Origin of the sequence: Janthinobacterium sp. SUN120, assembly GCF_030397735.1 — a bacterium.
Classification (GTDB): Bacteria; Pseudomonadota; Gammaproteobacteria; order Burkholderiales; family Burkholderiaceae_D; genus Janthinobacterium; species Janthinobacterium kumbetense.
The window spans coordinates 403,577-459,834 of sequence record NZ_JAPUBW010000001.1; the positions used below are offsets into that span (position 1 = coordinate 403,577).

A 56,258-nucleotide genomic window follows, 5' to 3' on the forward strand; every position below is an offset into this window, starting at 1 on the left:
AGACCAGCCTGGCGTTCGCCGGCCAGGCGCTCGACTTCATGCGCGCTCATGGCCGGAGCGTGTCGTTCGACCCGAACCTGCGGCCCTCGCTGTGGCCCTCGCAAGCCGTCATGGTCGAACAGATCAACCGCCTGGCCGCCAAGGCGGACTGGGTGCTGCCCGGCCTGGGGGAGGGGAAAATCCTCACCGGCCACGACCTGCCGCACGACGTCGCCGGCTTTTACCTGCAGCGCGGCGCGCGGCTGGTGGTCGTCAAGCTGGGCGCCGACGGCGCCTATTACCGCACGGCCGAGGGCGACAGCGGCATGGTGCCGGGCGAGCGCGTGGCCAACGTGGTCGATACGGTGGGCGCCGGCGACGGCTTCGCGGCCGGCCTGGTCAGCGCCTTGCTGGAAGGCTTGCCGCTGGCGCAGGCGGTAGGGCGCGGCAACCGGGTCGGCGCCTTCGCCATCCAGGTGGCCGGCGACATGGAAGGCTTGCCGACCCGCGCCCAGCTCGACGCGCTGGTCCCATCTTGAACCGAACAGGGGAAATACTCGTGAAAAAACATGTGGTTGTGTATAAAAAACTGGCCGAACCGCTGCTGGCGCGCCTGCGCGCCGAATGCGAGGTGACGTATTTCGAGGCGATCGATGCGGGCAACCGCGCCGCATTCGCCGCCGCCATCCGCGGCGCGCACGGCTTGCTGGGCGCCAGCGTGCGCCTGGACCGTGAACTGCTGGACCCGGCGGAAGAGCTGCGCATCATTTCCACCATTTCGGTGGGCGTCGACCAGTTCGACGTCGATTACCTGCGCGAACGGGGCATCTTGCTGGCCAATACGCCGGACGTGCTGACGGAAACGACGGCCGACACGATCTTCGCGCTGATCCTCGCCAGCGCGCGGCGCGTCGTCGAACTGGCCGAATTCGTCAAGGCGGGACGCTGGACGCGCAGCGTGGGCGAAAGCCAGTACGGCGTCAACGTGCATGGCAAGACCATCGGCATGCTGGGCATGGGCCGCATCGGCCGCGCCGTCGCCCGCCGCGCCGCGCTGGGCTTCGGCATGCAGGTGCTGTACGTGAACGGCGAAGCCGTGCCCGAGGTGGAGGCGGCGCTGGGCGCGCGCCAGGTGGCGCTCGACGACTTGCTGGCAGGGTCGGACTTCGTCTGCGTGGTGCTGCCGCTGACGGCGCAGACGGAACGCATGATGGGCCGGCGCGAGTTCGCGCTGATGCGCCCCGGCGCCATCTTCATCAACGGTTCGCGCGGGCGCATCGTCGACGAGGCGGCGCTGATCGAGGCGCTGCAGCAGGGCAGCATCCACGGCGCCGGTCTCGATGTGTTCGAGCGCGAACCGCTGGCGCCGGACAATCCGCTGCCGCACATGGCGAACGTGGTGGCGCTGCCGCATATCGGCTCGGCCACGCACGAAACGCGCTACGCCATGGCGCAGCAGGCCGTGGACAACCTGCTGGCCGGTTTGCGCGGCCAGCGTCCGCGCCACCTGGTGAGCCAGGGACAGTTTTCACAAGAAGATAGACAGGGCAAGACATGAAGAAGAAGGTAGTAGGGGCAATGATCATCGGCGCCGGCAGCGGCTTGTGCTGCGCGCAGTCGAACGTGGCCGTGTACGGCATCATGGACATGGGCGTGGTGTCCGAGAGCGGCGGCGCCGGCGGCAGGGTGCTCAAGGTGACGAGCGGCATCGCCAATGGCTCGCGGCTGGGTTTCAAGGGCAGCGAAGACCTGGGCGGCGGCATGACGGCGCTGTTTACGATGGATGCGGGCATTCTGGCCGACACGGGCGCTTCGGCCCAGGGCGGCCTGCTGTTCGGGCGCCAGGCCTTCGTCGGCCTGGGCGGCGCGGCGGGCACGCTGCGGCTGGGCCGCCAGTACACGTTCATCGACAGCAGCCTGGGGGCGCTGGACCCGTTCTACCTGGGTTTTGCGGGCAGGATGAGCAACGTCTTCACGGCCGGCTACATCAGCCGCGTCGACAACAGTATCACCTACAGCTCGCCCGTGCGCGGCGGCCTTTCCGGCGAACTGGCGTACGGTTTCGGCGAAGTGCCCGGTGATGCTTCGGCCAGGCGCTACACGGGCGCGGCAGCCACCTATGCCAGCGGGCCTCTGTATGTGCGCCTGGCGCACCAGGATGCCAACACCCTGTCAAACGCGCTGGTGGCGGGCAGGGCGCGCAACACGGTGCTGGGCGCCACCTGGGACTTCGGCGTGGTCAAGGCGCATGGCGCCGTCGCCGTCAGCAAGAGCACGGCGGGCGCCGCCACCACGGTCGACAGCGCGGACCTGATGCTGGGCGCCACCGTGCCTTTTGGCCCGCACCGCGTCCTGTTCTCGTACGTGCGGCGCGACGACCGGCGCGCCGCCAACGGCGACGCTTCCCAGGTCGGCATCGGCTACACCTACGCGCTGTCGAAGCGCAGCACCTTGTACGCGGCTTACGCGCATATCGACAACCGCAACGGCGCCGCCTACGTGGTGGGCAACGCCACCGACAACGGCACCGGCAACCAGGCATGGAACCTCGGCCTGCGCCACACTTTTTAACGGGAGAATCGAATGAAGAAAATCGGATGGATACTGGTCGGCGCCAGCACCGTGGCGCGCGAATGGATGGTCGACGCGATCCGCCAGCAGGGCGATGCCGAGGTGCTGGCCGTGGTCAGCAGGGATGCCGCGCGCGGCGCCGCCTTTGCCGCGCAGTTCGGCATCGGCGCCAGCTATACGGACCTCGATGCGGCACTGGCGCATCCGGGCGCGGACGCCGTGTACATCAGCACCACCAACGAATGGCATATGGCGCAGACCTTGCAGGCGGCGCGCGCCGGCAAGCACGTGCTGTGCGAAAAACCGCTGGCGCTGAACCTGGACGACGCCCGCCGCATGGTCGACGGCTGCGCCGAAGCGGGCGTGGTGCTGGGGATTAACCACCACCTGCGCAACGCCGCCAGCCATGGCAAGGTGCGCGAGCTGATACGCGCCGGCGAGATCGGCCAGCCCCTGTATTGCCGTGTGCTGCACGCGAATAACCTGCCGCAGCACCTGCGCGGCTGGCGCCTGGATGCGCCGGAGTCGGGCGGCGTCACGCTCGACATGTTCGTGCACGACGTCGACACCTTGCGCTTCCTGCTGGATGCGGAGCCGCGCCACGTCACTGCCTGCGCCACCAGCGGCGGCATGACGGTGGCCGGGCTGGAAGAGGGCCTGATGGCCGTCATCGAGTTCGACAACGGCACCCTGGTGCAGGTGCACGATGCGTTCAATGCGCCGCATTCGCTGTCCGGCGTGGAAATCATCGGCACCAAGGGCACCATCTTCGCCACCGGCGTGATGACGCAGCGCCCCGTCGGCAGCATTACCCTGACGCGCGACAGCGGCAAGGTCGACATCCCCGTCGAGCATGAAAACCTGTACGTGCGCTCGGTGCGCGCCTTCCAGCGCGCCATGCGCGGCGAAGGGCAGCCTGCCGCCACCGGCGACGACGGCATGCGCGCGCTCGCCACCGCATTGGCGGCGCAGCAGGCCAGCCGCAGCCACCAGCGCGTGACCCTGGCCGCCTGACGGCCGGCCGTACAAGTAAAAAAGCCGCCTGATCGCAAGACCAGGCGGCTTTTTATCGGCTTGCGTCCGTGATTACTCTTCGCGGCGCAGATGCGGGAACAGCAGGACGTCGCGGATGTTCGGCGAATCCGTGATGATCATCATCAGGCGGTCGATGCCGATGCCGCAGCCGCCGGCTGGCGGCATGCCGTATTCCAGCGCGCGGATGTAGTCGGCGTCGTAGAACATCGCCTCTTCATCGCCGGCATCCTTGGCAGCGACTTGCGCCAGGAAGCGGGCCGACTGGTCTTCCGCGTCGTTCAGCTCGGAGAAGCCGTTGGCGATTTCGCGGCCCACCATGAACAGCTCGAAGCGTTCCGTGATGCCGGCCACCGTGTCGGAAGCGCGCGCCAGTGGCGACACTTCGACCGGGTAGTCGATGATATAGGTCGGTTCCCACAGCTGCGCTTCAGCCGTTTCTTCGAACAGCGCCAGTTGCAGCGCGCCCAGGCCGGCCGTGGCGAACGGCTTGACGCCGAATTTTTTCAGCTCTTCCTTGATGAATTCGGCATCGTTCAACTGCTCGGCGGTGTAGCCTGGAGCATACTTGTTGATCGCTTCGACGATGGTCAGACGGTGGAACGGTTTTGCCAGATCCAGTTCGCGGCCGCCGTAGGTCAGGGTGGCGGTGCCGTGCGCATCGATGGCGGCCTGGCGGATGACGGCTTCCGTGAAGTCCATCAGCCATTTGTAGTCGGTGTAGGCCGCGTAGAATTCCATCATCGTGAATTCAGGGTTGTGACGGATCGACACGCCTTCGTTGCGGAAGTTGCGGTTGATCTCGAACACGCGGTCGAAGCCGCCCACGACCAGGCGCTTCAGGTACAGCTCGGGTGCGATGCGCAGGAACATCTGCATGTCCAGCGCATTGTGGTGCGTGATGAACGGTTTTGCCGCGGCGCCGCCCGGGATCGTGTGCAGCATCGGCGTTTCCACTTCCATGAACTCGTTCTTTTCCATGAAGCGGCGGATCGACGAGATGGCGGCGGTACGCGCCTTGAAGGTGCGGCGCGTCTCTTCGTTCATGATCAGGTCGACGTAGCGCTGGCGGTACTTCGTTTCCTGGTCGGCCAGGCCGTGGAATTTGTCCGGCAGCGGGCGCAGCGACTTGGTGATCAGGCGCAGTTCCGTGACCTTGATGGTCAGTTCGTCCGTCTTGGTCTTGAACAGGGTGCCCGTCACGCCCAGGATGTCGCCCAGGTCATAGTGGTGCAGGGCGGCCATGGCCGCTTCGCCGGTCAGGTCCAAGGTGGCGTAGATCTGGATGCGGCCGTCGGCCTTCGGGCCGGAGGCGTCTTGCAGGGTGGCGAAAGCGGCTTTTTTGCCCGCTTCGCGCTTGAGCATCATGCGGCCGGCCAGCACCACGGTGACAGGTTCGGCTTCCAGCTCTTCGCGCGTTTTGCCGCCGTATTGCGCGTGCAGGTCGGCCGCCTTGTGCTCGGGGCGGAAATCGTTCGGGAAGGCGACGCCTTGTTCGCGCAGTGCTGCCAGCTTGACGCGGCGCTCGGCGATGATCTTGTTTTCATCGGGGGCGGCGGCTTGTTCTTGGATATCCGTAGTCATGGTGTTCTTCGTTGGTGATTATTGATGATGTGGCGCCAGCGCTGGCGCCACGCTGGCAAACAGTGCGTCGACGTCGAGTGCGGAGAAATCCGGCACGATGGCAATGACGTTGTCGAAGGCGGAAAACGCCTCGGCCGGCAGGGTGGTGGTGAGCACCACGACGCGCATGCCGGCGCGGCGCGCCGCTTCCACGCCCAGGGGCGCGTCTTCGAAGACGATGCAGTCTTGCGGCAGCGCGCCGGCCAGCAGCGCGCCTTTCAGGAAAACGTCCGGGTGCGGCTTGCCCCGTTCCACGTCGGCGGCGCCGACGATGGCGTCGAAGCGGTGGCGCAGGTCCAGGCCATCGAGTGTGAACGCGATGTTCTCGTCCGGCGCTGCCGTGCCCACCACCAGCCCGACGCCAGCCTGGCGCGCGCTGGCGATCAGCCGGTCGAAGCCAAGCACCGTGGCCAGGTGCGGGCCATACAGTTCGCGGTAGACGACTTCCTTTTCCGCCAGCAGGGTGACGTGGTCGGCATCCGCGCCCAGGTACTTGGCGATGATTTCGTGCCCCTGCCGTCCCGCCGTGTCGCGGAAGAATGCATCCGCGTCCAGCGCATGGCCGTGGCGTTCAAAGAACGCCAGCCACGACGTCGTGTGGAAGGCCATGTTGTCGACGATCGTGCCATCCATGTCGAACAGGAAGGCGCGCTGCACCGGAGCAGATGCGTTCATCCTTACACGCCTTGCTTGAGCGAGGCGGAGATGAAGTCGTCGATGTCGCCATCGAGCACGCCCTTGGTATTGCCCGTCTCGAAACCGGTGCGCAAGTCCTTGATGCGGGACTGGTCCAGCACGTAGGAGCGGATCTGGTGACCCCAGCCCACGTCCGTCTTCGAGTCTTCCAGCTTCTGCTGCTCGCTCATGCGCTTGCGCAGTTCATGCTCGTACAGCTTCGCTTTCAGCATTTCCATCGCTTCGGCGCGATTGCGGTGCTGCGAACGGTCGTTCTGGCACTGCACCACGATGCCGGTCGGCGCATGGGTCATGCGGACGGCGGAGTCGGTCTTGTTGATGTGCTGACCACCGGCGCCCGACGCGCGGTAGGTGTCGACGCGGATATCGGCCGGGTTGACGTCGATTTCGATCGAATCGTCGACTTCCGGATACACGAACAGCGACGTAAACGAGGTGTGGCGGCCGTTGGCCGAGTCGAATGGCGACTTGCGCACCAGTCGGTGCACGCCCGTTTCCGTGCGCAGGAAGCCGTAGGCGTGATCGCCCTCGACCTTCAGGGTGGCCGTCTTGATGCCGGCGACCTCGCCGTCGGACTGCTCCAGGATTTCGACCTTGAAGCCCTTGCGTTCGCAATAGCGCAGGTACTGGCGCAGCAACATCGAGGCCCAGTCCTGGGCTTCCGTGCCGCCGGCGCCGGCCTGGATGTCGATGAAGCAGTTGTTCGGGTCCATCGGATTGTTGAACATCCGGCGGAATTCCATGCTTTCGATGACCTTGCGGATTTCCTGCACGTCCTGCTCGATCGCTTCGAGCGTGTCGTCGTCGCCTTCTTCGCGGGCCATGTCGAACAGGTCGCGGGTGTCGCGCAGGTCGGCATCGGCCTTGGCGAGCGTGAAGACGATGGCTTCCAGCGCCTTCTTCTCTTTACCGAGGTCCTGGGCGCGCTTGGGATCGTTCCAGACGGTTGGATCTTCCAGCTCTTCGTTGACTTGCTCTAGTTTCTCCGACTTGACAGTGAAGTCAAAGATACCTCCGAAGTTCGGCTTCGCGGACCGTCAGGTCGTTGAGCAGGGCGGAGATGATATTGATGCGTTCGGCTTCCATAATGTTCTGGTCTTCTATGGTGAAATCAAACCCTGAATTATACGCGAGCGCGGCGCGTTTCCGCTGCCGCCGCGGCGCAATTGCTGCCGCACGGGGCAATAAAATGACGATTTTGCTGTATTTACGACAATATTTTTGCCTTGATAGGGGCTGCCGTGCTGCGTATGATGCTGGCGATATTGTCTTTCCACAGGAATACATCATGCTTCAACTTCCCCGTCTCGCCCTGTTACCGCTGCTGCTGGCCGGCTGCGGCGCCTTGCCGCCCACCGCCACGGGACCCGCCCGGTCGCCATCGGCCGCGCCGGCCGGCAGCAGCGCCACCCTGGCCCTGCTGGAGACGACGGACTTGCACGCGAATGTGCTCAGTTATGATTACTACAAGCTGCAGGCGGAACCGTCGATCGGCCTGGAACGCACGGCGGCCTTGATCGCCCAGGCGCGCGCGCAGTTCCCGAACAATCTCTTGCTCGACAACGGCGACACCATCCAGGGCACGGCCCTGGCCGACTACCAGGCATTGGTCAAGCCGCTGGCTTGCGACCAGACCCTGGCCATCTACAAGGCCATGAATTTGCTGAAAGTGGACGGCGGCGGCATCGGCAACCACGAATTCAACTACGGCCTGGCGTTTTTGAGCCAGGTGACGGGCAACCGCTTCGACGTCGACAGCGTCGACGCCAGCAAACCGCGCTGCGCCGGTCCCGCATTCCCGCAAGTGCTGGCCAACGTCTACAGCGTCAAGACGGGCCAGCCCCTGTTTGCGCCATATCACATCATCGACAAGCAGATCACGGCCACCGGCGCCGATGGCAAACCGGTGACGAGCACCGTGAAGGTGGGCATCATCAGCTTTGCGCCGCCCACCATCATGGCCTGGGACAAGCGCTGGCTGGAAGGCCGCGTCTACACGCAGGGCGTGCGCGAGACGGCGGAAAAATTCATTCCCGAGATGCGCGCCAGGGGCGCCGAGCTGGTGGTGGCCATTTCGCACGGCGGTCTCGATGACAGCCCGTATTCGCCGACCATGGAAAACGGCAATTACTACCTGTCGCAAGTGCCGGGTGTGGACGCCATGCTGATCGGCCATTCGCACCAGCTGTTCCCGAACGCGGCCAGCACGGTGCCGCAGTTTAATTTGCCCGGCGTCGACAAGGTCAAAGGGCTGGTCAATGGTGTGCCCACCGTGATGGCCAATTTGTGGGGCAAGCACCTGGGCGTGATCGGTCTGCGCCTGCGCCACGACGGCAAGCAGTGGGTGGTCGACAAGAGCGCCACCACGGTGGAAGCGCGCGGCATCCAGAACGCGGACAAGAGTTATGTGGCGCCCGACGCAGCCATCGCCGCACTGGTGGCCGAGGAGCACGCAGCGACGATCGCCTACGTGCAGACGCCGGTCGGCGCCACGGATTTCCGCATGTCGACGTATTTTGCCGATGTGGGCGACGTCAGCGCCATCGAAGTGGTGAACCAGGCGCAAGCGGGCTACCTGGCCGCTTACGTGAAGGCGAACCTGCCGCAATATGCCAATCTGCCCGTGCTGTCGATGTCGTCCCCGTTCAAGAGCGGCTCGGCGGGCGTGTCCGACTACACGGACGTTAAGGCGGGTAACGTGGCGCTGAACAACGCGGCCGACCTGTATCTGTATCCGAACGCGCTGTACGGCGTGAAGATGAATGGCATCGAATTGAAGGCCTGGCTGGAGCAGTCGGCGCGGCGCTTCAATACCATCGATGTCAACAAGACCGAGCCGCAGGAACTGATCAACACGGCCCATCCGAGCTACAACTTCGACGCCATCACCAGCGCGGACGTGCGCTACCAGATCGACGTCACGCAGCCGCCGGGCCGTCGCATCCAGGGCCTGACGTACCAGGGCAAGCCGGTGGACGCGGGCCAGGAATTTTTGATTGCGACGAATAACTACCGCGCCAGCGGTGGCGGCAATTTCCCTGGCCTCGACGGCAGCAAGACGGTGGTGGCCTCGCCCGACAACAACCGCGAACTGCTGATCGCCTATGTCACGCAGCAGAAAAACCTGACGCGCGCGAAAAACGGCTCGGCGCGCAGCTGGCGCTTTGCCAAGGTTGCCACGCAAGGCCCGGTGGTCTTCCATTCGGCGCCGAACGTGATCGAGCTGGCGAAGGCGGCCGGCATCGATAACGTCACGCAGTTGAAGCTTGATGATGGCGTCGGCAAGGGCTTTGCGCTGTATCAGCTCGACCTGTCGAAATGAAGGCATGGGTGTTTGCCGTCGCCCTGGCCGTATCGCCGCTGGCATCGGCAGGGCCGGACCTCACGGCCCAGGCCAAGGTCTTGATGCGCGCGGGCGAGGCGAGCCAGCCGCAGGCGCGCGCCCTGTTCGAGCACGCGGCGGGGCAGGGCGGCGGTCCTGCCGCGTATTACCTGGGATTAATGCACAAGAACGGCATGGGCGGCCCGCAGGACAGCGCCGCCGCGTTGCGCTGGCTGGAACTGGCCGCGCAACGCGGCGTGGCGCCCGCCATGTTCATCGTGGCGAACATGCTGCAGGAGACTGATCAGGAACAGGCACGTTACTGGCTGGATGCCGCCTGCGACCTGGAATACCCGGAAGCGCTGCAGCAGAAATCCGTCGCCCTGGCCGAAGGGCGCATGGGCTATGCGCACAGCGAGGAACAGGCGAACCTGTACCTGAAGATGGCCACGCACGCGATGGGGCACAGGGCCGCAGAGCCGTGATTGTCCGCCAGGTCAGGTTCGCAGGCTATTTGCAGCCTCGGCAATGGCCAGCGGGTTGCGCGACAGCAGGGCTGCGGCCAGGTCCAGCAAGCCGGCCGCCGCCTTGATGGCCGCGTGCGTGTGCCCGATGTCGGCCACGGTTTTCCTGCCTTGGTCGATGGCCGTGTTCACATTGGCCAATGCCTGCTGCACACTCTGGTTGATCAGGTAGATGCCGTGGGCGCGGAAAAAGGACACCATCTGATCCAGGTGGCTTTCATATTGCTTGAGATCATGCAGCACGGCTGACGGCGTCGGCGGCGTGCGGTCGGTCAGCGCGATGCGCAGCTCCAGTACTTGGTTCGAGGCCTGTGCCAGCTTGTCGGCGATTTCCGTGGTTTGTTTTTCATCGAGTGCGATAACGTTGCCCATGTCCGACTCCTACCAGGGGGATGGTGAATAATTGGCGGCCTGCTTTTGCAGGGTATCGACTTGCTTGGCAAAAGTGTCCAGTTGACGCTCCAATGCCGGGTCTTGCATGGACTTGGCACGCAAGGTGCTGAGACTGTTTTGCAATTCCGTCATGGCGGCAAGATAGGCCTCGATGACCTTGCCACGCTCCTGCAGTTGCCGCCCGTCAAGGTAGAGCTTGGCTTTCAGATAGTTGCTGGCCACGGGTTCCCTGGCGGCAGCGTTGTCGAGCGAGCGATTCAGGGATGCCAGCGTCAGGCTCTCGTCGTGCAGATTGGCCTGGTAGTTTTGCTGCGCATATTTTTTCAGCGCATTGCTGATGATGTAAATATCGTCTTCGCGCGCCAGCAATTCGTTGATTCCCGACTGCTGTCTTTGCTGCGTGACAATCTGGCTGATCAGCGCGCTCAGGCGTGTGACTTTGTCCAGCTGGTCGGCGTCGAGCACCGGCGCCATGCCGCCGGACTGCTGCAAGGCGCCCAGCGAACCGCCAAGGGCGCCGATCTCCTCCTTGTAGTTCGCCAGCTTGTCGTTGGCCAGCGCGGCAAGTACTTCTGCGTAGCGTTTCAATACATCGTTCAGTTCGGCTGTGCCCGCCAACTGCGCCGCATAGTCCTTGCAGCGCCGGAGCAGGTCCTGTTCCGTTTCCTGCGCAACGTAGGGGCGGTCGGTGATGATGCTGTTGCGCCGTACATTATTGGTGCAACTGCTCATGGAGTGGGTCAGCATGGGTTTGAATACTTCCGTTATCGCCACCGTCTGTCCCGCGAACTTGTCGACCGGCGTGAAGTTTTTGCAGGCGCTACTCATGCAGGCGATCAGCAGGCAGGCGCAGATGCTTGTCATGGGCTGGCGCATAGGGTCTCCATGGTAGGGAAGGGATTGCCGCCATGGACGGTTGACCCTGGTTCAATGACCATATCACCATTACATCACCATACTTTTGACGCAGGTCAGACATATGCATCGTGTGTCATGGTGTAGCACCTGTGTCAATTTGCGCCATATTTTCCTTACAAAAGACTGACAACAGGCCTGCAATTGCGGCTTTTCCGCATGTTGCGACGCGTCATATGTAGTTGTTGCTGGTGCATGTTTACTCACCTACAATGATTTATCGATGGGGCGGTTATCCAGCGTACGACTATAAAAATAAGTGGCATTAAAAACGTTGTATCAGAGGAGATGACAATGAATTTGAAACAGAAATTGCTCGTGGCAAGTTTGGTTTTGGGTTTCTCGCAGGCGGCAGTCGCAGCCGACCCCATCAAGATCGGCGTGTCCGGACCGTTTACGGGCGGTTCCGCGCCGATGGGCGTGTCGATGCGCGACGGCGTCAAGCTGGCCGTCGCTGAAATCAATGCCAAAGGCGGCGTGCTGGGTCGTTCCCTGCTGCTCATCGAGCGCGATGACGAAGCGAAGAACGAACGCGGCGTGCAGATCGCCCAGGAACTGATCAACAAGGAAAAGGTCGCCGCCACCGTCGGCTACATCAACACGGGCGTGGCCCTCGCTTCGCAGCGCTTCTACCAGGAAGCGAAGATTCCCGTCATGAACAATGTGGCGACGGGTTCCATCGTCACCAAGCAATTTGCCGACCAGCCGGAAAACTACATTTTCCGCAATGCGGCCAATGACACCATCCAGTCCGGCATGATCGTGCACGAGGCGATCGAAAACCGCAAGTTCAAGAAAGTGGCGATCCTGGCCGATTCCACCAACTATGGCCAACTGGGCCGCGAAGACCTGGAAAAGGCGCTCGACAAGAAGGGCATCAAGCCCGTCGTCGTGGAAAAATACAACATCAAGGACGTCGACATGACGGCCCAGCTGCTGAAAGCCAAGCAGGCGGGGGCGGAAGTCGTGCTGACCTACGGCATCGGCCCGGAACTGGCGCAGATCGCCAACGGCATGGAAAAACTGGGCTGGAAAGTGCCGCTGATCGGCAGCTGGACCCTGGCCATGGGTAACTTCATCGACAACGCGGGCAAGAACGGCAACGGCACGCGCATGCCGCAAACCTTCATCCAGGACGCCAGCACGCCGAAGCGCAAGGCCTTCATCGATGCCTACGTGGCCGCCTACAAGCCATCGGGCGGACGCATGCCGTCGGCCGTCTCGGCCGCGCAAGGCTACGATTCCATCTACCTGCTGGCCGCGGCCATCACGCAGGCGGGCGGCACGGACGGCCCGAAAGTGCGCGCCGCGCTGGAAAACCTGAACGAGAAGGTGGAAGGCGCCGTCACCACCTACAACAAACCGTTCAGCAAGACCAACCATGAAGCGATCACGGCCGACCTGACCGTGTTTGGCGAAGTCAAGGACGGCAAGGTCGTCCTCGCGAAATAAGCCTGGCGGACAGTCGCCGCGCAGTGGCCAGCCTTGAGGAATCAGGACTGGCCATTTTTTCATCTTTCGTCTTCCGGGGAATACCATGGAAATCTTCCTGCAGCTCGTCTTCAGCGGCATCGCGCTGGGCATGATCTATGCCGTCATCGCTTTCGGCTACCAGCTGACCTTTGCCACTTCCGGCACCCTCAATTTCGGCCAGGGCGAATCCCTGATGCTGGGCGCGCTCGTGGGCCTCTCCCTGGTAGGCACCATCCATGGCGGGCCGTACATGAGCTATCTGCTGATGATCCCCATCGTCATCGTCTTCGGCGCCTTGCAGGGCGTATTCGTCGAATGGATAGGCGTGCGGCCCGCCATCAAGATCAAGTCCGAATTCGGCTGGATCATGTCGACCATCGCGCTGGCCATCATTTTCAAGAACGTGGCGGAAAATATCTGGGGCAAGGATGACCTGATGTTCCCGTCGCCGCTGTCGGCCGCGCCGTTCCAGGTATTCGGCGCCAACGTGCAGCAGATGCAGGTGGCCGTCATCGTCGGCGCGCTGGCCATCATGCTGGCCGTGGAAGTATTCAACCGCAAGTCGATCTATGGCAAGGCCGTCGTGGCGACGGCCAACGACCGCGACGCGGCCGGTTTGATGGGCATCAACACGGGCATGGTCATCACGTTTTCCTACGCGCTGTCGTCGGCCACGGCAGCGTTCGCGGGCGTGCTGGTGGCGCCGCTGACCCTGACGGGAGCGACCATGGGCGCTTCGCTGGGCTTGAAAGCGTTTGCCGTGGCCATCATCGGCGGCCTGACCTCGGGCGTGGGCGCCATCGTCGGCGGGCTGATCCTGGGCATCGCCGAGACGACCACCGGCTACTACATCTCCACCGGCTACAAGGAAGTGCCAGGCCTGCTGCTCCTGCTGCTGGTGCTGGCCATCAAGCCGTCCGGCCTGTTCGGCAAAGCCGCGATCAAGAAAGTCTGAGGACGACATGAACAAGAAAATCACCATGCTGGCGTTGAGCGCGGCGGGACTGGCCGTGCTCGCGCTGTTCCCCATCGTCATCCCGAACCCATATTACATCCACCTGGCCGAGACCATATTGATCTATGCCATCCTGCTGTTCGGTCTCGATATCGTCGTCGGCTACACGGGGCAGGTGTCGCTGGGCCACGCGGGACTGTTCGGCATCGGCTCCTACGTCACGGGCGTGCTGGTGTTCAAGCTGGGCGCGCCGTTCTGGCTGGCCATCCCCGCCAGCATCCTGGGCGCGGCCGTCTTCGGCGCCATCCTGGCCTTGCCGGCCCTGCGCGTGACGGGGCCCTACCTGGCGATGGTGACCCTGGCCTTCGGCACCATCGTGCAAATCCTGATCAATGAAATGAGCTTCCTGACGGAAGGGCCGATGGGCATCAAGATCCACAAGCCCGTCCTGTTCGGCCACAAGCTTTCCGAGGTCGAGTATTACTACATGGTCGCCGCGCTGCTGGTGATCTCGCTGGTGGTGGTGCACCGCATTCTGAAATCGAACCTGGGCCGGGCGTTCGAAGCCTTGCGCGACAGCCCCATCGCCTCGGACTGCATGGGCGTGTCCGTGTACCGCTACAAGGTCTACGCCTTCGTCATCAGCGCCGGTTTCGCGGGACTGGCCGGCAGCCTGTATGCGTATTCGGAAGAGTACATTTCGCCCAATACCTACAACTTCGAGCTGACGATATTGTTCCTGCTGGCCGTCATCATGGGCGGACGCAAGACGCGTTCCGGCGCCCTGATCGGCGCCCTGATCGTCGTCATGTTGCCCAGCCTGCTGTCGGACATCGAGTTGTTCCGCAAGATCGCCGTCGGCGCCGCCGTGCTGGGCGTGATCGGTTCCATCGTCATGCTGGCGAAGAAGCGCTCCACCGTGCGCGGCGTGCTCGTGCCCCTGGTGGCCACCATCGGCCTGGCCGCGTATTCGTACAAGCTGGAAAACATGGTCGACTGGCGCCTGACCATCTTCGGCCTGATGACCTTATTTGTCGTGTACTACCTGCAGGACGGCATCGTCGGCTTCCTGATGAGCTTTATCGGCAAGGGCCGGCGCCATGTGGAAGCCGTCGCCTCGCACGGCGTGGCGCCGTTCGACCACGCCCAGGGCGGGCAGCAGGGCGCGACCCTGCTGCGCGTGGACCAGGCCCTGATGCAGTTCGGCGGCCTGAAAGCGCTGAACCAGGTGGACTTGAACGTCACGCAGGGCTCCGTGCACGGCTTGATCGGGCCGAACGGCTCGGGCAAGAGCACGATGATGAACGTGCTGACTGGGATCTACAAGCCGACGGCGGGCAAGGTGGAATTTGCCGGCGTGGTGATCTCCGGCCGCACGCCGTCCGAAATCGCCCTGGGCGGCGTGGCGCGCACCTTCCAGAACGTGCAGCTGTTCGGCGAGATGACGGCGACGGAAAACGTGCTGGTGGGCTTGCACAACACGTTCAAGTCGAACGTGCTGGACGTGATGCTGCATACGCCCCGCTACAAGCGCGAAGAGAAGGCGGCGCGCGAGCGGGCCGCCAGCATCCTCGAATTCGTCGGCCTGGCCGACCTGGCCAACGAAGAGGCGCGCAATTTGCCGTATGGCAAGCAGCGGCTGCTGGAAATCGGCCGCGCGCTGGGCCTGAACCCGCGCCTGCTGCTGCTCGACGAGCCGGCGGCGGGCCTGACGGCGCCCGACATCAAGGAATTGATGGCCATCATCCGCAAGATCCGCGAGCACGGCATCACCATCATCCTGATCGAGCATCACATGGACGTGGTGATGGCCCTGTCGGACGTGGTGACGGTGCTGGACTTCGGCCAGAAGATCGCCGAAGGCGTGCCCGCGCTTGTCCAGAGCGACCCGAAAGTGATCGAAGCCTACCTGGGCGGCAGCGCCGAAACCCTGGCGCCAGCGGCGCACTGAGAGGAAGACCATGCTGACCATTAACAATCTGCACGCCGCCTATGGCAAAGTCGAAGTCTTGCACGGCATTTCGCTCGACGTCCCGAAGGGCAAGCTGGTGACCCTGATCGGTTCGAACGGGGCCGGCAAGACCACCACCATGCGCGCCATTTCCGGCATGCTGAAACCCAAATCCGGCACTGTCACCCTGGGCGGCAAGGATGTCACGGGGCTCGATTCGCACCGCATCGCGCGCGCGGGACTGGCCCATTCGCCGGAAGGCAGGAGGGTGTTCGCCTCGATGTCGGTGACGGACAACCTGCTGCTGGGCGCCTTCCCCCGTTTTACGCGGGCGCGCCCGAAAGGCGACATCAAGGGCGACCTTGACAAGGCGCTGGAACTGTTCCCCCGCCTGAAGGAGCGGCGCGACCAGCTGGCCGGCACCTTGTCGGGCGGCGAGCAGCAAATGCTGGCCATGGCCCGCGCCGTGATGCTGAACCCGGAAGTGATCCTGCTGGACGAGCCGTCGATGGGCCTGGCGCCGATTCTGGTGGAAGAAGTCTTCCGCATCATCACGCGCTTGAAGGCCGAAGGCGTGACCATGCTGCTGGTCGAGCAATTCGCCGCCGCCGCCCTGAACGTGGCCGATTACGGCTATGTGCTGGAAAACGGCAGCATTTCCGTGCACGGGCCGGCGGAAAGCCTGAAAAATGATCCGAAGGTGATCGCGGCCTATCTGGGCGGCGGGCATTGAGCATGGCTGGACAATGCGCTTGCTGCGCATTGTCAAATCTTCTGCGTTGCGCAATGTAGTGTTCTGCCAGGCACTCATCGCCTGCCTGGCCGGACTTATGGGTGCTCAACAGAACCTGTCGAAGTCTCCTTTACCCAGAATTATGAATCAAAAAGGTCTACGCTACCGGCGGCAAATCATCTATCGCGTTTTCATTTGCCGGGACTTGTGATTCACGAACACCCAAGTCAATGGCGACGACGCCGGGCTTCCGAATTCTGGAACTAAAAATCCATCACGATACGGCACACTGCATTTGCTGATTTCAGCGCAGTTACCTAACCGAATCACTGAGGACATCATGACCAAAGCAAAGCACAATCAAAAACCGTCGACACTCACCACAACCCGTGCGGCATCGCGAGCACAGGCAGCCGTTGCCCGTTCGACCGGCGGCAGCGTCCCTAAAGGCAGCTACGTTGGCCGCCTTCAGGCAGCAGCAGCCAATAATTCTGGCAAGCCAGGTGTCAAGTAAAGGGAGCACGGACATGACAAGCCAACAGGAACGCGATAACCATAGCAATCAGATGAACCCGAATAATGATGCCTACTGGCAGTCGCGGGGAGAGGATGAGCGACCGGCGGACTGGGAGGCGCAGAAGGATGCAAATGATTTGCCTTCAGCTTCTTGAGACGTAAGATAGCTAGGCCAGGCCTGCACGCCGAATTGCAGGCCTTTGGTGACCAAACGGTCCCGGTTCCGCTTCCACCAGGCCCTATAGCTGTCTGTACAATCGAGCAAGGCGGTGGCGCGACCCTTCTCTCGGGTCAGGAGCGGACTCCATAGATGTGAGCAGAAAAATATAGGCAATGGCATTGACAGGTAAATGCCGTTGCTGTCCGGCTTGATCACGGTTGTCCACAAGCATTCCAGCTGGCGTATTGTGAAGCGCGTAGTCTCGTCGCGCCAGCTTATCAGGCGTGCGTCACTTTCGCCAGACCAGGCTACGAAGTCCTTCACCCGAGGCATGTTTTCGGGCAAACGTCGGTCACGCCTCCAGGCTACAAGCACAAATAAGAAATCAAACAGACGCGAGGTCGCAGTGTTGAAAACCCCCTTTTTAGGTTGCTTGCCATTTTTCGAGAGTTGTCCTGTCTCATGATCGAAATCAATGCGGGGATCAAAGCGGGGCATCACCAGCTGAAAAAGTGGATAGGCCTGCATAGTATTGTCAAAGTAACCAGCACAGAATTCCACATCCCAGCATGACAATATATGGAGGAGCAGTGCGTCATTCAAAGGCTTGGCTGTCTCCAGCAATGCATCAACATCCGAATCGAGCTTAAGCTGTGCGCGCAGCACACGCGCCTCGTCGATATCGGCCTCCTCTAGGCAGAACGACTGCAGCCAATCTAGCATAGTGATCAACACGTCACGTACCAGGGCAGTATCGTGCAAGGTAATGGCGTCACTGAGCGCTGCGCAATCTTGGTCGAAGTGTTCCGCCAGAGTTAGCGTTTCCTGACAATACCTTCCATGATTGGGACTCAAACTGTAAATGAGATCAGCAGTTGGCAAAAATTTACCGGTCCTGACAGATGGATATTGCGCAAGAATGGTGCTTGCCTCATCGGCGGACCACCCTCCGATATCAATCATTTGCTTGGTCAGCGCAGCGTTGGTTCTTTTGCCGAGATTTTTGCGATCCTCCTCGGTTGGCACCCATCCATGCTTAAAGCGGGTTCGCCAAGTGCGTTCGGATGTGCCCGAAAACTCACCAAACGATACGGCCAACTTGCGTCCATTTAATCGCTCTAAAATCAAGAAGGCAAAATGATTAAACATAACGTTGCGACCTTCTGTAAAGCGTGTATGGCGATGCACCGAGATCGGACGATTTTGTCTCGGGCATGCATCGCTGCGCCCGATGCTCGAGCGCAGCCTGTAGGCATCAGTGTTTGGTGGGCTTTTCCTGCTGCACCAGAATGAACGGGCTGACGACGACGGCCCACAGCGCGGCATCGGCCGCCTGCCAGTCCAGCGCCTGCTGGTCCGACACCTTGGCGACCTTGCCATCGACCATCCATTGCGTGATGGTGGCCTTGTCGTCGTGCGAGATGCGCACGGCCACTTCGACCAGGTCCAGTTCATTGGCGACCCAGACGACGTTGCCCTGGGCGAAATGCTTTTCCAGCTCGCTCCAGGCCAGGCGGGCCGTTTCGCTGTTCACTTTGAGGCGCAGTTCGGTGTCTTTTTCAGGATTGGTTTGCATGCGAAATATCAGGTTGCGGTGAGTCGGGTGCCGGTGCGCGGTTTATTTGCCTGGCAAGGCTTCCACCTGCGGCGTCGGCGTACCCCGCCATGTTAACCGATAGGCGGCGCCTTTGCGAACATTGCCCACCAGGGCAGGACGGAAGCAGGCCAGGTTGGTGCCGCTGGCGTGACGCACGCTGGGGAAGATCACGCCCATGGAGCCGGCTTCGAGCAGGATGGCGGCCAGGTCTTGCGAGGCGATGTAGCTGGCCGGGTCCAGGCAAGCCTGGTAGCGCTGCTGGCCGCGCAGGTCGTGGAAACTGGCGGAAAAATCGGCCAGCAGCGACTGGTAGTTGACGCTGTCGTCGAAATAGTCGATTTCCTGGTATTCCACGGTCTTGTGGAAAATGATCTCGGCCAGCGCCGTTGGCATGTCGAAGGCGCAATACCAGGCGCCCCGTTCGCCATCGTTGAAGCGCGCCCCTTCCGGGCGGGCATACGTGTAGGCGGCGTTGATGATGCGGAAGTGCGGCACGCCAAAAACCAGCTCGTCCACGCCAATTCCTGGCGCGCCGCCGTACTCGGCCACCAGGCGCGCGTTGGTCGCGTTGTCGAGCTCGAACAGCTCGCGCAGGTGATCGTCGTTCTCGGCCAGGGGCGCCAGCACGGAGTCTTCCATGTCGGCGAAGCGCGAGGGAATCAGGCGGCAAGTGTCGATCTGGCGCAAGGCGGCCAGCGGCGGCAGGTGCTCATTCGGGGCGGCAGGCACGATCACAGCCCTCCGCGGCGCGCGTCGAGCAGCTTGCGCACCGTCTGCATGGCCAGCAAGCCGCCGGCCAGCATCTGCGACAGGGGCGTGCGGCCGCCGAAGATGGGATTCTTGTTGGGCAAACTCACCCATTCGTCGGCCAGCTTGTCGCCGTACAGGATGTGCAAGGCCTTGTAGATGCCCAGCAAATAGGAAATGCGCGTGATGCGGTCCACTTCCAGCACGCGGTCCGGGTGCTTCTTCCACTCGTACCAGGCGCTGCTGGACAGGCCGCCCAGCAATTCGCGCGCATCGTCGTCGCGCAGCTTCCAGGCGGCGGCCAGCTTGAAAAACCCTTTCAAGGCCGCTTGCGACAATCGCTCGCGCTCGGCTTTGGCATTCAGGTCGACGAGCACGGCCGGCTCGAAGCGGCTCTTGGGGTAGGCGTAGGCGAGATTCATGACATATCCTTCATTAAAACTCTGTATATGGACTATTTATACTCCTTTTCTGGATTCGTTGCAACGGCCGCGCGCATGCAAAACGGGGCGCACCAGGACGGGAGTCCCGGTGCGCCCCGTTGGCGGGCCCCGTTCGCTTATCTGGCCGTGACGGTGACGGGCACGTTGAGCTGCGCCGTCAAGCCGTTACTGTCCAGCGCCACGACCTTCAGCGCATAGCTGCCGGCCACCGGTTGCGGCCAGGTGGCCGTGATGGTCATGCCGCTCATGGAAAACTGCATGCCCAGCGGCGCGCCGAGGATGGAGATCCACAGGGCGTTCGCGCCCGGCGCCGTCAGCACGATGCTGCCGCTCATGGCCTTGCCGGCCACGCCCGTCATGGCGGCGGCGCTGATCGTGGGGCCGGCGGCGGCGATTTTCACCGTGGCCACGGCCTGGCCCGTCAAGCCCGTCTTGCTATCTTTGGCGATGACGGTCACGCTGTAGCTGCCCAGCACGGGGCTGGCCCAGCTGACGACGCCGGCGGCGCTGACGGCCATGCCGGATGGCGCGCCCGACAGGCTGTAGGTGACGGGGTTGGGCGCCACCGTCGTGGCTGCGAACGACAGGGCCACGCCCGGCTTGCCGCTCACGCTGGCCACCGTGACGACAGGGGACAGCGGGGCGGCGATGGCCACCGTATAGATGCCCTTGCCGCTCAGGCCAGTCTTGCTGTCCGTGGCTGTCACGGTGACGGCATAGGTGCCGGCTACGGGCGCGGCCCAGCTCACCAGTCCGGCGCTGCTGATGGTCATGCCGGCCGGCGCGCCGGCGAGCGTGTAGCTGACGGGATTGGGGCCGGAGACGCTGACATTGAACGCCAGGGCCGTGCCAACCTTGCCCGTGATGGCGCCGGCGCCGACGACGGGCGGCGCGACGGGGGTAATGACGATGGCGTACATGCCCTGGCCACTGAGGCCGCTGACGGTATCCTTGGCCACCATGGTCACGGCATACGTGCCCGCGACGGGGGCGGCCCAGCTGACCACGCCCGTGGCGGCGATGCCCATGCCGGCCGGCGCGCCCAGCATGCTGTAGCTGAGGGGATTGGCAGCGGTGGCCGAGACGGTGAACGACAGCGGCTTGCCGGCCGCGCCGCTGATGCTGGCCGGCGCCACCACGGGCGCGGCCGGTGCAATCTGCGTGCCCGACAGGCCGGCCAGCAGGCTTTTCACGTTCGGCGTGCCCAGGCCGCCCAGCGGGTCATAGCCGACCCTGGCCGTGCACACGCTGCAGGTGCCGTTGCTGCCGCGCGTGATGTCGGCAAAGCTGCTGGCGAAGGTACCGGGCACGCTGGCGATCTGGCCGTACAAGATATTGTGCGGCAAGCCGAGCGCCGCCTTCGCCTGCAGCGCGCGGCTGGCGTTGGCGATGGCGACCAGGCCGGCCCATTGCGGCGTGGACAGGCTGGTGCCGCCAATGCTGAGCCAGCTGGCGGTGCTGCTGCCGGGCGTCATCACGGCCGTGTACTGGCCTGTGGCGGGGTCGGCATTGAAGGCCACGTCGGCCACGTTGCGGCGCAGCAAGTTGGTCAGGCCGGGCACGCTGGCCGTCTGGTAGGCGGGCAGTGCCGTATAGGCGCTGATGCCGCCGCCCGTGCCGGACCAGGCCGTTTCGCTGCGCACGCCGCTGCCGCTGTAGCTGAGCGTGGTGCCGCCCACGGCCAGCACGTTGGACGACACGGACGGCCAGGACACGCCGCTGCCCGAATCGCCCGTGGCGGCCAGGTAGCTCATGTTCTTGCCCGTGAAGGCGCTGTCGACGGATGCTGTCCAGTTGCCTTCGGCGGCGCCAAAGCTCATCGACACGACACCAGGCCCCATCTGGTTGGCCAGGCGCACGGCGCCCAGCAGGCTGTTGATGGAAGCGTCGGGCGCCTCGATCAGCACGATGCGCGCCAGCGGCGCCGTGGCATGCGCCCACTGCACGTCGAGTGCGATTTCCATGGCCCAGCCCGAGTTATAGGCGGGCGCCGTGGCCGTCATGGTGCTCGATGGCGTGTTGTAGACAACAGAAAATTCACAGCCGCTGGCCGGGGCGGGCGGCAGGGGCAGGGTGGCATTCGTGGCGATAGCCTTGGTGGTGCAGCCGGGCAAGCCGAATTTCTGGTTGAAGATGGCCAGTTCGGCCGCCGCGTTCGGGTTGTGCATGGCGTCGACGATGTAGATCGTCTGTCCCGCGCCCAGCTGGGCCGCCTGGGCTGGCGTCAGCGCCGTGCCGGCCGCCGGCAGGGCGGGCAAGTCGTAGGCGGCGCGGATTTGCGCGGGAGAATAGGTCGCCACCACGCTGCTGCCGGCCATGGGCGCGGCGATGTCGCCCGCGCCGCCGTCCAGCAAGGGGGCGATATCCTGTGCCGCCTGTTCCGAGGCGGCGATTTTTTGCGCCGTCAGGCGGCGCGTGGTCATTTCCCGCATGGCGCCGGGCACGTTTTGCAAGTGCGGCCGCCAGTGGGCCGAGCCGCTGCTGTTGGCGCTGTCGCGCCCGTCAGGCGCATCGAGCAGGGCCGGGGCCGCATGGAACATCGGTTGCACCACCAGCGCGCCGACGGTGGCGGGGACGACGGGCACCTCGACAGTGAACTGTGTCGCTGCCGTGGCGATGGCGGCGGGCGGCGTCGATGTCTCCTGGCCGGGGCCGCAAGCGGCCAGCAGGAGGGCGGCTGTGGCGCCCAGCAGCAGGCGCCCGTGACGGTGATGCGGGGGGATGATTTTTTTCATGGCGAAACTCTCCGAGTTGGGCGAGGGCCACATCTCGACAATGCTTCCAGGCTGGCGCCGCGCGCTGGCGGTCCCGGCCCTGCATTGGCAGCCCCGCTGCCGTGGCGCTTGCGCGCGGTAGGCCGGTGGCTTTGCGTCCCCGCCTTTCGACGGGTTTGCCCTCAAAACTGATCATGCATCATTGGGAATTTCATGACGCGTCATCGATTTTAGTGAATTTGCCAAATAAGTGTTAACTATTTTCAATCAATATTTTTATTTATGCAATAAAATGTGGCAAATTTGCCTATTGATGGATGGAATCTTGTCAGGCTGATTAAGTCTTAAAAGCAAGGTTATCAAGGGTGTACCGAGGCGTGACAGTGTTTTTTCACGGCAACGGCGCTTGCACTTTTTGTTTTATAACGAATCTAACGAATTTACTGAATATGCGATCTTGCCGGTCTCAATCCTCGAACACCATGCCCGGATACGGCGCTGCGCGGCAGGCCACCAGCCGCTGCGCCAGGCTGCCAGCATGGGCTTCCAGCCGGTGGCCGTCCGGGTCGAGAAAATACAGCGAATCGCCGGCGCTGCGGTTTTGCTGCCATTCGGGCACGCCGGCGGCGCGCAGGCGGGCGGCAAAGGCGGCGAAGTCTTCCGGGGCAATGGAAAACGCATAGTGCGTATAGGCCGGGCTGGCCAGCGCGGCCGTGCCCTGTCCATCCAGCGACAGGCACAGCCACAAATCCCCGGCCGACAGATACGCGCCCCTGTCCCAGCGCGCATGCAGGCGCAGGCCCAAGGTGTCGCGGTAAAAGGCCACGCTGCGCGCCAGGCCGCGCACGGACAGGGTGAGGTGGTTCAGGCCGGTCAACATGGGGCTGGATAGCTTTCAGGTGGGGGAGGCCGGTTCCAGCTTCCGCAGTGGTTTGATGCAACATTGCTGCAGGCAAACATGAGACACGGCAATAAGACCGCAAACGTCGCAACACCTGACACAACCGTAGCGAGCGGAAGGAAGAGGTGGTCGAGAAGCGCAACCGTACTTCCAGTACGGTGAGCATCGCAGGCGACCTATGCCGACGCGCAGTAGGTGGTGTCAGGTGTCACTACACAGGCTCGGCGTGCTCCACCATGAGTTGTACTTTGGTCGTGCCATTGTATTCATTCGCGTCGAGCCGGAAGGCGACCCGCGTGCGCTCGCCCAGGGCGTCCGTGTGGCCGAACCAGATGGCGTCGAAGCGCACGCCGTTCTTTTCCAGCAACAGTTTCAAATGGCGCTCTTTTAATATGCGCTGGCTGACGACGCGGAATTCGTCGCAAAAGACGGGCGGGGCGAAGCCCTGGCCCCACACCTGCTCATCCATCAGCTCGATGAAGGCCGTCGTGTAATACGCGTCTTCCAGCGGGCCGTCCGTTTCCACCACCCGTTCCAGCTGTTGCTGGCTGAGCCAGGCCTGGCCCACGGCTTCGAAGGCCTGGGAAAAGGCGTCGAAGGCGTCGGCGCGGATGGTCAAGCCGGCCGCCATGGCGTGGCCGCCGAACTTGTCGATCAGGCTGGGCGCCCGTTTCGACACGAGGTCGAGCGCGTCGCGCAAGTGAAAGCCGGGGATCGAGCGGCCGGAACCCTTGATCCAGCCATCGGCGCCCGGTGCGAACGTGATGGTCGGACGATAAAACTTTTCCTTCAGGCGCGAGGCCACGATGCCGATCACGCCCTGGTGCCAGGATTCATCGAAGACGCTGATGGTGCTGCTGTTGGCCGGTTCGAAAGCATCGAGGTGCAGCAAGGCCGTATCCTGCATTTCCGCTTCGATTTCGCGGCGCTTCAGGTTGATGTCGTTCAGTTGCTGGGCCAGGGCCCAGGCGCGGCCTTCGTCGTCCGTGACCAGGCATTCGATGCCCAGGGACATGTCCTGCAGGCGGCCGGCCGCATTCAGGCGCGGTCCCAGCGCAAAACCGAGGTCGAACGGCGTGGCGCTGCGCGCTTCGCGGCCCGCCACGCGGAACAGGGCTGCCACGCCCGCATGCATATTGCCCTTGCGCATGCGCTTGAGACCTTGCGCGACGAGGATGCGGTTGTTGGTATCGAGGCGCACCACGTCGGCCACCGTGCCCAGCGCCACCAGGTCGAGCAGGTTATCGAGCTTGGGTTGCGTTTGCGCATCGAAGATGCCGCGCCGGCGCAGTTCGGCGCGCAAGGCCAGCAAGACGTAGAACACGACGCCCACGCCCGCCAGGTGTTTACTAGGGAAACCGCAGGCGGGCTGGTTCGGGTTGACGATGACGGCTGCGTCGGGCAGGGTGTCGGCCGGCAAATGGTGGTCGGTGACAACCACCTGGATGCCGCGCCGGTTCGCCTCGGCCACGCCGTCGATGCTGGCGATGCCGTTGTCGACGGTGATGATGATGTCGGGCGATTTTTCGCGCGCGGTGAGTTCGACGATTTCCGGCGTCAGGCCGTAACCGTATTCAAAACGGTTGGGCACGATGAAGTCGACGTCGGCGCCCATGGCGCGCAAGCCGCGGATGGCGACGGCGCAGGCGGTGGCGCCGTCGCAGTCGTAGTCGGCCACGATGACCATGCGTTTCTTGGCGGCAATGGCGTCGGCCAGGAAGACGCCGGCCGCGCCGATGTGCAGCAAGCCGGACGGCGGTATCAAGTCCTTCGGCTCGATCGAGAGCTCTTTCGCGTCGGACAGGCCGCGCGACGCATACAAGCGGGCCAGCACGGGGTGGATGCCGCCCTGGCGCAGCAATTCGGATTCGCGGTAAGGGCAGGGACGGGTGGCGATGCGGGTACGGGTCATGATGCTTTCAACTTGTTCAGGGTAATCGCGCGCCAGAATTTGCGCTGCGCATGCTTGCTGGTGGTGCAGTCCAGCCAGGCGTCGCGGTGGCTCAGCACCAGGCGCAACTGGCCCAGGCGGCCATCCTTGACGGCCGCCAGCAGGGGCGCGAACCAGTCCGCCTCCAGCGCTTGCAACTGTTGCAGCCACATGCCCCATTCCTGCGCCTGCGCCGCTTCGGTCAATCCGCCCAGCACGACGATGGCGTCGGTCTGGTCCGCCAGCACACTGCTTGGACTGGCATCGCGCCGCGCCGGTTCCGCCAGCGCGGCCAGCCAGTCGGGCGCGTCCTTCGTATGCAGGCTGGCCGCGCAGCGCGCAGGTGCAGATGCAGCCAGGCTGCCGCCCCAGATCCAGAAGGAATTGATGGCTTTCAAGCCCCGTTCTTCGCGTGCCGCGTTGACGGGATGTTCATGCCACAGCATCTGCACTTCGTTCTGCAGGCGGCGCGCGGCGCGCGCATGCTCGCCTTCCGGCATCCACACGGACAGGTCTTGCGTGGTGGCGGCGTCCGGCGTGGCGCACTGCAAGTCGCTCCAGCCATCGGCGCGCATGAACCAGGTGCCCGCGTCGCCATACGCCAGGGGCTGGCCGATTTCGTCGAAATACGGACGCGCCGTCTCGAACAGCGTGCGGCCATCGGCCTCGCTCAGCTTGAGCTGGCGCAAGTCTTCCAGGCTGATATGGCTGCGGGCGATGGCCAGGTGGGCCGGATGCAGCAGGAAGTAGCGCGCGCCCGGTTCCGGCGCCAGACCGTAGCCGCGCATGGCCTGGGCCGCAAAGGCCGCCTGCGCCGCCGCGCCGTTGGGCGCGGGCGACAGGGTCAAGGCATGCGCCAGCCACGCTTCGTGCGGCAGCAGGCGGTTGGCGTTGTCAAAAGTTTCCAAATTGCAAGTCGAGGTGCGCGACAGCAGGGCCGCCAGGGCGGGTGCCTGCAAGACCTTGAGCAGGTCGGCAGCCAGTTCGGCGTTGGGCAAGGCGAAGGGCAGGACGAGGGTAAGTTGATTCATCCCGAGATTGTAGGCGATTGTGGCGGTGGGGGAGTAGTTCCTGCGCTTTTTCCCTTGACGGCGGGCGCGGGAAAAGTCGCGCCACGGTGATGTGTTTCACGCATGAGTGTCATTTGTGTGGCACACTGCGCGCTCGCATATTACGTTGTCGCGGGAGCGCATGAGCATCATCAAACAATTTCCTTTTGAGTGGCAGGTTGGCGTGCGCTATACGCGTGCCGGGAAGCGCAGCGGCCGCAACAGCTTCATTTCCTTCATCTCCCTCATTTCCGTGGCCGGCATCGGCCTGGGCGTGGCCGCCCTGATCGTCGTCCTCTCCGTCATGAACGGCTTCCAGAAGGAAGTCACCGACCGGCTGATGTCGGTGCTGGCCCATGTCGAGGTGTTCGATACCAGCGGCTCGATGCCGAATTGGCAGGCGCAGGAGCGCGCCGCCTACGCCAACCCGCAAGTAAAAGCCGTGTCGCCGTTCGTGGAAACCCAGGGCATGCTGCTCAATGACGAAACCATGCGCCCGTCCGTCGTGCGCGGCGTGCTGCCGCAGCAGGAAGCCACCGTCTCCAGCGTGGCTTCCCAGATGAAGCAGGGCAGTTTCAAGGATCTCACGCCAGGCTCGTACAACATCGTGCTGGGCATCGACCTGGCCAAGGCGCTGGGCGTGCAGGTGGGGCAGAACGTCACCCTGATGCTGGAACGCGAGCCGAAGGCGGGCGACCCGGCCACTGGCATCGTCATGCCGCGCATGCGCGCGCTCAAAGTCGCCGGCATCTTCGAGGCAGGCCACAATGAACTCGATGGCAGCCTGGCGTTTGTGAACATGCAGGATGCGCAGCAGCTGCTGCAGCTCGACGGCCCGTCCGGCCTGCGCCTGCGCCTGCACGACATGAACCAGGCGCCGCAGGTGGCGCGCGAATTGAAGGCCTCGATGCCGGGCCAGCTGTGGATGCGCGACTGGTCGCGCGCCAGCGCCAGCTGGTATGCGCTGGTGCAAAGCCAGAAGAACATGATGTTCATCATCCTCAGCATGATCATCGCCGTGGCCGCGTTCAACCTCGTCTCGACGCTGGTCATGTCGGTCACCGACAAGCAGGCCGATATCGCCATTTTGCGCACCCTGGGCGCTTCGCCGTTCTCGATCATGAAGATATTCATGATCCAGGGCGCGCTGGTCGGCTTGCTGGGCAGCGCGCTGGGCGTGATCGGCGGCGTCGTGCTGGCGCTGAACGTGGGCGTCATCGTGCCCTTCATCGAAGGCATCTTCGGCCTGCACTTCATCTCGAAGGAAATCTACCAGATCAGCGCCGTGCCGTCGGACGTGCACTGGCTGGACGTGGCGCAGATCGGCCTGATCGCCTTTGGCCTGGCGCTGGTGGCGACCATCTACCCGAGCTGGCGCGCCGCGCGCGTCAAGCCGGCCGAGGCGCTGCGCTACGAATAACACTCCAAGAAACGATAAAGACCGCCTGAATAATGAGTATTTTCAAGAATTTGCCCTTTGAATGGCTGGTTGGCCTGCGCTACACGCGGGCCGGCAAGCGCAGTGGCCGTAACAGTTTTATCTCCTTCATCTCGCTCATTTCCATGGCCGGCATCGGCCTGGGCGTGGCGGCGCTGATCGTCGTGCTGTCCGTGATGAACGGCTTCCAGAAGGAAGTGACGGACCGCATGCTGTCCGTGCTGGCCCACGTGGAAGTGTTCGACAACAGCGGCAGCATGCCCGACTGGCGCGCCGAAGCGGCGCAGGCGTTCAAGAATCCTGCCGTGAAAGGCGCCGCGCCGTTTGTGGAAACGCAAGGCATGCTGCTGCGCGACGATGCGCTGCGCCCCGCCATCGTGCGCGGCGTGCTGCCCGAGGAAGAGCCGAACGTCTCCGACGTGGCCGGCCAGACGCGCATGGGCAGCTTCAAGGCCCTGCAGCCGGGCACCTTCAATATCGTGCTGGGCATCGAGCTGGCGCGCGCCTTGCGCGTCAACCTCGGCGAAAAAGTCACCTTGATGCTGGCGCAAGGCCAGGTCACGCCGGCCGGCGTGCTGCCGCGCATGCGCAGCTTCACCGTCAGCGGCATCTTCCAGGCGGGCCACAATGAATTCGACGCGGGCCTGGCCTTCATCAATATCGAAGACGGCCAGCGCTTGCTGCGCCTGGACGGTCCATCGGGCCTGCGTTTGCGCCTGGCCGACATGAACCAGGCGCCGCAAGTGGCGGCGGAGCTGAAAAAATCCATGCCGGGCGACCTGTGGCTGCGCGACTGGTCCAAGCTGAACGCCAACTGGTTCGCCGCCGTGCAGACGGAAAAGCGCATGATGTTCATCATTCTGACCCTGATCATCGCGGTGGCCGCCTTCAACCTGGTCTCGACCCTGGTGATGACGGTGACGGACAAGCAGGCCGATATCGCGATTTTGCGCACCCTGGGCGCATCGCCCCGTTCCATCATGAAGATTTTCATGATCCAGGGCGCGCTGGTGGGCATCCTGGGCACCATCCTGGGCGTGGGCGGCGGCGTGCTGGTCGCCATGAACATCGACGTCATCGTGCCCTTCATCGAGCATCTGCTGGGCGTGCAGTTCCTCTCCAAGGACATTTACTTCATCAGCACCGTGCCGTCCGACCTGCGCTGGCCCGACGTCACCAAGATCGGCGTGCTGGCCGTGATCCTCGCCTTCCTGGCGACCCTGTACCCAAGCTGGTGGGCCGCCCGCGTGAAACCTGCGGAAGCCCTGCGCTATGAATAAACCACTGACTATGACCATGACCGATCTGAACAAACCTGCCTCCAATGGCGCTTCCGCCGATTCCGCCGTCCTCAGCTGCCGCGGCCTGGGCAAGACTTTCACGCAGGGCAGCTACAAGGTGCAGGTCCTGGCCGGCATCGACATCGACGTCCACCGCGGAGAGCGGGTCGCCATCGTCGGCGCTTCCGGCTCCGGCAAATCGACCCTGCTGCACCTGCTGGGCGGGCTCGATACGCCCACCAGCGGCAAGGTGACCCTGCTGGGCAAGGATTTCGCCACCCTCAGCGAAAAGGCGCGCGGCGACTTGCGCAACGCCTCGCTGGGCTTCGTCTATCAGTTCCACCACCTGCTGCCCGAGTTTTCCGCGCTGGACAACGTCGTCATGCCGCTGATGATACGGCGCATGAAGCGCGCGCCCGCCACCGAGTTGGCGCAGCAGATCCTCACGCGCGTGAACCTGGCCAAGCGCGTTACGCACACGCCGGGCGAATTGTCGGGCGGCGAGCGCCAGCGCGTGGCCCTGGCCCGCGCCCTCGTCACGCAGCCGGCCTGCGTGCTGGCCGATGAACCGACGGGCAACCTCGATCACGCCACGGCCGAACAGATTTTCGACCTGATGCTGGAATTGTCGCGCACCCTGGGCACGGCCTTTGTCATCGTCACGCACGATATCGAGCTGGCCAAACGCTGCGACCGCGTGCTGCGCCTGACGGACGAAGGGCTGCAGCCTTATTGATACTGAGCAATACTAGGAATTCGCCATGTGGATCGACACGCACTGCCACCTCGACGCGCATGAATTCGGCAGCGAATCGCTGCAGGTGGCGGCGCGCGCGCAGCAGCAGGGCGTGGGCATGATCGTCATTCCCGCCGTCGAACGGGCCAATTTCAGCATCGTGCGCGATCTGGCGGCAACGGCGCCCAACGCCTGCTATGCCCTTGGTATACACCCGATCTACGTGCCGCACGCCACGGACGAAGATTTGATCGCGCTGCGCGAGGCCGTGCAAGCCGCCATGGCCGACCCGCGTTTTGTCGCCATCGGCGAAATCGGCCTCGATTTCTTCATTCCCATGCTGTGCGAACCGGCCATGCGCGCCAAACAGGAGCATTTTTTGCGCGAGCAGCTGAAGATTGCCCGCGACTTCGACCTGCCCGTGCTGACCCACGTGCGCCGCTCGCAGGATATCGTCCTCAAACATGCGCGCCAGATCCGCCCGAACGGCGGCATCGCCCATGCGTTCAACGGCAGCTTCCAGCAGGCGCAGGGCTATATCGACCTCGGTTTCAAGCTGGGGTTTGGCGGCGCCATGACGTTTACGCGCGCGCTGCAGATACGCCGCATGGCGGCCGACCTGCCTTTGGAAGCCATCGTCCTGGAGACGGACGCGCCCGACATTTCCCCCAGCTGGATCCACCCTGGCCGCAACAGCCCCGAAGAATTGCCGCGCATCGGCGCCGTGCTGGCCGAGCTGCGCGGCCTTGATATTGCGCAAGTGGCGCTTGCCACCAGCGCCAACGCGCGCGCCGTGATGCCCCGATTACCCCTGATGGAGTGAGACCATGAACAAGAAAATGCTTGCGGGCGCCCTGGCAGCCTGTATGTCCACCGTGTTGGCGCCCGCCCAGGCGGCGACCGGCGCCCAGTGCGACGGCATGCCGCGCCTCGACGTCACCACGCCGGCCGGTTTTTGCGTGGCCGTGCTGGCCGACGGCCTGAAATTCCCGCGCGGCGTGCTGCCGCTGACGAATGGCGACATCGTCGTCACGGACATGGCGGGATGGGCGCCGAAACAGGGTAAATTATGGCTGTTGCAGCCCAAGGCGGCCGGTGGCGGCTACGAGCGCAAGCTGCTGCTCGACAAGCTCGATCGCCCGAACGGCATCGTGCAGGGACCGGACGGCATGGTCTACGTGGGCGAGGTGGGGCGCATCTTCCGCTTCGACTTGCGCGATCCGGCCCGCGCCATCACCGACGTGATCGGCGGCACGGCCAAGACGCCGCGCCTGCCGGGCCTCGGTTTGCACCTGCTGACGAACATGCGTTTCAGCCCCAAGGGCGACCTGTATGTGAACGTGGGGTCGAGTACCGACCATTGCGAGAACGATGGCAAGGCGCCCGATCCGGCCAAGGCTTGCCCCTCGGCGGAAGGCCTTGACGCGCTGGGCGCCATCCGCGAATACACGATGGCGTGGCCGGCCGGCACGGTGACGAGCTGGCGCACGCATGCGCGCGGCTTGCGCAATTCGATGGCGCTGGCCTTCCATCCGGCCACGGGCGAGCTGTGGCAGGCGGAAAATTCGCGCGACGCCATCCAGGCCGCCATGCCGCAGCTGAAAAGCGACGAAAACCTGCCGCATGAAGAACTCAATTTGATCAAGGCCGACCGGCACTATGGCTGGCCGTACTGCTACGACGACAATGTGGCCAGTCCCGAGTATCCGAAGACGGCTTGCGACGCCCAGTATGCGGCGCCGCAGCGCCTGCTGCCCGGCCACGCCGCGCCGCTGGGCATGACCTTTTACACGGCCAGCCGCTACCCGGCGTTGTACAAGAATAGCCTGATCATCGGCTACCACGGCTACCGCAGCAATGGCCACCGCCTGGTGGCCCTGCTGCCCGACAAGGCTGGCGCGCCACTGGGCAAGTCCGTCGAGTTGATCGGCAACTGGGAGCGCAAGGGCAAGCAGGGCAGGGGCGCGCCCGTCGACGTGAAGCAGGGGCAGGATGGCGATATCTATATGGCCGATGACCATAATGGGCTGGTGTTGAAACTGCATTACGAGGCGGGCAAACCGTAATGCATATCGCTTGACCTCGCTCAGTGCGGGGCCTGCCGCATCCTTCTACAATCGGCCTGAGGTTCCCTATCGTCCAGGGGCAACGGGAGGCCGGCGTGAAACCCGCATTCATCAATCTGCGTGAAAATTACTCGAGCGTGGCGGCCGTCGACCAGGCGGCCTTGTTCGGCGAAATCGGCTGGGAAGACTTGATCGGCAAGGACAGCTTTGCCAATACCTGCGCCATCCGCGTCAGCCTGGCCCTGATCAAGGCCGGCGTCCAGGTCCGGGGCCGCATGGCCATCCGCAAGGGGCCGTTCAAGGGCGCGCTGATCGAGCCGGGGCAGGCCAAGCTGGCGCACATGCTGGCCAGCCCGTCGATGTTCGGCGCGCCCGAAAAATTCGCCAGGAATGCCGCCATCGCCGGCATCGGCCAGCGCCAGGGCCTCGTCGCCTTCTTCCGCATTCCCGGCTACCTGGGCGGCGCGGGCGGGCATATCGATATCCTGCTGCCGTCCATCGGCGTGAAGGTGTGCGGCACCGAATGCTACTGGGATTGTGGCGAGGTCTGGTTCTGGCCACTCCATTGACGCTTGCCTTTTACGCTTGTTTGAACTTCTTCGAGCGTCCGCGCGAAGCCGCATTGTGCGCGCGCAGGATGGAGTCGACGCGCTCGGACGCATCGCGCGACAGGTTTTGCGCCACGGCGATATCGGGGAAGAATTCGGGCAGGCGGTAGCTGAGCCACGCATACGCGGAATAGTAGCGGCACGTGTCTTCCACCTGCTGCAGATTCTGCGTGCCGCCGCCATACGCGTGCTGGCGCAAGGTAGACGTCTTGCCCTGCGACAGATTCTTCGCCCAGTGTTCCCACGCCGTTTGCAGGGACGGCACCTTGCTCGATATCGGCACCAGCGACAGGGTGAACTTGTCGGCCACGGACAGGGGCAGGGTGTCGAGCCAGACGGCGCGCTCCTTCTGGTCTTCCGTGATGCGGGGGAAGAAAAAGCCATCCGGCACGTCGATATTGTGGATGAAGCGGCGCAGCAGTTTCGACAGCGACAGCTCGCCCGTCACCGACGAAATGCGGTGCAGGTGTTCCAGCGACGGCGCCACGGCAAAGCCGCTGGTGTTCAGCGGATGCAGCTTTTCCTTCAGCAGGGCGCGCATCACTTCATGCGTTTCGTTGTCGTAGCCGGCCACCAGTCCCTCTTCATGCACGCCGTAGCGGCCTGCGCGTCCGGCGATCTGGCGCGCCAGCGCGGCCGAAATCTCTTCCTCCTCGCGGCCATTGTATTTGACGCAGGTGGTCATGACGATGCGCGCGATCGGCATGTTCAGGCCCATCGCCAGCGCGTCCGTGCCGACGACGATATCGGCCGTGCCGTCGCGGAAGCGCTGCGCCTGCGCGCGCCGCACTTCCGGCGACAGGTTGCCGTACACAGTCGCCACCGACAACCCCGTTTCCGTGATCATGTCGCGCCACATCAGCACTTCGCGGCGCGAAAAGGCGATGACGGCGTCGCCGCGGCGCAGGTTGCGCACCTTGCGCACGGCCGTCGGCTCCATCGACAGGGGCGCCATGCGTTTCAAAACATGCACTTCCAGCGGGCAGTCCAGGCGCTCGGCCAGCGCTTCGATGGCGCGCCGCGCTTCGGGCGCCCCTACCAGGTAGATGGTGTGGGCGGGCGCGCCGCAGACGGCCGCCGTCCATGCGGCGCCCCGGTCCGGGTCGGCCAGCATCTGGATTTCATCGATGACGGCCACTTCGACGACGGTTTTCGTGTCCAGCATTTCCACCGTGCTGGCCACGTGCGTGGCGCCGTCGACGACCCTGCGTTCCTCGCCCGTGATCAGGCTCACGGCCAGCGGCTTGCCGTGCGGTGCTGCTTCCTGCAGGCGTTCATAGTTTTCCAGAGCCAGCAGGCGCAAGGGGGCCAGATAGATGCCGCTCTTTGCCTTGACCAGCGCTTCCATGGCGCGGTGCGTCTTGCCGGAATTCGTGGGCCCTAGCAGGGCGACGAAGCGGCGCGGCAGGCGGCGCGCCATCTCGAACGAGGCGGGATATTCGGCCAGGTTGATGCTCTGGCGCGTACGCGCCGCGTGCTGTTCTTCCTGCTGGCGCTCGATGGCGTGATTGAAGCGCTGGCGGATGCGGTCGAACACCATGCCGGCCGGCTCCGACGTCTGCATGTCGGCCAGGGTGTGCAGGAAGACCATCGGGTCCGTGTCCACGTCCTCGCTCAAGCCCGCGATATCGGCGACGAAATCGATCACATGCTGGCGCAGCTCCTCGAAGACGGCCGCGCTGGCCCGTTCGCGCACCAGGGCCAGCTTGGTCTCGCGGTCCATCTTGCGCCACTTGGCCGGCCGCGCCAGCACGCCCTGGCTTGGTACCAGCGCATACGGCACCACCAGGTGGCCGGCCTTGACGACGCCGGAAAAGCGCACGAAGACGCGGCCTTCCATCTTGACGAGGCGGATATGCTCGGCCAGTTCCCCCAGTTCCGCGACCAGGGTGGCGTCGTTATTGTCTTCGCTGCTGTCGGAAATGTCGGTGGAAGTATCGGGAGGAAGTACGGAGGAAGTCATGTCGTGCCTGGGTGTTGAAGTAAGCGAGGCCGATTATACCGTGCGCAGGGTAAAGATTTTGTCCGGCGCGCGGTGCGGCCGCTGCAGCAGCGCTGATCTTGAAAGCGGTGATACCTGGGCTGGATAAGCTTCCGGCAAGCGTGGAAAACAGCGCTTCCACGGTATCGCGAATCAGGTTGCCTGGATGCGAAATGGGCAGGCGATATCTGACGGTTTGCGCTTGCCGGTTTTTGCCTATTGCGCTTATGTCCGGCTGAAAATTATAAAATATATTTTTATTAATAATGTTTAATTTTTTAATTTAATTGTGGAATCTAAATTATCTTAACATTGACAGTGACAGAGAGTCTGTTTCTATTAACGCATGGCGACGATATTTACATGGTGTGCAGATTGTTTTTTTTTGCGGGGCAGGCTTGCACATATTCGCTTGCGTGCATCGGCAATAAATAAACGCCGCGTTGTTCCAATTGCGCCAGCGGCAGCCGGCGCGCCGATGGCGGCCACCGAGACTGCAGATTTGAAATTCAACCTGGCGCACAGTGAGCGAACCGCGCCTGCAATGTTGATTGCATGAGCAATTGTGCAGTGGGGCGACATGAATTGAATTATCTTGACAATTAATAATGGTGAGCTGATCATGGCCTCAGATTTTTCGAGGAAATTTTGGCATGTTTTCAAAAACATCTGAAATCGACGGCGATATGCGGCATTATTCTCGCTGGCGGTCTTGCTATCGGCTGGGGCGTGCCGAATTTATATGAACGGCTGCAGCGTGCGTATGGCGAAAGGAATCACAGCGCGTATTTTGCCGGCACCGCCACCAAGGTTGTTGTGTATGGCACGCAGACCTGTCCTTATTGCGCGAAAGGGCGCGCCTATCTCCATGATTTCCACTTCGCGCTGACGCACAGCCAGCTAGCGATGAACTAGGACATACCTGTGTATGTGGCCCTGCGCCGGAGGATGGCGCGTGCAGGGATTCATCAGCCATCCGACTTGAGGAGAACATCATGAATAAAAAGCTCGCTGCGTTTCTTTTTGCGACCGGTCTCGGTTTAGCTGTGACTGCGACGCCAGCCTTTGCCAGCTGCTATAGCGCCTGCGCCGCCGAATGGCGGGCTTGCATTGCCAGCGGTACGTCTCAAGCCGAGTGCGGCGCCGAGCGGTCCGCCTGCCAGCAAGGCTGCAATTGACAGGAGAGCGCAGCCCGCCAGCGTAGCCTGTTGCCATCGACGCCAGCAAGCCATGGCGTCGATGGCAGTTCAGGCGGCACGCGCGCGCACCAGGCGCAGGCCCCAGCCGGTGGCGATCTTGCCATCGCCGTCTTGCAGCGGCGCCATGGCCTCCATGAGCGCGCTGCGCAGGCGCCGCCTGGCGCCGTCGTCCAGGCGGTCGATATCGTAGGTGTCCAGCAGGGCGGTCCACAATTCGCCCGGCGTGGGCGTCCATGGCACGTCGATATCGTCAAACGCGACGTCTGCGAAACCGGTATCGAGCAGTTCGCGCCAGCCCGCTTCCGATCCCGTGCGCCGGTCGCCGAAGCGCAGCGGCGGCAGCGCGTCGCTGGCGATCGGCTTGAACACGCGCATGAAAACGTCGTTGACTTCTCCCCGCAAGAATGTCCGGCCGACGATAGCCGCAAACTGGCCAGCGGGACGCAGCACGCGGCCCATTTCGCGCACGACTTGTTCGATGTCGTCCATCAGCATCAGCGCCATGTGCGACACGAGATAATCGACGCTGGCCGATGGCAGGTCCAGCGCCTGGGCGCGTCCCAGCAGCAGCCGCACGGAAGCGGGCAGGGCTGCGCGCGCGGCGGCCAGTTCCGCCTCGCTCATGTCGGCGCCGAGCAATTGTAGCCGGGGCTGCCGCCTGGCTGCCAGCAAACCCAGCAGATGGCCATCGCCGCAGGCCAGGTCGAGCACGCTCAATGGCGTGTCCGCGCTTGGTATCAGGCTGGTCAGCACGTCGTAGGACGAGGCCCAGCCGCCGGTGCGGGAACTGGCCGGCAGATGGGCAAATGCGGCGCTGGTGACGCCCACTTGCCTTTGATGAAAGTCCTGCAAGTAGGTTTCAGCCGCAGTCAGTGGTGTCATGCAAGGTTCGCAAAGTCATGGCGCCTTAACGCCGGATGGCCATCTTAGCATGCGGAAAGTGTCGCCTGCGGTGGCGCCGGATGGCGCGCATGCGCGTTCTTATCCATGCACCATTGCGCCAGATCAGGTGGCAAGGAGTCGAAAACGATCACAGTAACTGAGTCCCTTTCGCAGCGAGCGGATTTTGCTTTCTCATGCGCACCCTGATACTTGGCTTTGCCGCTGGCGCCTCCTGGTTGCAGACTCAGGCCAGCTTGCCGCCGCATGCGGCCATGTTGCTGTGGGTGATTGCTGCTGCGTCGCTGCTGATGGCACTGCTGCTGCGCCGTCACGCGCGCTGGCGCTGCGTTGTTGCGCTCGCCGCTGGCGTGGGACTGGGCTTTTATTGGGCGGCCTGGCTGGCCCTGGCCGCCATGGCGCCGCAGCTGGCGCTGGCCGATGAGGGGCAGGATATTGTTGTCACGGGCACCATCGCCAGCCTGCCGTACCGCTTCGAGCAGGGCGTGCGCTTCAATTTTGCCGTGGAGAAGGCGGTTGGCGCGAAGGTGCCGCCCTTGATCGCCCTGTCTTGGTACGCGGGTTTTCGCGATGAAGTGACGAACGAGGTGGGCGACGTGCAGCCGGGCGAGCGCTGGCGCCTCACCGTGCGGCTGCAGCGTCCGCATGGCAATGCGAATCCCATGGGCTTCGACTACGAGGCCTGGCTGCTGGAACAGGGCGTGCGCGCAACGGGCTATGTGCGGCCGCAGCCGCGCGCCGATACGCCGAACGTGCGCCTGGCTGCCTTCGTGCCCGGCTTCGGCAATGTGGTGGAAGCGAGCCGCGCGGCCTTGCGCGCACGCATACTGCGCAGCCTGGAAGATAGGCAGTATGCGGGCGTGATCGTGGCGCTGGTGGTGGGCGACCAGCGCGCCATCCCCCATGGGTAGTGACATTTAAGTCGGTAACTCGATTCTCCTATGAGCAAGGCATTTTCATGCTTCTCACTTTACATTTAAGTCGGTAAATGGCGATGTCTTGTCATAGCAGCGTTTTACATTTGAGTCGGTAACTGGACACTCCAACTTTAAAATCTATTTCACCGCTCGCCTTGTCCCCACGGAGGAGCTGCCCACACTTCTTACGAAATACGACCCGTATAGCTTATGGCTTAGAAGAAGGCCACTGCGGGCGCTATATCTTGTAGCATTCGGTTAAGGCTAAATTCGTGGGCATGTTCAACGGGGCGACGCACCGCGGCCTTACCTCACGTTTCAGCGTCAGGAACGGCTCGTCAAAGAGCACTTGATTCTGCGAGTAGCCGGCATGCTCGTATTTGTACGCGAAAGATATGGCGACGAGCGTTACTAGGCCATGCTCAACGATATTGCCGCGCGGAGGGCAAACGCGCTAGAGCTAGAGGGCGCGAACCCGAACGGCATGCTAGGACGGAGTATCGACGTATATCGGAATTTACGGTCTCCGCAGCTTCACACGCTGAGATTCGAGTCCTCATCAGCAACTTTCGTCGCAGTTGACCCTCTGCTTTCTTCGATGAAAAGCAGGATTTTTTCAAGGGCACCATCTTTCATTAAGGCTCGGTGAAGAGCTATGACCATGTCTATCGAGACGGCGCCGTTCGCCACATTTTTCCAAGCAGTTTCCTCGGCAAGTTTTTCCAGTATCAAGTCCAGACGAGCGCGCGATGCTGGACTGGCTAAAAGTGTTCTGCCTCCGCTGGGAAGCTTGAAGATGTGTTCCCATTCCGCATCGGTCAATTTTGTGCTGCCGTTACCATGCCGCACGACATCGCATCCATGGCCTCGAAACTTCTGCATAACGAACCTTGCTGTAGCGGGAACGCCAATGATAGGCGTCTCTTGGGGAGCAAGGCTCATCAACCGACATCTTGTTACGAAAAAGCTGGTGCCGAGTGACATACCCGTGACTTCAACGTAGGCGGTGGCCTTGGGTAGCGTAATGTCCAAGCGACCTTGCAAGCCAAATCGGTGAATACTCCCCGCCATTTGGTGCGCTGAAGGGTAGGCCAGCATCCATGAGAGTCGTTGGTCAACAGCCTGTCTAGCGCGTGTTTCTACCGGCTGTACTCGGTGAATGGCCAAGCACAATGCGGGAGGTGTGCTGTCAAAATCTAGGTAGCATATTCGCTCAAGCGCCTGAGGGCGAAACATTTCAGCGAGTAAGTGTCGGGATGGGCCGAAGAAGGCGCGCATCAAAGCTAAAGCTGGGACCAAGTAACCCCGACCCTTGATAGTCCACTTGTAGAGACTGTGTTTTCTCCAAAGCTCAAGCGGAATTGATAGAAGGCCGCCTATGTCGTCGGGGATTCCGTTAGTGGAATAGCCTTCGTCCAATCGAATGCGTATTGTGTGCTGCTCTGCATCCATTTGAGGCAGCCCGCAGTCGTGTAGCCGGGCCAGGTCCAACAGCTTGGATTCTCCATTGCCGTCTTCAATAGTAGCCGTGCCACCGAATAAATCTATGCCTGTTGCCCACTCCATGTTACCTCCATGCTTACTAAACTTATGCTAGCTTGAAATTTTTAAAATTCGTAGCTACTTCTTGGCGTGACTCTGCGCATCCACGGAACAACCTAATTGTTTTGTTTGTTCGTGCCTTCATAGAGTGCTTGCCGGCTCCAAATGTTGGCGTTGAAAAAAAAGAGGTTAATTTTTTTCCACATCTCTTGGTTTTAGCCCGAATTTTGTCGGAAAGCGCTCGCGCCAAATGGCTCTGCCGCCTAACTGCCGCACTGCCAGTTCGCTACGCTTGAACTCGCCCAGAAATTGCTCCGTAAGTGGAAAAAATTTACGATGGTGGCGGTAGCTTTGCCACGCACCGGCTTTCGTCATCATTTCCTCGACAGTACATCGTTCTCCCATCAAATTGAGGTTGAGCGCGATACCGCACAGCGTTTCGACAATTTGTTGGTCCAGGACGGAAAACTCCGGTAGCCGCGGGCCTGGCTTTTGGTACACGTCAAGCTTACAGATTTTCACCGTCGATGCGTGGTGAAGAAATGTGCGCATCATTATGTGCTTCGGCGCTGCGAATTGCTGGTCTACATTGTTACGTAACATCAACGCTGGCCATTGGCCCCTTGGCAATCCTCGTACGAAACAGCCGGCGTTTCGCAGGTATTGCTCGCCAAAAAATCTTGAGAGCTCGCTGGAGAATACGGCCGTCGCTAAGTCAGTCGTTGTTAGCCCATATCCTTTTTTCCATGCTTCCGCCCGGTAGTCGTGAGACGATTTAAGGATATGGCCACGTCCAGTTAAGGCAGCATGGGATAGCTTGGCGACGCATATTAGCGCGGCGTCGGCTAGCGGCGTGTGTTCATAAAATACGGGAGAGGGCAGTGCGACTCGGTCGCTCACTCGCACCTTCCCGCCTAGCGGTATGGTCGTTGCTACAACGCGGCACCGATGCACTGTACACATCAGAACCCCAGGTAGATGATGGACTCGATGCCAATAAGTTTCGCCATAATTTTTCAAATCCGATGAGACACAGAGTGGGCAAAAGCGGCGCTCCGAAACTCCATGGGTTACTACCTTTGTGATGGAGCCGATACTTGGGGGCATGTGAGCAGTTGACACAAATTTTTCGCGAAGCTTTTGCTGCTGTTCATCTGGCATGAACGCGACTGAGTACGGAAAAATTGTGTGTGCAGTTAAGTACACATTTGCGTCAAGTCCCATCGCAGTCGCGATACGAGCTACGTTCTGCCCTAACAGAAGGGAGATACTTTTCTTGCGGACTCCGAGCGTATTTTTGAGCAGTGTCTCAAGTGGCACACCCATGCGTACGCTCGCCCGTGCCCACACACTACCGGCGAGTTCATCTGGATAGGGCTTTGGTAGCTGCATGGGGTTAGATATCCACGAGTGAATGTAGAGGTAGGAGCATGCCCAATTCCTTCATTTGGATTACGACCGGCGTATTGGTTGAGCTGGCAAGCGCGGTGGCTCTTCTATAGTCCATTGGGCGATTTTCGAAGTCGACCGTTACCGTGTCTGGGTTAGTGACTACTGTCCGCGCTTTACGAAGTGTCTTCACTGGTGCCATACGTTTGATTGCAGTTTGAACACCTTGTGCCAATGTGGTATTGCTTTCACATTCGGAGATGTCGATTGCTGCCGACACAGCTTCTTCTTCGCCAAAGCCGGCAGCTACGAGTGCAGTTGCAAGTTGAGGTGTGAACTCCTTATCTTGCGATTTGATGGCGTAGGCCTTTGCCAGTACAACGTCTGCTTGGCGTGCATAGCTATTCAACATTTCACCGACGCTTGAGGGCGCGATATCTTCGAAATGCATCAAGGCGCCGAGGTCATTGGTGCGAAGGGCGTCAATCATCGGGTGTAGCAAGGGCATCTCCTTCTCATAGACACTCGCAAGGAGATGCGCAGTAATAGTCTCGCTGCCATCAAGAATGGCTCTAGCTTGAGCAGAAGCGAAGAGTTTAATGGCCAAGTCGATGATGCCTTGACTACAGTGATACATCGTTGCGGCTAACTGAGCATCGAGTTTGACTGGATTCTTAGTCCATTGAAAAGTCCAAAGTACTTTCAGGAACTGGCGCCATTCGCCGACCTCGCCCTCAGCGACAGTTTCGGGCAGCCTGTTCCATTCAGAGATGCCATGGCCGCTAGCTCGCCTGGATTTGCGGAAGTCTAGGCTGAAAACCTGCGCGGCTTTATTGGTGCCGATGAAAAGTAGGGGGACGCCAAGGTCGTTGCAGGCGGAGACCAGTTCGGTCATGACTGTCTGAGACGACTTCTTCGAATTGGTCAGATTTTGTATCTCGTCAGCTATCAAGAATCCGACGCAGTGCGCATTTAGCACTCGCGCTACGCTGCGCATCAATGTGTCGGCGCCAGCCCTGCCGCGTTGGGTGTAGGTGTCGTAGTAATTTGCGCCGGGAATAAGTTGGTCGAGTTGGTGCAGGATACCTGCAGCGAGACCTTTGATACTCGACCCGTCGCTCGGCATCTCGACGTGCAAACGAGTGACCTGATAGAGATGGAATTTCTCGTGATAGATAACTTTCGGAATCTTCGAGAAGAACCTCTTCACCACCGAGGTTTTACCCATTCCGGACACGCCCATCAGCAGTGATGACAGCTGTGGCGTGGCCCCTGCCGCTGTTGGCAGATAAGAGGCACTCCCATTGACTAAAGGGTAGTCAGCTCGGAATTTGCTCGCGTGGGCCGGCGTGAATGGAACGCGCCCAACATAGCCGTTGCGCAGCATTGAATCAAGCGACCGAGCGAGTTCAACATGGCGAGCGAAGGGCACCATGAAGTTGCTTAAAGTACCAAGCATTTGAATTCGCTCATGCGTGGTCCATTCGCGCTGGCCCACGTCAAAAGCAGGGCGTAGCATTAGCGTGTCTCTGAGCTCGTCATCCGAGAACGATGGGGGCAGGGCTTCGATGAGCGGGTTGCCCTGGAAGTGCGGAAGTCGCTGAGCTGTGTACTGGGCCGCAGCCAGGTTGATATCTTCGAGTTGGTACATGTTACCCTTTCATCATGCTTTCCTGAGCCCTACGGACCATTTCTTCAATAGTGGAGCGTGGCTTTGGAGCCGGAGTCGACATGTCAGCTTCTAGTGCCTTGCCGGAGTTAGTTAGGGCCTTGATTGGAAATGGAACTACATTAGCGCCCTGCGAATCTTCCGTCCGCATGGGGCGCGAGGGAGTGAGTCCATTACGCTCCGCGGCCAGCTCTTTTGCACGTACTCCTTTGATGGATGCTTTGCGCGACGTGCGAGATTTCTTGACGCCAGCGTCCGTTAGGCGCTTCTTGGCATTGCCTTGAATTTCTTTGACAGTTGAGTTGTAGTCAACCTGCACTTGGTCGCGTAGCTGCTGAATGTCGTGCTTCATTGACTTTTCGACAGCTTGTAGCGTGAGCACTTCCGCTAGTGAAAGACCTCTGAAGCGCTCGCTTGCGCTAGTGAGATTGCATTCGAAAACCTGTCCTCTATTATCTGGATGATGCATGTGGATAGTGTCGACTAGGCGTGAGTCGAAGGTCACTTTTACTGCTATAGCCCCCTTACTTCCGGCCTTGACGAATAAGCCGAGTGCGATGGCATCTCTGCACGCGTAGTAGCATCCCCTGAACGATAGTCCTGTTTGAGTAATGGTCCCATTGTCGGTCGGGAGCAACGACATGCGGACGAATTCCTCGGTATACCTGCATGCAATGCCTGACCGATTTGCTATATCGTGGTTCCATATATTGATTGGGGTGGGCATCATCCCAGTGGCCAACTCGCCGGGACCCCAGGCATAATTTTTCATGGGTGTACGGTTGTGCGCGATGATTAGGTTGAGGAAGATTGCGATGAACTCCTTCAGAGTCAGGCAAGCCTCTCGCTCCGCAACTCCGTTGTTGTTCCTTCGGTGTTTCGCATCCTCTGGGACAACAAAACCGTAAACTCCTCCTTGTAGCTTCTGCCGTAGAAATTTGAAACGCGACTCGACGATTGGCTTCCAGTCGGCGCGCAATGCCGGAGGATTAGCAACGGTGACTGCCATATTTTCTGCCAGGCGGTTGCTCGCATATGTGAAACCCTCGCCGTGGTCGAACAGCATTTGGCTTGGGAAAACTTCGTGCGCCGGCCAGTCGGTCGGGTCATACTTGACTCCAAAACGTTCGCAGAGCACCTGCTTGTCTTGCGCGATGGAGAACGCGGCCTGCATAGCGCAAACCCAACTGGCGTTTTCAAAACCTGCATAGAAGCCCACAATCAGGCGAGACCGTCTGTCCACGATGAAGTAGATTGTCGGTTTTCCCACGATAAGAGACGGGTCAGATTCCGATACCAGCAGGACGTCGCCGACAGTTGCGTCACATTCGTAGTAATGGGCTACTCCAACGCAGTCATCCATCACCGTGCCCAGCACGGCTCGGTGGTCGCGGTTAAAGTTCGCACTGCCTTTGCGATTTCGAAGCTGTGTCTCCAACGAATAATGCTTATGCAGGAAGTGCCTTAGCTGTCTGATGGTGGGGCGTTCGCCAAATGGAAACAAAGTCGAGCTATCTGTGCTTTCTGCATGATTGAAATGCTTCTCGACCATGTTGATGTACACAACTTCGATGGTTGACCTTCTGTCTTTAAAGTATGCTTCTATCGCTTCCTTAAAATACCCATGGTCTCGCTCTGTCAGTTGGTATACACCGTACGAAGCCTTTCGCCCACGTCCTTCCGTGAGTGAGCTTTTGACGCCGCATCTGTCAAATTTTGCGAGTAGTCCGCTAGGAACTTGTCCACCCACCCAGAAGCGTCGCAGATTCTTGTAAATTGCCTTACGTGAGTATCCTGTGGATGCCGAGCGAGCTGCAATCAGCTTGCTTCGAATCGACGCATTGAAGATGTCGGGAACCTGGCTCGGAAGTTCTCCAATTATGGCCATCGCTCTGGCCTGCGAAAAGAGCATTGCCTCGGTTGGCGGCCGCTCGACATGTGGCGCTTGAGTTGGCGAAGCAGGCTCGAGTTCCGCGAGCATTTTGGGGCTTACCGATTCGGGGAACCCTTTTTCGGTGTCCATGGCAATGGCCCAGGCTACTTGTGCGACAGCGTCTGAGTAAAGCAACCGATAACGTTGGTCTTCATGTACAAAAATGTCATTGCGAAAGAGCATCAGGCAACTCCTCGGATGGGGGTGATAAGGGTTGAAGAGGGCAGGGCGAACTGCGATATTTTTGAGTCCTGGATGGTACGTGCGCTAAAGTCCGGCTCGATGATTCTTTTGAACATGAGCTGACGGCCAGCAGTCATCGCGGTTCCGGCCTCCAGTCCAGCAGATGCGTCGAGCTCTACACAGAATTTGGAAAAAGTAGTGGAGGGTGCCGCTCTCGAAAATTCTCTTAGGAAGTGTTTCTCGGCCTCCTCCCAGTAGCCCTCGTAGGGCGTGATTTCGGCAGTGTCGACGTTGGCTCGTCGAATCCATTCCAACTTATTAATCAAGGCTCGCGGCATCATAGTGTCCAAAACGATGTGATGAGGGCTGCCCATTAACGCTAGGGTTTCGCGGTGAATCTCAAGTTTGGCAAGCGTCCTCGCCTCTTTTTCCAAATCCGACGCGGACTTGGTGTCAAAGCCGATGTATCGTCTTTCGCCATTAACGAGCTTAGTGACCATGAAATCCACGGTCATCACAACTGGCGCATGGGTGACAGGATAGGTCGGGTGGGTGATGCTCAGCATCCGGGCTACTTCTTGAGTGAGTTCCCGGTCCAGCGGGAATTGCTCCCGGATATCGAGTACGGATTTGTCGTGTTCCAGGCACAAGAAAAAGTGGTATTCGATATCTGAGAAGAACTGATGGACTCGACCTGTTTTCGGGCTGAGCCCAGTGCTACGGGAGCGTCCACTGCTACTGAAGCTCTGCCTATTGAGCCAGGGGATGTAGTTCTTCCCGTGACCTTCGCCACGCTTCGCATCCTTGAATTCCTGGATTTTTCCTTCTGTCCATTTAATACGTCCTGCCATCGAAGCCTATCTCCTCAATACCCGCTAAATTGTTCGCTTAAATTCAGAAATCGAAATAGGTCTAGTGCAGGACGGGATAAATGACCGTCAGACGCACGGGTCTGCTGTCAGGTGTCTGCTCGGCTTCGTTGAAAGTCCGAAGGAAGTTAGATGGGATTTCTTCTTGACTGGGCGAGCAATCATGCTGACTCAGTTCAACGGTCCGAGCACGGATTCGGACGGATTCCCCTCTTTGTGCGTCCGTAGTTGGCGCCGGCACAATAGGTTCCGCTTTAGAGGAATGCAGCTCGACGACAGGCTTGCGGCGCATCTCGGCGAGTCGAAATTCATTGAGCCGCAGCGCGGCGGCTGCTGCGTGCGAGAGAAAAGCTGGCGCGCGAAAGCGCAGCTCGCGGCCGTATTTGGATGGCGAAGCTATTGCCGGACAAGGTAGACGAACGACAACGTATGTCGGGTTTTGTGTTGGCGTTGATTGCAGACGTGACAAGACGAATCTCCTCTTTGAGGGTTGATTCGTCCGGTTTCGAAAGCTAGTTCCTCGGGTTCAGTTGCGAGAAACTCGGTAGGGACGGTGAACACACGAATGAGATTACTAGCTTTTTTGCCGTGCCAGGACTACTGGTTTGAACGGGAGGCTGCCGCCACTTCATGTGTCTCAGTATGCTATCAGAAAATTTTCCCTAGAGCAACATGAGCAGGTCGCTTGGTTTTCTTGGTGGTGGGGGAGCGTGAGGTTTTATTGCCTTATGCCAACTTCTCCTGTGACATGGCCGCACTTACGTCTCAAATGATAGCTTCGCTTATCTGGTCGCATCTTGCTCGTTGACAACGTTGTCTTACGTCTATATATTTCTACAATTGAAGTTATTACAGGGCACGTATGGGCTGGTTTATTGTTAGTATTTTGCTACCACTCATCGTTCCTATAGTCGCCATGTACCTGCTGCGTCGGCTTCCTCTACCTGTAGCCTCTGCGGCGCTAAGTTTGCTTAGTCCCATCAAGGACGGTCAATTGTGCTGGGGAGCAATAGGTTTTTGCGCCTCCGCTATGTACGAGATTGCGACCCAAGGTACTACAGTCACTTCGTACGAGGGGTACATCAATGGGGGGCTTATAGTGATTCTGTGCGCTTCAGGGCTAATCGCCGCAGGTGGTGCTGTGTTTCCAACACCGATGCCAGGCCCGTCGGGCGTTCCGTGGCTCAAACATTTCTCGACGCTTGTGACTTCGCTCATATTGACAGCGTTAGCTAGTGGTGCCTACACAGTGGTACACTATCTACTATTGAAGCCGTCTCACGGCTAGGAGTTACACCATGTCATCTTGGATTAAAGAATATTTTATCGATGCTGAGCACGCAAGAACAGCTTTGGCTGTCGTTAGCCTTGTGGTTGGAGCTGTTGGCTTTGTTATGGTCATTTTAGGCGCGCTTCTTGCCGGCTGAGCTACCGAAAACTCCATTAATGTACTTCGTCAGTATGTTCTTTCCAATCTGACGTGGGTAGGTTAAGTAGCGTGATACGCGTTATCTACGTGTGGCGAAAAACCGCACTTTGCTCGCTCAACGCCGATTTCCCGTCGCTGAGGCCTCTCGTTCATGAAGCACTCATTCTTTGGTCACCTCATGCTCGACGGCAGTATTCGTAATCAAGGATACCCAACTTCCCTGGTAATGAGACGTAATCCGCAGGAAGCGCGTAGTTTCGTCGCCCTGCACACAAGGCATTTCTTCGTAAGACCTTCCTGGCGCTGCTTACCCCGAACACTACCTGCCGCTCTGGTCGGAGCATACGAGTCCGCTCCCATGTGGGAACTATTTTTGACTATCTCGGAAGGGTGCTGAAAATTGTTCTAGAGCTGGGGCAACTCGAATCTGCTCATCTGAGCGAAGCCGTCGCGACGCTGCTGGATTACGTACGAATGCAGCTCTTTCAGTTGACTCTTCGTATAATTCATCCACGCCAGATTAGTGCCTCAATAACGCAATCTTCATTGAGTGCCTCGATGCCTTGTGCTACGGCACGGCCATGCTGCTCGTATTGTCGCAACAGCGATTTGCAGCCAATGTCTGCTCCCTTGAACCATGCTGCACATAGGAAATAAAAATGCCCAAACTCTTTTTCTCCTATTGCCACGTCGATGAAGCATTGCGTGACAGACTCGAAGTGCATTTGTCGCTTATGAAAAACCAGGGGCTAATCGAGACTTGGCACGACCGAGGTATTACTGCTGGGTCAAATCTCACCGCAGCCATCGATGAGAATTTGGAGAGCGCGGACGTCATTCTCCTCTTAGTTAGCGCCGACTTTTTGGCTTCGTGGTACTGCTATTCAGTCGAGATGAAGCGAGCACTCGAGCGGCATGACATGGGCATGGCGCGCGTTATCCCTGTCATCTTGGAGCCGTGCGATTGGTATTCGGCGCCATTTGGCAAGTTGTTAGCCGTGCCGAAAGACGGGAAGGCCGTGACCACTTGGGCGAATCAAGCGGAGGCTTGGACTGATGTGGTGCGACAAGTCCGGAAGGCAGTTGAGGAAGTAGCGCGAGCCAATGCCGCAGCGAGGGCGTCACCTGCCGCTAGCCAGGAGCCAGCTTTAGGTTGGGGGGAGGGGCTGTCGGATTTAGCGTCTAGTGCTGGGCCTGGCCTTGCGTCGTCAGAGAGTCCGCGCTCGAGTAACCTCAGGCTCAAAAAAGAATTCTCGGATTTCGACCGAGATAAGTTCTTGCACGATTCGTTCGAGTACATGGGCAAGTTCTTCAACGCGTCGTTGGAAGAAGTCGCTAGCCGAAATCCCGGTATTCAAGTGCGTTTTCAACCGCATGGCAATGAGTGGTTTGCTGCCGTAATTTACAGGGAAGGGAAAGCCGTTTCTGAGTGTTCGGTTCGCGTAGGGGGCCTTGGTGGCCGCTCGCAGGGTTTGACGTTCTCTTATAGTATCAATGGCGCAGTGCATTCGTTCAACGAGATGTTGACTGTGGACGCTGATAGTCAATCGATGTATTTCAAGGCCCTAGGAATGCAGCACAATCGCTCAGTACAAGATGCGCAGCTATCCGAGCAGGGCGCTTCAGAGTACTTCTGGGGAATGTTCATTGACCGTCTGCAGCGCTAGGTCTTGGGGGGCTGATTAATTCTGAAACGCAATGTCTACCCCTTTAAAAAAATCAATAGGTTGCGACGGCGAAGTTGTCGAAAACCCGAATTAATCAGCGCTTCCCTAGTGCGTTCAGGACAGTTATTCTAGTGAAGAATCTTCCCTCAACAGATTTCTTATGAACAAACAAAATTCGAAACGTATCATTTATTATCTGGGTGGCCTGCCGGCAGGCGTATTTGGAGAGTCGTATGTCGTTTTGACTGCCATCGAAATCAGTACGGGGTTGTACCGGTGCGAGCAGTTTATTCTGACTCAGCGTCCTACTGAGTCACTTCAAATCGACCACTTTGAGATTGATTGCAATCGTATGCCGCCTGAGCTGGGAGAATTCGACATCGATTTCGCCTTAGATGAAGGCAAACAGCACGCTGAGCTCCTCGTAAGCGAACTGTTAGAGCATAGGGCAAACAACCTCGGTCGGGCGGAGCTTGCCTTGTCATCGTTTCAACTCTCCGACCGGCACAGCACGTTCGTCGGATGCCGAATGCGTGGGGTGTTTGTAAAGCAGCTATCGGAAATGAGGGCGGCGACGAAGTGCACTGCTTTCTCATCATACCTGGGCCTCGTGGAACAAGTTGCCGTAGTACGCGGGCAATGAATATTGCCCTGCCTAAGTGTGCCTAGTATGGACTTGATTTTTTGTCTGTCTTCAGGTGGTTAGGTAATTTGCGCGGTCCATGCTGCTGGCTGAGTAGATGAACTGGATTGAAGTGTCAGTCCATTTGGTTCCACTGACGTGGGCAAAACATGGCTGGCCTGCATGCTGATGCGCCAGGCTTCCGAGTTGGCCGTCGGCCCCGCCGACGGCCTTACATTAGTGAGGCCATATGTTAGCCCCGCGCTATCACGCCTGAGGTGTGCAGTTTGGCTTGGAACGGTGTCGAGTTCCGGTTTGCGTGGAATACGCAGTAGCTCCGCTTACGGCATATGGATGAGGGCTAACACCGTCGGGTATGGCACTTTCCAATCGAGGTGTAACTGCAGTGCGGGCTTCTCCTACCCACCATTAACGTAAACGAATGCAATTTTAAGGGTTTTCACAAGCGGGAGCTTTTGGCTTGCAAAGGACATATCGGATTTGGCCGAGAGCCGCTTCCCACCGTTTTTGGATTTCCATCGCAACCCCTGAATGCTCCAGCAATGTTCGTTAATCCTACCGCGATGAGGACTCGGTCTCTCCTATTTTTAGAGTCCCCGAGAAAATCTGCGCCACGAACATTACGACACGACTTGAGAGGCAGTCACTCCAGGTTCTAAAACCTAAAATCAACTACCGGCTAAGGCTGTAACAGCACATGTACATCAACGCTCAGCGCGTTAGCGAGCTTGCGTAAGCTATCAATTGAAACGTTTTTTAGCTCGCGCTCTACCTGACTGACGAACGTACGATGAACGCCCGCCAGAGCAGCAAGGTCCTCTTGCGAGATAGCCCTGAGCGCTCGAATGGCTCGGAGATTTTTGGCAACTATGGCACGCAATTCTGCTTCGGAAGTTGGTTTAAACATATAGCAGACAGAGTCGCCTAGAGAAGCTTTTGTGTCTACAGCCCATGAATCCACAGCTTTTGAGTCTACACTCTTTACATCTACAGCCTTTGGGGCTATTATTCTTGCGAATTTGCCAGCTTGCCTACATGCAACATCAATGCACTTAAATATCAACAGCTAGTAATAGTCTTGTATAGCAACAGAATACAAAAACAGTTGTTGCCTACTACATTCTTTTTAAGCCTAAACGCTATGCCGTCCCCTCAGTTCCTCTCGTCATATGGATTGTTTAAAACAGCACTCAGTGCTTTCTTGGAAACTCCAGAGGAGGTTAGGTCGTCTCCCAGTGAACGCGATGTTATAAGCGCATTCAAGTGTGCGACTCAAGGACTGCCAAAGCAGGACGAAAAGAAATTTCTTGAGTACGCGCAGGAAGTCCTACGGTTGCCGGGGAAACTCCAAGACGCAACAACACGGAGACGCACAGCACAATGGGGCCTTGACCTTGCAATCGCCAAGGATGGAGCGAATCTCATCGATGACGGCAGCATCATTTTCATAGATGAGTTTTTGCGCCGGACAGGGCTGAGCATTGATATGTTTGCGCAAAAACTGAAAGACCGAAAAATTTTCAAAATGCCGAGTCGCGTTGAGCTCGTTTGGGGAAAGACCTACGTTCCCGCTTTTTTTGCTGATGCAAAATTCGACCTTGACGCTCTTGAGGTTGTCTCCAAGGCGCTACGAACATGCAATGGAATTGAGAAGTATCGATTCTTCACCACTACTGTGGCGAAGCTCGGTAACCAGACTCCCCTTGATGTCATCGCCGCTGGAGAAACTGAACGTGTTCTGCAAGAAGTCAAAATATTTCGACGAGGACTTCAAGGCTTAGTGGGACAGCAGTCCCCCCTATTCGACACAGGCCCTTAGCTGTGAACCCAGATACAAAAGTTGCACACCTGCCCGCGAGGGTCTTGCCTCGTCCATCATTAGGGAAAAAATGAAAACTCTACAGAAAATTTCAGTAACGGCCGCCATGCTTATCATTAGTGGATGCGGCGGAGGAAGTTCCAATAGCAATGCGGGCTCGTCCACGCCACCGGTTACGGTGACGCCGCCAGTAACGGCGACGCCTACGACGATAACCAATATTTTGACCGGCACCGCTGCGCCGGGAGTCGCTACCCAGACTATTCGTGGGACGGCATATGTAGGCGCCGCCGTGACCGCGTATAGCGTGCAGGCTGATGGCAGCGCTGGTGCGGCGTTAGGAGCCCCGGCCACTGCGGACGTCAACGGCCAGTTCGTCATCACAGCAACTGCCGCACCGTTGGGTCCGGTGCGCCTCGTGGCGGTTGGTGGAACAGTAGCCCGCGCTGCAGACAACACTATTCAACCTGGCGGCTCACTTGAGCTGATAGCGCCGTTCGTAACAACCGAGTACAACGACTTCAAAATTAGCCCATTAACCGATATCGCGGCTAATGCGATGGCGTCGAGCGCACGGAACGGCGCGACGTTGGCCAACGCATTCGTCGAGGGCATGCAGCGCCTGCTCGAACTAGACGTTGCAAACGTCGTTTTCCTGCAAGACAAGTCGGTCTATCTGAATGTATTGAAAGGCGCCGTCAGGAGCGACACGACATATTACGGCGCCCAATCATTGCAAGGCCAAGAACTGCTGAATGGGTTGGAGTACCTCGGCGTTATGCTTGACCTGCCCGCCCAGGCGGTGGTGAAGGCTGTCGGCGCCGCAGCCCAGGGCAGTTACGCGTTGGCCAATGTAGATGGCTCGGGGATGCCAGTCAATGTCGGGACATGGGCGAACGGCACGTTTAACCCCAGCGCGACAATGCCCCTGAAGGCACTACTGGATGCGAAAACGCCTGAGGCACAAAAAATAGCCGGGACTCTTGCCGGCACTAAAGTCGCCCCTCGTCTTAACGAGTACGTGAGTCGCTACTTAGTTATGGACTTCGTCATGAATACTGCGTGCCGTAGCAATGCGTCGCTGTATTTCACTAGCCGCTATCCCTTCTACCAGGTTGATGCTCAGGGCAAGATGTTCGCGGCCGATTGCAGCGCCGCAGCGCAGCGCATTGCTGAACTCAAGGCGCAGGTCGCAACGAACAATAGTACTGGAATGAAGTAACAGGTTCAGACGCGCGCGGCTGCAATCCAAGCTCAGCGATATTTGGAAGCGGCTTTGTAGCCGACGCGCAATTAGAACCAAATCAAAGGAAGACCGTGAAGCCATTGGTATTTCTCGATTTTGACGATGTCATTGCTATCCACCCTGACTACACGTCAGGAGTGGTCGTGGCAGCGCTCAGGTCCGGCAATCCGCATCTGGCAATAGAGCTCTGGGCAAATGTATTTCAACAAGAACTGAGGGCTAACCTAGCGCGGCTGCACCACGAGTTCGAACCCAGTTACGTAATCAGTTCATCATGGTCGACCTATATGTCACGCGACGAAATTCAGGACGTTCTCGTTCGAGGGGGGCTAGGTTTCGTTGCCACTTCTTTACATTCACGCTGGCGGAGCGCAACTGAGGTGGGTTCATTTCGTGTTACAGATATCGTGGCTTGGTTGAGGGCAAACGGCGCCCCGAGACCGTTCGCGTACGTCATCCTCGACGATTTATCGAGCGGCCGCACTCTGGTCGACTCGGTCCTCGAGCCGCACACCGTGTTCTGCGATGAATGGGTTGGGTTTGCAAGAATCCAATTGGAGCGCGCCAGAGCAATTCTCCTAGCACAACGGACGTCGTAACCGATAAAGGTCTAGGCTAGCTTTTGACTGCAAATCCCCCCTACATCTGCGTGCGCCCTGGACGCCAGAGTGTACCTACTGTGTCATCAATAGCACATCTTTGGCGGTCATGAACCCTGTGCTCTATCTCGATTTTGATGGCATTTTGCATCCGGCAGATGTTCGTGTTACGCCTGAAGAACCTCTGCAGCCAAGGGTTTATGTGCGTGGCAAGCCGACCGACGAACCTCTTTTCCGGCACGTTTCGTTGCTCGAGCTCCTTTTGTACCCATACCCTGATTTGCGGATTGTGTTGGCGACATCCTGGGTACGCGCGTTCGGGTATGAGAACGCGTTAAAGCGGCTATCGCCCCCGCTTCAAGAGCGCGTCATTGGTGCCGCTACGTTTCCAGCGCCAACTCGATTTGGCACCATATCTTTCGATGCGGAGGAACGGGGGGGCACGAATTGGTTATCGCTCGACGATGACCACGTCGGGTGGCCGGAAGAGCGCCTGCATCAGCTGGTTGCCCCAACAAACCCATACCTGGCGCTCGTTGAGCCCGGCGTCGCCGCAAAGCTGGCGATAATGCTCGAGGCCCTGTGCGCCGGAGTTCCCCTTGATGCGGTAACAAACGTCGCGAGGTCAACTTCGACGGTAGACCGACTTTTTGCTCTTCCCAACGTCACAAGGGCCGAGGTCCTTCGCGCACTTGAAGAAGATGCCAGGGTCGAGGAAATACTTCGACAGGCTCGAGCGAGGCGTGACAACGCTATCTAGCCGTCCGGTAGCAGGGCCTGGTACTCCTTGCCACGGCAATTCGAGTGTCACGCCCTTGCGCCTCAGTTCGTTGTGTACGGCCGGATGAGCTGATGCCAACGGCTTCACAGACTACTGTTCCCCGGCGGCGGCAACAGCAACTCCAAGTGAGTTCCGAAAAATGCAGGACGCGTTTATGAATTGAAAGCGAAAAACAAAATGACAACTTTGGAACAGAAAAGCAAATTGTTGTCCCGCTGGCTTCGGCACCGGCCAGATGCAATCGGCCTTGAAATCGATAAACGTGGATGGGTTGACGTTGCTGAGTTGCTCTTGAAATCAGCGAGTGCCGGTGTCGCGCTCACTCATGACGAGCTGATGCAAATAGTGGTCGAAAACGATAAGCAGCGATTTTCGTTGAGTGAGGACCAGACGCGTATCCGCGCGGCACAAGGGCACTCTGTCGATGTTGACCTGAAGCTTCCGGTGAAAACCCCGCCTCCGGTGCTATTTCACGGTACGGTGCAAAAGTTTATCGCATCGATTCGCCGGCAGGGTCTGCTGCCAGGAACGCGACGAGACGTACACCTGTCTGCGACGAAACAAACTGCAGAAGTGGTAGGTGCGCGACGAGGTGCGGCTGTAGTACTAATTGTTGAGACACATCCACTGCTTCTCGATGGCCACGAGTTCAGATGTTCTACCAACGGGGTTTGGTTAATTCAGCACGTCCCGGCAAAGTACATCCGGTTCCCGGATAAGTGAATGCACGGGCGACGCTGAAAGCCTCAGTCCTGTCGTGACGCTCTTGCACACTGACGACCTTCAGTTTCATCCCACTAAACCCCATGTCTTGTCCTGGTCTGATGCAGTGCGATACATCAACAGGCGACGGGCGACGGGCGCGAGAAAATATGAGGGGCACGCTGGTAGCACGCCCCTCATCAAATTATGAAATATCTTTCAACATAATTTCATCGGTGCCTGACTGAGCTTGCGGCGCATCGATAGCCGCGGATTCTCGTGCTTCTTGGAGCGCGTAAAAACTCTTCTTTACGGCTGTATGGGCGTCTTTATACGCCGCGTCAGCGTGCTGGTACAAAGCTTGGGCCTTTCGCTGCATTTCCACGAGCATACGGTAAACAGGGGTATATGCCTCTTCACCTTCATGAAACCGATTCTTCTCCAGTGCGTGCTGCAAATTAATTGCGTGCTCACAGACCTCTAATGTTGCGCGAAACCGGAAGTCGGCTGAGTTTGCCGCTTCTCTTGCATCGCTGCGGCTTTCGACGGCGGCGTTGAATTCGGCTTCGAGCTTAACGAGGGTCGATACGTCAGAGTTTGTCAGCATGTTTTTGTCCTTTGGGAAATTGTTTTCGGAGCGAAAGAGGCGCCTATCTTTGGTGTAGACACAAAGGAGCGAATTTTGTTATATGCATTGAAAATATTTTTTCCCGTCGGAAAAATGGAAAATCAAGGCGGCTGTACGCTGCAGTAGGCCCTGGTACGAGCAGATTTGACGGAGAATCGCAATTAAAAGGCAGGCGACCATTAGGGTTCATTGAACTGATAATGCACTTCTGAAACGAACCAAGGCAGGCAAGCTGGGTATGCTGCCTTAGCCCTCGGTGAGATACTCCGCAGTGTATGCGGCGAGAGTGACCTGTAAAAGCCGGTACTCCCTCAACATTGCTCGCTCGGTTGTTTCCTTTATCTGTTCGTCGGTCCAACCGGCAGCACGAGCAGCGCGACTGAAACCGGCGAGAAGGGAAAGTGCATTGTCGTTTGTGACCTTAAAATCAACTGGGGCGCGGGAGGCAGTAGGGTTCATGTTTATGATTTCCATGGTGAAGTAATGAGTGCTCGAATTGGGACTTGAATTTTCTAGTTGCTATCTGCCGCTTGTCGCGTTTACGCGAGACTCGACGTGGCTTGCGAGCCAGGCGTCAACGTCGACCCGGCGCCATCGCAGGAGCCGCGTTCCGGGGATATGCAGGCGAGGAGGAACGGCCAGACGGTTGCGGCGGATGTCTTTTTTAATTGTTTCCGGGCTACGGCCGAGCAAGTCGGCCAAGTCGGCCAAATCCCAAATTGAATTTTCCATATGTTCTCCAAAAAATTATGTGAAGCATCCGAGGCGCCAAAAGAATGAGCTGGGCGCCGACAGGTGCCGGTATACGTCATTGAGTGACGGCACGTGTAGCGGATGGTTTTATATGCGGAGGTAGGTTTGAAAAGGACAGTCACATGGCACCATCTTGATGACGAGTTGCTCTTCGAGTGCGCGTGAACGGTACCGGACGCGGAAAAGCGATTGGAGGAAAGCCTAGCCGTCTCCCGTGAGCGTCTTTCAAGCCGATATGCAAAGTGTGCGCCGGCTGGTAGAGGATGCAAGGGTGCAGGGGTGCAAGGATGCAAAAAGCTAACCATTTCAGACCAGAGTCTTCCACGCAAATATGTGAAATTTGCGCCGGAAGCAATGAATAGGTTGAAAGTGGTGATGAGCGGAAATTATATAAACTATACAAATTAAATTTATTGTCTATTCTCATGGAACCTAGGTAGTTTTCTGGAGTCTTGCTATTTCATCGGTCGTTTTTTGGAGTAATAAGAATGGAAAATATAAATATTTTCACAATTTCCGATGCATTTTGGAATTTGTATTTTTACCACTAAAAATAATAATTAATCTGTAATGATACTAATCGTGGGAGTATCCAATTGTACTGTGTGCTGCAGTGCGTCAATTCCGCGATGAAAGGCATGTTAGCGCCTTCATTCCTATGAATCACTATGTAGGAGTTGCTATGAAATTACCTTCCTCTATTGTCACAATGTTGCTGGCACTTAGTGTTTCCCCGTTGGTTCAGGCGAGCGACCCACTTCCGGGCGTGGGGGCAAGTACTGAGGGTACGTCCGTGTCCGGTCTGTCATCAGGCGCATTTATGGCAGTGCAATACCAAGTCGCATACTCAGCCTCGGTCTCCGGGGCAGGGATAGTAGCCGGCGGGCCATATTATTGCGCGTCGAACCTCCTACTAACCTATGCCGGTATCTGCATGGGAGCTATTCCGTTCTTTCCACCTAATCCCAATTTGATGGTGGCGGCTGCCCAACTTTTTGCGTCAAACGGAGACATCGACCCGCTAATTAACTTGCAAAAAAGCCGCGTCTACGTTTTT

The 56,258-nt window shown here is 59.7% G+C and carries 56 protein-coding genes, 1 pseudogene and 1 riboswitch (2 of these 58 running past the window's edge); of the genes and pseudogenes, 29 read left to right on the forward strand and 28 right to left on the reverse strand.

Annotation, left to right across the window (positions count from 1 at the left end):
* The 4 genes in view from O0879_RS01750 to O0879_RS01765 are tightly spaced (at most 20 nt apart) and all read left to right on the forward strand, a layout consistent with a single transcriptional unit that may run on beyond the window.
* On the forward strand, positions 1–518 hold the 3' portion of the coding sequence (locus tag O0879_RS01750) for a sugar kinase (RefSeq protein WP_289914360.1). The gene continues 457 nt to the left of window position 1, outside the view; the window shows 518 of its 975 coding nt (coding positions 458–975); its start codon lies off the left edge, out of view; its stop codon occupies positions 516–518.
* A 20-nt stretch (positions 519–538) separates the two neighbouring features.
* The gene (locus O0879_RS01755) at positions 539–1,537 is read left to right on the forward strand and encodes a D-glycerate dehydrogenase (RefSeq protein ID WP_289914361.1); all 999 of its coding nucleotides are present in this window, start codon (positions 539–541) and stop codon (positions 1,535–1,537) included.
* Positions 1,534–2,550, forward strand: coding sequence for a porin (locus O0879_RS01760; RefSeq protein WP_289914362.1), 1,017 nt, complete (start codon positions 1,534–1,536; stop codon positions 2,548–2,550). The genes O0879_RS01755 and O0879_RS01760 overlap by 4 nt, the downstream gene beginning before the upstream one ends.
* A 12-nt stretch (positions 2,551–2,562) precedes the next feature.
* Positions 2,563–3,564 carry a Gfo/Idh/MocA family oxidoreductase gene (locus O0879_RS01765; protein ID WP_289914363.1) on the forward strand — a complete coding sequence of 334 codons (1,002 nt, stop codon included), beginning with the start codon at positions 2,563–2,565 and terminating at the stop codon, positions 3,562–3,564.
* A 72-nt stretch (positions 3,565–3,636) separates the two neighbouring features.
* Here the strand turns inward: O0879_RS01765 and lysS are convergent, their stop codons facing one another.
* From lysS to O0879_RS01785, 4 genes are all read right to left on the reverse strand, one after another.
* Entirely contained in the window at positions 3,637–5,166 is a 1,530-nt protein-coding gene (gene lysS / locus O0879_RS01770; protein WP_099667574.1) for a lysine--tRNA ligase, read from the reverse strand.
* An 18-nt stretch (positions 5,167–5,184) separates the two neighbouring features.
* The gene (locus O0879_RS01775; protein ID WP_289910426.1) at positions 5,185–5,880 is read right to left on the reverse strand and encodes an HAD family phosphatase; all 696 of its coding nucleotides are present in this window, start codon (positions 5,878–5,880) and stop codon (positions 5,185–5,187) included.
* Positions 5,881–5,882: 2 nt separating this feature from the next.
* Positions 5,883–6,987 (reverse strand): peptide chain release factor 2 gene (gene prfB / locus O0879_RS01780; RefSeq protein ID WP_115057524.1). Its coding sequence is split into 2 segments (ribosomal slippage): positions 5,883–6,905 and positions 6,907–6,987, totalling 1,104 coding nucleotides; the frame shifts between segments, so codons are not numbered across the junction.
* The gene (locus O0879_RS01785; RefSeq protein WP_171984906.1) at positions 6,904–7,191 is read right to left on the reverse strand and encodes a hypothetical protein; all 288 of its coding nucleotides are present in this window, start codon (positions 7,189–7,191) and stop codon (positions 6,904–6,906) included. Before O0879_RS01785 ends, prfB begins: the two co-directional genes overlap by 84 nt.
* Between O0879_RS01785 and O0879_RS01790 the strand changes: the two genes are divergently transcribed.
* Together O0879_RS01790 and O0879_RS01795 are read left to right on the forward strand one after the other, a co-directional pair.
* Complete coding sequence (locus O0879_RS01790) at positions 7,190–9,223, forward strand: bifunctional 2',3'-cyclic-nucleotide 2'-phosphodiesterase/3'-nucleotidase (protein WP_289914364.1); 2,034 nt, start codon at positions 7,190–7,192, stop codon at positions 9,221–9,223. The two genes, O0879_RS01785 and O0879_RS01790, sit on opposite strands and share 2 nt — an antisense overlap.
* On the forward strand, positions 9,220–9,708 hold the full coding sequence (locus O0879_RS01795; RefSeq protein WP_289914365.1) for a hypothetical protein: 489 nt from the start codon (positions 9,220–9,222) through the stop codon (positions 9,706–9,708). The genes O0879_RS01790 and O0879_RS01795 overlap by 4 nt, the downstream gene beginning before the upstream one ends.
* Before the next feature lie 12 nt (positions 9,709–9,720).
* Here the strand turns inward: O0879_RS01795 and O0879_RS01800 are convergent, their stop codons facing one another.
* Together O0879_RS01800 and O0879_RS01805 are read right to left on the reverse strand one after the other, a co-directional pair.
* Positions 9,721–10,119, reverse strand: a complete 399-nt coding sequence (locus O0879_RS01800) for a hypothetical protein (RefSeq protein WP_289914366.1) — start codon at positions 10,117–10,119, stop codon at positions 9,721–9,723.
* Positions 10,120–10,128: 9 nt separating this feature from the next.
* Entirely contained in the window at positions 10,129–11,004 is an 876-nt protein-coding gene (locus O0879_RS01805) for a hypothetical protein (RefSeq protein ID WP_289914367.1), read from the reverse strand.
* 345 nt (positions 11,005–11,349) lie between these two features.
* On the opposite strand from O0879_RS01805, the gene O0879_RS01810 reads away from it, so the two are divergent.
* The 5 genes from O0879_RS01810 (at position 11,350) to O0879_RS01830 (ending at position 16,681) form a co-directional block, all read left to right on the forward strand.
* The gene (locus O0879_RS01810) at positions 11,350–12,507 is read left to right on the forward strand and encodes an ABC transporter substrate-binding protein (RefSeq protein ID WP_046682990.1); all 1,158 of its coding nucleotides are present in this window, start codon (positions 11,350–11,352) and stop codon (positions 12,505–12,507) included.
* An 85-nt stretch (positions 12,508–12,592) separates the two neighbouring features.
* On the forward strand, positions 12,593–13,483 hold the full coding sequence (locus O0879_RS01815) for a branched-chain amino acid ABC transporter permease (RefSeq protein WP_034782923.1): 891 nt from the start codon (positions 12,593–12,595) through the stop codon (positions 13,481–13,483).
* A gap of 7 nt (positions 13,484–13,490) precedes the next feature.
* Positions 13,491–15,434: a branched-chain amino acid ABC transporter ATP-binding protein/permease gene (locus O0879_RS01820; protein WP_289914368.1), complete on the forward strand. Its 1,944-nt coding sequence runs from the start codon at positions 13,491–13,493 to the stop codon at positions 15,432–15,434.
* 10 nt (positions 15,435–15,444) lie between these two features.
* The gene (locus O0879_RS01825; protein ID WP_099667581.1) at positions 15,445–16,167 is read left to right on the forward strand and encodes an ABC transporter ATP-binding protein; all 723 of its coding nucleotides are present in this window, start codon (positions 15,445–15,447) and stop codon (positions 16,165–16,167) included.
* Positions 16,168–16,507: 340 nt separating this feature from the next.
* Positions 16,508–16,681 carry a hypothetical protein gene (locus O0879_RS01830; protein WP_289914369.1) on the forward strand — a complete coding sequence of 58 codons (174 nt, stop codon included), beginning with the start codon at positions 16,508–16,510 and terminating at the stop codon, positions 16,679–16,681.
* Positions 16,682–16,753: 72 nt separating this feature from the next.
* Here O0879_RS01830 and O0879_RS01835 read toward each other — a convergent pair whose 3' ends face one another.
* The 8 genes from O0879_RS01835 to O0879_RS01870 form a co-directional block, all read right to left on the reverse strand.
* A complete protein-coding gene (locus O0879_RS01835; RefSeq protein ID WP_289914370.1) occupies positions 16,754–17,992 on the reverse strand; it encodes a hypothetical protein in 1,239 nt (412 codons plus the stop codon).
* Between the two features lie 106 nt (positions 17,993–18,098).
* Positions 18,099–18,419, reverse strand: coding sequence for a DUF2288 domain-containing protein (locus O0879_RS01840; RefSeq protein WP_251348370.1), 321 nt, complete (start codon positions 18,417–18,419; stop codon positions 18,099–18,101).
* Between the two features lie 42 nt (positions 18,420–18,461).
* Positions 18,462–19,169, reverse strand: a complete 708-nt coding sequence (locus O0879_RS01845) for an RES family NAD+ phosphorylase (RefSeq protein WP_251348371.1) — start codon at positions 19,167–19,169, stop codon at positions 18,462–18,464.
* 2 nt (positions 19,170–19,171) lie between these two features.
* Entirely contained in the window at positions 19,172–19,609 is a 438-nt protein-coding gene (locus tag O0879_RS01850; RefSeq protein ID WP_071076812.1) for an MbcA/ParS/Xre antitoxin family protein, read from the reverse strand.
* Positions 19,610–19,746: 137 nt separating this feature from the next.
* Complete coding sequence (locus O0879_RS01855; RefSeq protein WP_289914371.1) at positions 19,747–22,365, reverse strand: S53 family peptidase; 2,619 nt, start codon at positions 22,363–22,365, stop codon at positions 19,747–19,749.
* Between the two features lie 83 nt (positions 22,366–22,448).
* Positions 22,449–22,535, reverse strand: a riboswitch (cyclic di-GMP riboswitch).
* Positions 22,536–22,810: 275 nt separating this feature from the next.
* Entirely contained in the window at positions 22,811–23,224 is a 414-nt protein-coding gene (fos, locus tag O0879_RS01860; protein WP_289914372.1) for a fosfomycin resistance glutathione transferase, read from the reverse strand.
* A 232-nt stretch (positions 23,225–23,456) separates the two neighbouring features.
* A complete protein-coding gene (recJ, locus tag O0879_RS01865; RefSeq protein WP_289897584.1) occupies positions 23,457–25,157 on the reverse strand; it encodes a single-stranded-DNA-specific exonuclease RecJ in 1,701 nt (566 codons plus the stop codon).
* Entirely contained in the window at positions 25,154–26,206 is a 1,053-nt protein-coding gene (locus tag O0879_RS01870; protein WP_289914374.1) for a hypothetical protein, read from the reverse strand. The genes recJ and O0879_RS01870 overlap by 4 nt, the downstream gene beginning before the upstream one ends.
* Positions 26,207–26,366: 160 nt before the next feature.
* On the opposite strand from O0879_RS01870, the gene O0879_RS01875 reads away from it, so the two are divergent.
* The 6 genes from O0879_RS01875 (at position 26,367) to O0879_RS01900 (ending at position 32,313) form a co-directional block, all read left to right on the forward strand.
* Positions 26,367–27,644, forward strand: coding sequence for a lipoprotein-releasing ABC transporter permease subunit (locus tag O0879_RS01875; protein ID WP_289914375.1), 1,278 nt, complete (start codon positions 26,367–26,369; stop codon positions 27,642–27,644).
* Positions 27,645–27,676: 32 nt separating this feature from the next.
* Entirely contained in the window at positions 27,677–28,942 is a 1,266-nt protein-coding gene (locus O0879_RS01880; RefSeq protein ID WP_071076820.1) for a lipoprotein-releasing ABC transporter permease subunit, read from the forward strand.
* 16 nt (positions 28,943–28,958) lie between these two features.
* The gene (gene lolD, locus O0879_RS01885; RefSeq protein ID WP_289914376.1) at positions 28,959–29,678 is read left to right on the forward strand and encodes a lipoprotein-releasing ABC transporter ATP-binding protein LolD; all 720 of its coding nucleotides are present in this window, start codon (positions 28,959–28,961) and stop codon (positions 29,676–29,678) included.
* A 25-nt stretch (positions 29,679–29,703) separates the two neighbouring features.
* On the forward strand, positions 29,704–30,501 hold the full coding sequence (locus O0879_RS01890; RefSeq protein WP_289914377.1) for a TatD family hydrolase: 798 nt from the start codon (positions 29,704–29,706) through the stop codon (positions 30,499–30,501).
* Positions 30,502–30,505: 4 nt separating this feature from the next.
* On the forward strand, positions 30,506–31,744 hold the full coding sequence (locus tag O0879_RS01895) for a PQQ-dependent sugar dehydrogenase (RefSeq protein ID WP_289897588.1): 1,239 nt from the start codon (positions 30,506–30,508) through the stop codon (positions 31,742–31,744).
* Between the two features lie 95 nt (positions 31,745–31,839).
* Positions 31,840–32,313 carry a T6SS effector amidase Tae4 family protein gene (locus O0879_RS01900; protein ID WP_289914378.1) on the forward strand — a complete coding sequence of 158 codons (474 nt, stop codon included), beginning with the start codon at positions 31,840–31,842 and terminating at the stop codon, positions 32,311–32,313.
* Between the two features lie 10 nt (positions 32,314–32,323).
* On the opposite strand, the gene O0879_RS01905 is transcribed toward O0879_RS01900, so the two are convergent.
* The gene (locus tag O0879_RS01905) at positions 32,324–34,315 is read right to left on the reverse strand and encodes a helicase-related protein (RefSeq protein ID WP_289914379.1); all 1,992 of its coding nucleotides are present in this window, start codon (positions 34,313–34,315) and stop codon (positions 32,324–32,326) included.
* Between the two features lie 357 nt (positions 34,316–34,672).
* Positions 34,673–34,957, reverse strand: a complete 285-nt coding sequence (locus O0879_RS01910; protein WP_289914380.1) for a hypothetical protein — start codon at positions 34,955–34,957, stop codon at positions 34,673–34,675.
* 24 nt (positions 34,958–34,981) lie between these two features.
* Between O0879_RS01910 and O0879_RS01915 the strand changes: the two genes are divergently transcribed.
* Both O0879_RS01915 and O0879_RS01920 read left to right on the forward strand, forming a co-directional pair.
* Complete coding sequence (locus O0879_RS01915; RefSeq protein ID WP_289914381.1) at positions 34,982–35,248, forward strand: hypothetical protein; 267 nt, start codon at positions 34,982–34,984, stop codon at positions 35,246–35,248.
* Between the two features lie 80 nt (positions 35,249–35,328).
* Positions 35,329–35,511, forward strand: a complete 183-nt coding sequence (locus tag O0879_RS01920; RefSeq protein WP_143451532.1) for a hypothetical protein — start codon at positions 35,329–35,331, stop codon at positions 35,509–35,511.
* Positions 35,512–35,580: 69 nt separating this feature from the next.
* On the opposite strand, the gene O0879_RS01925 is transcribed toward O0879_RS01920, so the two are convergent.
* Positions 35,581–36,414 (reverse strand): class I SAM-dependent methyltransferase, encoded by an 834-nt coding sequence (locus O0879_RS01925; protein WP_289914382.1) that lies wholly within the window; start codon positions 36,412–36,414, stop codon positions 35,581–35,583.
* 194 nt (positions 36,415–36,608) lie between these two features.
* On the opposite strand from O0879_RS01925, the gene O0879_RS01930 reads away from it, so the two are divergent.
* A complete protein-coding gene (locus O0879_RS01930; protein WP_289914383.1) occupies positions 36,609–37,343 on the forward strand; it encodes a ComEC/Rec2 family competence protein in 735 nt (244 codons plus the stop codon).
* Between the two features lie 540 nt (positions 37,344–37,883).
* Here the strand turns inward: O0879_RS01930 and O0879_RS01935 are convergent.
* The 7 genes and pseudogenes from O0879_RS01935 to O0879_RS01960 form a co-directional block, all read right to left on the reverse strand.
* Positions 37,884–38,915 (reverse strand): hypothetical protein, encoded by a 1,032-nt coding sequence (locus O0879_RS01935; protein WP_289914384.1) that lies wholly within the window; start codon positions 38,913–38,915, stop codon positions 37,884–37,886.
* 165 nt (positions 38,916–39,080) lie between these two features.
* The gene (locus O0879_RS01940) at positions 39,081–39,446 is read right to left on the reverse strand and encodes a hypothetical protein (protein ID WP_289914385.1); all 366 of its coding nucleotides are present in this window, start codon (positions 39,444–39,446) and stop codon (positions 39,081–39,083) included.
* Between the two features lie 396 nt (positions 39,447–39,842).
* A pseudogene (locus tag O0879_RS28555) lies at positions 39,843–40,283 on the reverse strand (TniQ family protein); the annotation flags it as partial.
* 4 nt (positions 40,284–40,287) lie between these two features.
* Complete coding sequence (locus tag O0879_RS01945) at positions 40,288–41,931, reverse strand: TniB family NTP-binding protein (protein WP_289914386.1); 1,644 nt, start codon at positions 41,929–41,931, stop codon at positions 40,288–40,290.
* Position 41,932: 1 nt separating this feature from the next.
* On the reverse strand, positions 41,933–44,065 hold the full coding sequence (locus O0879_RS01950) for a hypothetical protein (RefSeq protein WP_289914387.1): 2,133 nt from the start codon (positions 44,063–44,065) through the stop codon (positions 41,933–41,935).
* Positions 44,065–44,916 (reverse strand): TnsA endonuclease N-terminal domain-containing protein, encoded by an 852-nt coding sequence (locus O0879_RS01955; protein ID WP_289914388.1) that lies wholly within the window; start codon positions 44,914–44,916, stop codon positions 44,065–44,067. The genes O0879_RS01950 and O0879_RS01955 overlap by 1 nt, the downstream gene beginning before the upstream one ends.
* A gap of 61 nt (positions 44,917–44,977) precedes the next feature.
* Entirely contained in the window at positions 44,978–45,403 is a 426-nt protein-coding gene (locus O0879_RS01960; RefSeq protein WP_289914390.1) for a hypothetical protein, read from the reverse strand.
* Between the two features lie 829 nt (positions 45,404–46,232).
* On the opposite strand from O0879_RS01960, the gene O0879_RS01965 reads away from it, so the two are divergent.
* From O0879_RS01965 to O0879_RS01975, 3 genes are all read left to right on the forward strand, one after another.
* Positions 46,233–46,361: a hypothetical protein gene (locus tag O0879_RS01965; RefSeq protein WP_289914391.1), complete on the forward strand. Its 129-nt coding sequence runs from the start codon at positions 46,233–46,235 to the stop codon at positions 46,359–46,361.
* A 661-nt stretch (positions 46,362–47,022) separates the two neighbouring features.
* The gene (locus tag O0879_RS01970) at positions 47,023–48,030 is read left to right on the forward strand and encodes a toll/interleukin-1 receptor domain-containing protein (RefSeq protein WP_289914393.1); all 1,008 of its coding nucleotides are present in this window, start codon (positions 47,023–47,025) and stop codon (positions 48,028–48,030) included.
* A 160-nt stretch (positions 48,031–48,190) separates the two neighbouring features.
* Positions 48,191–48,673, forward strand: a complete 483-nt coding sequence (locus O0879_RS01975) for a hypothetical protein (RefSeq protein WP_289914394.1) — start codon at positions 48,191–48,193, stop codon at positions 48,671–48,673.
* A gap of 679 nt (positions 48,674–49,352) precedes the next feature.
* On the opposite strand, the gene O0879_RS01980 is transcribed toward O0879_RS01975, so the two are convergent.
* Positions 49,353–49,580 (reverse strand): helix-turn-helix transcriptional regulator, encoded by a 228-nt coding sequence (locus O0879_RS01980; RefSeq protein ID WP_289914395.1) that lies wholly within the window; start codon positions 49,578–49,580, stop codon positions 49,353–49,355.
* A gap of 201 nt (positions 49,581–49,781) precedes the next feature.
* On the opposite strand from O0879_RS01980, the gene O0879_RS01985 reads away from it, so the two are divergent.
* From O0879_RS01985 to O0879_RS02005, 5 genes are all read left to right on the forward strand, one after another.
* Positions 49,782–50,492: a hypothetical protein gene (locus O0879_RS01985; protein ID WP_289914397.1), complete on the forward strand. Its 711-nt coding sequence runs from the start codon at positions 49,782–49,784 to the stop codon at positions 50,490–50,492.
* Positions 50,493–50,562: 70 nt separating this feature from the next.
* A complete protein-coding gene (locus O0879_RS01990; RefSeq protein ID WP_289914398.1) occupies positions 50,563–51,714 on the forward strand; it encodes a hypothetical protein in 1,152 nt (383 codons plus the stop codon).
* Between the two features lie 95 nt (positions 51,715–51,809).
* Positions 51,810–52,337, forward strand: coding sequence for an HAD domain-containing protein (locus O0879_RS01995; protein ID WP_289914399.1), 528 nt, complete (start codon positions 51,810–51,812; stop codon positions 52,335–52,337).
* A gap of 109 nt (positions 52,338–52,446) precedes the next feature.
* On the forward strand, positions 52,447–53,097 hold the full coding sequence (locus O0879_RS02000) for an HAD domain-containing protein (RefSeq protein ID WP_289914400.1): 651 nt from the start codon (positions 52,447–52,449) through the stop codon (positions 53,095–53,097).
* A gap of 180 nt (positions 53,098–53,277) precedes the next feature.
* On the forward strand, positions 53,278–53,841 hold the full coding sequence (locus O0879_RS02005) for an RNA 2'-phosphotransferase (protein ID WP_289914401.1): 564 nt from the start codon (positions 53,278–53,280) through the stop codon (positions 53,839–53,841).
* Positions 53,842–54,025: 184 nt separating this feature from the next.
* Here the strand turns inward: O0879_RS02005 and O0879_RS02010 are convergent, their stop codons facing one another.
* From O0879_RS02010 to O0879_RS28560, 3 genes are all read right to left on the reverse strand, one after another.
* Positions 54,026–54,427 carry a hypothetical protein gene (locus O0879_RS02010; RefSeq protein ID WP_289914402.1) on the reverse strand — a complete coding sequence of 134 codons (402 nt, stop codon included), beginning with the start codon at positions 54,425–54,427 and terminating at the stop codon, positions 54,026–54,028.
* Positions 54,428–54,694: 267 nt separating this feature from the next.
* Positions 54,695–54,907: a hypothetical protein gene (locus tag O0879_RS02015; RefSeq protein WP_151096133.1), complete on the reverse strand. Its 213-nt coding sequence runs from the start codon at positions 54,905–54,907 to the stop codon at positions 54,695–54,697.
* A 60-nt stretch (positions 54,908–54,967) separates the two neighbouring features.
* Positions 54,968–55,180, reverse strand: a complete 213-nt coding sequence (locus O0879_RS28560) for a helix-turn-helix domain-containing protein (protein ID WP_354670175.1) — start codon at positions 55,178–55,180, stop codon at positions 54,968–54,970.
* 703 nt (positions 55,181–55,883) lie between these two features.
* Here O0879_RS28560 and O0879_RS02020 point away from each other — a divergent pair.
* Positions 55,884–56,258, forward strand: partial view of a depolymerase gene (locus O0879_RS02020; RefSeq protein ID WP_289914403.1) — the 5' portion only. It continues 663 nt past the right edge of the window; only the first 375 of its 1,038 coding nucleotides appear in the window; it begins with the start codon at positions 55,884–55,886; its stop codon lies off the right edge, out of view.

Bases quoted from the DNA above. Each gene is read 5' to 3' on its own strand.
- O0879_RS01955 (WP_289914388.1), bottom strand. From the start codon at position 44,916: ATGGCAGGACGTATTAAATGGACAGAAGGAAAAATCCAGGAATTCAAG.
- O0879_RS01945 (WP_289914386.1), bottom strand. From the start codon at position 41,931: ATGTACCAACTCGAAGATATCAACCTGGCTGCGGCCCAGTACACAGCT.
- O0879_RS01990 (WP_289914398.1), top strand. From the start codon at position 50,563: ATGAAAACTCTACAGAAAATTTCAGTAACGGCCGCCATGCTTATCATT.
- O0879_RS01930 (WP_289914383.1), top strand. From the start codon at position 36,609: ATGCGCACCCTGATACTTGGCTTTGCCGCTGGCGCCTCCTGGTTGCAG.
- O0879_RS01760 (WP_289914362.1), top strand. From the start codon at position 1,534: ATGAAGAAGAAGGTAGTAGGGGCAATGATCATCGGCGCCGGCAGCGGC.
- O0879_RS01775 (WP_289910426.1), bottom strand. From the start codon at position 5,880: ATGAACGCATCTGCTCCGGTGCAGCGCGCCTTCCTGTTCGACATGGAT.
- O0879_RS01810 (WP_046682990.1), top strand. From the start codon at position 11,350: ATGAATTTGAAACAGAAATTGCTCGTGGCAAGTTTGGTTTTGGGTTTC.
- O0879_RS01905 (WP_289914379.1), bottom strand. From the start codon at position 34,315: ATGACTTCCTCCGTACTTCCTCCCGATACTTCCACCGACATTTCCGAC.
- O0879_RS28560 (WP_354670175.1), bottom strand. From the start codon at position 55,180: ATGGAAAATTCAATTTGGGATTTGGCCGACTTGGCCGACTTGCTCGGC.
- O0879_RS01765 (WP_289914363.1), top strand. From the start codon at position 2,563: ATGAAGAAAATCGGATGGATACTGGTCGGCGCCAGCACCGTGGCGCGC.
- O0879_RS01910 (WP_289914380.1), bottom strand. From the start codon at position 34,957: ATGATCAGCTCACCATTATTAATTGTCAAGATAATTCAATTCATGTCG.
- O0879_RS01880 (WP_071076820.1), top strand. From the start codon at position 27,677: ATGAGTATTTTCAAGAATTTGCCCTTTGAATGGCTGGTTGGCCTGCGC.
- O0879_RS01855 (WP_289914371.1), bottom strand. From the start codon at position 22,365: ATGAAAAAAATCATCCCCCCGCATCACCGTCACGGGCGCCTGCTGCTG.
- O0879_RS01935 (WP_289914384.1), bottom strand. From the start codon at position 38,915: ATGGAGTGGGCAACAGGCATAGATTTATTCGGTGGCACGGCTACTATT.
- O0879_RS01940 (WP_289914385.1), bottom strand. From the start codon at position 39,446: ATGATGCGCACATTTCTTCACCACGCATCGACGGTGAAAATCTGTAAG.
- lysS (WP_099667574.1), bottom strand. From the start codon at position 5,166: ATGACTACGGATATCCAAGAACAAGCCGCCGCCCCCGATGAAAACAAG.
- O0879_RS01965 (WP_289914391.1), top strand. From the start codon at position 46,233: ATGTCATCTTGGATTAAAGAATATTTTATCGATGCTGAGCACGCAAGA.
- O0879_RS01870 (WP_289914374.1), bottom strand. From the start codon at position 26,206: ATGAATCAACTTACCCTCGTCCTGCCCTTCGCCTTGCCCAACGCCGAA.
- O0879_RS02015 (WP_151096133.1), bottom strand. From the start codon at position 54,907: ATGAACCCTACTGCCTCCCGCGCCCCAGTTGATTTTAAGGTCACAAAC.
- O0879_RS01950 (WP_289914387.1), bottom strand. From the start codon at position 44,065: ATGCTCTTTCGCAATGACATTTTTGTACATGAAGACCAACGTTATCGG.
- O0879_RS01795 (WP_289914365.1), top strand. From the start codon at position 9,220: ATGAAGGCATGGGTGTTTGCCGTCGCCCTGGCCGTATCGCCGCTGGCA.
- O0879_RS01835 (WP_289914370.1), bottom strand. From the start codon at position 17,992: ATGTTTAATCATTTTGCCTTCTTGATTTTAGAGCGATTAAATGGACGC.
- O0879_RS01830 (WP_289914369.1), top strand. From the start codon at position 16,508: ATGACCAAAGCAAAGCACAATCAAAAACCGTCGACACTCACCACAACC.
- O0879_RS01890 (WP_289914377.1), top strand. From the start codon at position 29,704: ATGTGGATCGACACGCACTGCCACCTCGACGCGCATGAATTCGGCAGC.
- O0879_RS01850 (WP_071076812.1), bottom strand. From the start codon at position 19,609: ATGAATCTCGCCTACGCCTACCCCAAGAGCCGCTTCGAGCCGGCCGTG.
- O0879_RS01970 (WP_289914393.1), top strand. From the start codon at position 47,023: ATGCCCAAACTCTTTTTCTCCTATTGCCACGTCGATGAAGCATTGCGT.
- O0879_RS01895 (WP_289897588.1), top strand. From the start codon at position 30,506: ATGAACAAGAAAATGCTTGCGGGCGCCCTGGCAGCCTGTATGTCCACC.
- O0879_RS01920 (WP_143451532.1), top strand. From the start codon at position 35,329: ATGAATAAAAAGCTCGCTGCGTTTCTTTTTGCGACCGGTCTCGGTTTA.
- O0879_RS01840 (WP_251348370.1), bottom strand. From the start codon at position 18,419: ATGCAAACCAATCCTGAAAAAGACACCGAACTGCGCCTCAAAGTGAAC.
- O0879_RS01785 (WP_171984906.1), bottom strand. From the start codon at position 7,191: ATGATGTATTCCTGTGGAAAGACAATATCGCCAGCATCATACGCAGCA.
- recJ (WP_289897584.1), bottom strand. From the start codon at position 25,157: ATGACCCGTACCCGCATCGCCACCCGTCCCTGCCCTTACCGCGAATCC.
- O0879_RS01825 (WP_099667581.1), top strand. From the start codon at position 15,445: ATGCTGACCATTAACAATCTGCACGCCGCCTATGGCAAAGTCGAAGTC.
- fos (WP_289914372.1), bottom strand. From the start codon at position 23,224: ATGTTGACCGGCCTGAACCACCTCACCCTGTCCGTGCGCGGCCTGGCG.
- O0879_RS01815 (WP_034782923.1), top strand. From the start codon at position 12,593: ATGGAAATCTTCCTGCAGCTCGTCTTCAGCGGCATCGCGCTGGGCATG.
- O0879_RS01800 (WP_289914366.1), bottom strand. From the start codon at position 10,119: ATGGGCAACGTTATCGCACTCGATGAAAAACAAACCACGGAAATCGCC.
- O0879_RS01975 (WP_289914394.1), top strand. From the start codon at position 48,191: ATGAACAAACAAAATTCGAAACGTATCATTTATTATCTGGGTGGCCTG.
- O0879_RS02010 (WP_289914402.1), bottom strand. From the start codon at position 54,427: ATGCTGACAAACTCTGACGTATCGACCCTCGTTAAGCTCGAAGCCGAA.
- O0879_RS01805 (WP_289914367.1), bottom strand. From the start codon at position 11,004: ATGACAAGCATCTGCGCCTGCCTGCTGATCGCCTGCATGAGTAGCGCC.
- O0879_RS01875 (WP_289914375.1), top strand. From the start codon at position 26,367: ATGAGCATCATCAAACAATTTCCTTTTGAGTGGCAGGTTGGCGTGCGC.
- O0879_RS01980 (WP_289914395.1), bottom strand. From the start codon at position 49,580: ATGTTTAAACCAACTTCCGAAGCAGAATTGCGTGCCATAGTTGCCAAA.
- O0879_RS02000 (WP_289914400.1), top strand. From the start codon at position 52,447: ATGAACCCTGTGCTCTATCTCGATTTTGATGGCATTTTGCATCCGGCA.
- O0879_RS01820 (WP_289914368.1), top strand. From the start codon at position 13,491: ATGAACAAGAAAATCACCATGCTGGCGTTGAGCGCGGCGGGACTGGCC.
- lolD (WP_289914376.1), top strand. From the start codon at position 28,959: ATGACCGATCTGAACAAACCTGCCTCCAATGGCGCTTCCGCCGATTCC.
- O0879_RS01925 (WP_289914382.1), bottom strand. From the start codon at position 36,414: ATGACACCACTGACTGCGGCTGAAACCTACTTGCAGGACTTTCATCAA.
- O0879_RS01790 (WP_289914364.1), top strand. From the start codon at position 7,190: ATGCTTCAACTTCCCCGTCTCGCCCTGTTACCGCTGCTGCTGGCCGGC.